Annotated in this window: 63 protein-coding genes (1 of these 63 running past the window's edge); 35 read left to right on the top strand and 28 right to left on the bottom strand. The window is 49.0% G+C overall.

Going from position 1 to position 57,671, the window contains the following annotated elements:
• The 3 genes from sucD to mdh form a co-directional block, all read right to left on the bottom strand.
• Positions 1–368, bottom strand: the 5' end (the start) of a protein-coding gene (gene sucD, locus MMIC_RS04175) for a succinate--CoA ligase subunit alpha (protein ID WP_072659200.1). It extends 502 nt beyond the left edge of the window; 368 of the gene's 870 nt are visible here — the first part of the coding sequence; it begins with the start codon at positions 366–368; the stop codon falls past the left edge of the window.
• 1 nt (position 369) lies between these two features.
• Positions 370–1,533 carry an ADP-forming succinate--CoA ligase subunit beta gene (gene sucC, locus MMIC_RS04170; protein ID WP_072659199.1) on the bottom strand — a complete coding sequence of 388 codons (1,164 nt, stop codon included), beginning with the start codon at positions 1,531–1,533 and terminating at the stop codon, positions 370–372.
• A 90-nt stretch (positions 1,534–1,623) separates the two neighbouring features.
• A complete protein-coding gene (gene mdh, locus MMIC_RS04165; protein WP_072659198.1) occupies positions 1,624–2,604 on the bottom strand; it encodes a malate dehydrogenase in 981 nt (326 codons plus the stop codon).
• Between the two features lie 207 nt (positions 2,605–2,811).
• Here mdh and MMIC_RS04160 point away from each other — a divergent pair, with 207 nt between their 5' ends.
• The 6 genes from MMIC_RS04160 to MMIC_RS04135 all read left to right on the top strand — a co-directional run bounded on the left by MMIC_RS04160 (position 2,812) and on the right by MMIC_RS04135 (position 6,004).
• The gene (locus tag MMIC_RS04160) at positions 2,812–3,213 is read left to right on the top strand and encodes a hypothetical protein (RefSeq protein ID WP_072659197.1); all 402 of its coding nucleotides are present in this window, start codon (positions 2,812–2,814) and stop codon (positions 3,211–3,213) included.
• A 56-nt stretch (positions 3,214–3,269) separates the two neighbouring features.
• Positions 3,270–4,232 carry an ADP-glyceromanno-heptose 6-epimerase gene (gene rfaD, locus MMIC_RS04155; protein ID WP_072659196.1) on the top strand — a complete coding sequence of 321 codons (963 nt, stop codon included), beginning with the start codon at positions 3,270–3,272 and terminating at the stop codon, positions 4,230–4,232.
• A complete protein-coding gene (locus MMIC_RS04150; protein WP_072659195.1) occupies positions 4,229–4,546 on the top strand; it encodes an outer membrane protein assembly factor BamE in 318 nt (105 codons plus the stop codon). The genes rfaD and MMIC_RS04150 overlap by 4 nt, the downstream gene beginning before the upstream one ends.
• A gap of 277 nt (positions 4,547–4,823) precedes the next feature.
• The gene (locus MMIC_RS04145) at positions 4,824–5,102 is read left to right on the top strand and encodes a hypothetical protein (RefSeq protein WP_227819350.1); all 279 of its coding nucleotides are present in this window, start codon (positions 4,824–4,826) and stop codon (positions 5,100–5,102) included.
• Between the two features lie 12 nt (positions 5,103–5,114).
• Positions 5,115–5,600, top strand: a complete 486-nt coding sequence (locus tag MMIC_RS04140) for a roadblock/LC7 domain-containing protein (protein WP_072659193.1) — start codon at positions 5,115–5,117, stop codon at positions 5,598–5,600.
• 5 nt (positions 5,601–5,605) lie between these two features.
• Positions 5,606–6,004, top strand: a complete 399-nt coding sequence (locus MMIC_RS04135) for a roadblock/LC7 domain-containing protein (RefSeq protein WP_072659192.1) — start codon at positions 5,606–5,608, stop codon at positions 6,002–6,004.
• 36 nt (positions 6,005–6,040) lie between these two features.
• Here the strand turns inward: MMIC_RS04135 and MMIC_RS04130 are convergent, their stop codons facing one another.
• The gene (locus MMIC_RS04130) at positions 6,041–7,561 is read right to left on the bottom strand and encodes a metallophosphoesterase family protein (RefSeq protein WP_072659191.1); all 1,521 of its coding nucleotides are present in this window, start codon (positions 7,559–7,561) and stop codon (positions 6,041–6,043) included.
• A 149-nt stretch (positions 7,562–7,710) separates the two neighbouring features.
• Between MMIC_RS04130 and MMIC_RS04125 the strand changes: the two genes are divergently transcribed.
• The 8 genes from MMIC_RS04125 (at position 7,711) to MMIC_RS04090 (ending at position 14,132) form a co-directional block, all read left to right on the top strand.
• Positions 7,711–8,112, top strand: coding sequence for a hypothetical protein (locus MMIC_RS04125; RefSeq protein WP_072659190.1), 402 nt, complete (start codon positions 7,711–7,713; stop codon positions 8,110–8,112).
• Between the two features lie 39 nt (positions 8,113–8,151).
• A complete protein-coding gene (locus MMIC_RS04120) occupies positions 8,152–8,901 on the top strand; it encodes an oxygen-binding di-iron domain-containing protein (RefSeq protein ID WP_072659189.1) in 750 nt (249 codons plus the stop codon).
• A gap of 29 nt (positions 8,902–8,930) precedes the next feature.
• A complete protein-coding gene (locus MMIC_RS04115; RefSeq protein ID WP_072659188.1) occupies positions 8,931–9,296 on the top strand; it encodes a roadblock/LC7 domain-containing protein in 366 nt (121 codons plus the stop codon).
• Positions 9,297–9,515: 219 nt separating this feature from the next.
• A complete protein-coding gene (locus MMIC_RS04110; RefSeq protein ID WP_072659187.1) occupies positions 9,516–10,148 on the top strand; it encodes a hypothetical protein in 633 nt (210 codons plus the stop codon).
• Positions 10,148–10,732, top strand: coding sequence for a GTP-binding protein (locus MMIC_RS04105; protein ID WP_072659186.1), 585 nt, complete (start codon positions 10,148–10,150; stop codon positions 10,730–10,732). The genes MMIC_RS04110 and MMIC_RS04105 overlap by 1 nt, the downstream gene beginning before the upstream one ends.
• Positions 10,733–10,793: 61 nt before the next feature.
• The gene (locus tag MMIC_RS04100; RefSeq protein ID WP_171966452.1) at positions 10,794–12,011 is read left to right on the top strand and encodes a LysM peptidoglycan-binding domain-containing protein; all 1,218 of its coding nucleotides are present in this window, start codon (positions 10,794–10,796) and stop codon (positions 12,009–12,011) included.
• Complete coding sequence (locus MMIC_RS04095; protein ID WP_227819349.1) at positions 11,978–13,672, top strand: peptide-binding protein; 1,695 nt, start codon at positions 11,978–11,980, stop codon at positions 13,670–13,672. Before MMIC_RS04100 ends, MMIC_RS04095 begins: the two co-directional genes overlap by 34 nt.
• 151 nt (positions 13,673–13,823) lie before the next feature.
• Positions 13,824–14,132, top strand: a complete 309-nt coding sequence (locus MMIC_RS04090; RefSeq protein WP_072659184.1) for a hypothetical protein — start codon at positions 13,824–13,826, stop codon at positions 14,130–14,132.
• Here the strand turns inward: MMIC_RS04090 and ald are convergent.
• Positions 14,129–15,235, bottom strand: a complete 1,107-nt coding sequence (gene ald, locus MMIC_RS04085) for an alanine dehydrogenase (RefSeq protein WP_072659257.1) — start codon at positions 15,233–15,235, stop codon at positions 14,129–14,131. The two genes, MMIC_RS04090 and ald, sit on opposite strands and share 4 nt — an antisense overlap.
• Before the next feature lie 115 nt (positions 15,236–15,350).
• Between ald and MMIC_RS04080 the strand changes: the two genes are divergently transcribed.
• Positions 15,351–15,953: an HD-GYP domain-containing protein gene (locus MMIC_RS04080; RefSeq protein ID WP_072659183.1), complete on the top strand. Its 603-nt coding sequence runs from the start codon at positions 15,351–15,353 to the stop codon at positions 15,951–15,953.
• 17 nt (positions 15,954–15,970) lie between these two features.
• On the opposite strand, the gene MMIC_RS04075 is transcribed toward MMIC_RS04080, so the two are convergent.
• The 15 genes from MMIC_RS04075 to MMIC_RS04005 all read right to left on the bottom strand — a co-directional run bounded on the left by MMIC_RS04075 (position 15,971) and on the right by MMIC_RS04005 (position 30,647).
• Positions 15,971–16,558, bottom strand: coding sequence for a peroxiredoxin family protein (locus tag MMIC_RS04075; protein ID WP_072659182.1), 588 nt, complete (start codon positions 16,556–16,558; stop codon positions 15,971–15,973).
• Between the two features lie 108 nt (positions 16,559–16,666).
• The gene (locus tag MMIC_RS04070; RefSeq protein WP_072659181.1) at positions 16,667–17,221 is read right to left on the bottom strand and encodes a pentapeptide repeat-containing protein; all 555 of its coding nucleotides are present in this window, start codon (positions 17,219–17,221) and stop codon (positions 16,667–16,669) included.
• Positions 17,222–17,305: 84 nt separating this feature from the next.
• On the bottom strand, positions 17,306–17,632 hold the full coding sequence (locus tag MMIC_RS04065) for an RnfH family protein (protein ID WP_072659180.1): 327 nt from the start codon (positions 17,630–17,632) through the stop codon (positions 17,306–17,308).
• Positions 17,632–18,066 (bottom strand): type II toxin-antitoxin system RatA family toxin, encoded by a 435-nt coding sequence (locus MMIC_RS04060; RefSeq protein ID WP_072659179.1) that lies wholly within the window; start codon positions 18,064–18,066, stop codon positions 17,632–17,634. Before MMIC_RS04060 ends, MMIC_RS04065 begins: the two co-directional genes overlap by 1 nt.
• A gap of 2 nt (positions 18,067–18,068) precedes the next feature.
• Positions 18,069–19,427, bottom strand: a complete 1,359-nt coding sequence (gene der / locus MMIC_RS04055; RefSeq protein WP_072659178.1) for a ribosome biogenesis GTPase Der — start codon at positions 19,425–19,427, stop codon at positions 18,069–18,071.
• 22 nt (positions 19,428–19,449) lie between these two features.
• Positions 19,450–20,577 carry an outer membrane protein assembly factor BamB family protein gene (locus tag MMIC_RS04050; RefSeq protein ID WP_227819348.1) on the bottom strand — a complete coding sequence of 376 codons (1,128 nt, stop codon included), beginning with the start codon at positions 20,575–20,577 and terminating at the stop codon, positions 19,450–19,452.
• Between the two features lie 74 nt (positions 20,578–20,651).
• Entirely contained in the window at positions 20,652–21,314 is a 663-nt protein-coding gene (locus MMIC_RS04045; protein ID WP_072659176.1) for a tetratricopeptide repeat protein, read from the bottom strand.
• 94 nt (positions 21,315–21,408) lie between these two features.
• A complete protein-coding gene (locus MMIC_RS04040; protein WP_072659175.1) occupies positions 21,409–22,482 on the bottom strand; it encodes an AI-2E family transporter in 1,074 nt (357 codons plus the stop codon).
• Positions 22,470–22,964 carry a DUF4149 domain-containing protein gene (locus MMIC_RS04035; RefSeq protein WP_072659174.1) on the bottom strand — a complete coding sequence of 165 codons (495 nt, stop codon included), beginning with the start codon at positions 22,962–22,964 and terminating at the stop codon, positions 22,470–22,472. Before MMIC_RS04035 ends, MMIC_RS04040 begins: the two co-directional genes overlap by 13 nt.
• 116 nt (positions 22,965–23,080) lie before the next feature.
• Positions 23,081–23,554, bottom strand: coding sequence for a transcription elongation factor GreA (gene greA / locus MMIC_RS04030; RefSeq protein ID WP_072659173.1), 474 nt, complete (start codon positions 23,552–23,554; stop codon positions 23,081–23,083).
• Between the two features lie 6 nt (positions 23,555–23,560).
• Entirely contained in the window at positions 23,561–26,776 is a 3,216-nt protein-coding gene (carB, locus tag MMIC_RS04025; RefSeq protein WP_072659172.1) for a carbamoyl-phosphate synthase large subunit, read from the bottom strand.
• Between the two features lie 168 nt (positions 26,777–26,944).
• The gene (locus tag MMIC_RS04020; RefSeq protein ID WP_072659171.1) at positions 26,945–28,255 is read right to left on the bottom strand and encodes a putative bifunctional diguanylate cyclase/phosphodiesterase; all 1,311 of its coding nucleotides are present in this window, start codon (positions 28,253–28,255) and stop codon (positions 26,945–26,947) included.
• Between the two features lie 34 nt (positions 28,256–28,289).
• On the bottom strand, positions 28,290–28,901 hold the full coding sequence (locus tag MMIC_RS04015) for a TIGR04282 family arsenosugar biosynthesis glycosyltransferase (RefSeq protein ID WP_227819347.1): 612 nt from the start codon (positions 28,899–28,901) through the stop codon (positions 28,290–28,292).
• Complete coding sequence (locus MMIC_RS04010) at positions 28,901–29,590, bottom strand: TIGR04283 family arsenosugar biosynthesis glycosyltransferase (protein WP_227819346.1); 690 nt, start codon at positions 29,588–29,590, stop codon at positions 28,901–28,903. Before MMIC_RS04010 ends, MMIC_RS04015 begins: the two co-directional genes overlap by 1 nt.
• Entirely contained in the window at positions 29,583–30,647 is a 1,065-nt protein-coding gene (locus MMIC_RS04005; RefSeq protein ID WP_072659170.1) for an ATP-grasp domain-containing protein, read from the bottom strand. The genes MMIC_RS04010 and MMIC_RS04005 overlap by 8 nt, the downstream gene beginning before the upstream one ends.
• A gap of 94 nt (positions 30,648–30,741) precedes the next feature.
• Here MMIC_RS04005 and MMIC_RS04000 point away from each other — a divergent pair, with 94 nt between their 5' ends.
• Together MMIC_RS04000 and MMIC_RS03995 are read left to right on the top strand one after the other, a co-directional pair.
• The gene (locus MMIC_RS04000) at positions 30,742–31,722 is read left to right on the top strand and encodes a glycoside hydrolase family 130 protein (protein ID WP_072659169.1); all 981 of its coding nucleotides are present in this window, start codon (positions 30,742–30,744) and stop codon (positions 31,720–31,722) included.
• 3 nt (positions 31,723–31,725) lie between these two features.
• Positions 31,726–33,582, top strand: coding sequence for an MFS transporter (locus MMIC_RS03995; RefSeq protein ID WP_072659168.1), 1,857 nt, complete (start codon positions 31,726–31,728; stop codon positions 33,580–33,582).
• 83 nt (positions 33,583–33,665) lie between these two features.
• Here MMIC_RS03995 and MMIC_RS03990 read toward each other — a convergent pair whose 3' ends face one another.
• The 3 genes from MMIC_RS03990 to MMIC_RS03980 all read right to left on the bottom strand — a co-directional run bounded on the left by MMIC_RS03990 (position 33,666) and on the right by MMIC_RS03980 (position 36,870).
• On the bottom strand, positions 33,666–35,252 hold the full coding sequence (locus MMIC_RS03990; protein ID WP_072659167.1) for a hypothetical protein: 1,587 nt from the start codon (positions 35,250–35,252) through the stop codon (positions 33,666–33,668).
• An 82-nt stretch (positions 35,253–35,334) separates the two neighbouring features.
• Positions 35,335–36,216 carry a B12-binding domain-containing radical SAM protein gene (locus tag MMIC_RS03985; protein ID WP_072659166.1) on the bottom strand — a complete coding sequence of 294 codons (882 nt, stop codon included), beginning with the start codon at positions 36,214–36,216 and terminating at the stop codon, positions 35,335–35,337.
• Positions 36,217–36,261: 45 nt separating this feature from the next.
• A complete protein-coding gene (locus MMIC_RS03980; protein WP_072659165.1) occupies positions 36,262–36,870 on the bottom strand; it encodes a shikimate kinase in 609 nt (202 codons plus the stop codon).
• Between the two features lie 199 nt (positions 36,871–37,069).
• Here MMIC_RS03980 and MMIC_RS03975 point away from each other — a divergent pair, with 199 nt between their 5' ends.
• Positions 37,070–38,047, top strand: a complete 978-nt coding sequence (locus tag MMIC_RS03975; protein WP_171966451.1) for a CARDB domain-containing protein — start codon at positions 37,070–37,072, stop codon at positions 38,045–38,047.
• Between the two features lie 95 nt (positions 38,048–38,142).
• On the opposite strand, the gene MMIC_RS03970 is transcribed toward MMIC_RS03975, so the two are convergent.
• The 4 genes from MMIC_RS03970 to MMIC_RS03955 form a co-directional block, all read right to left on the bottom strand.
• Positions 38,143–38,757 carry a hypothetical protein gene (locus tag MMIC_RS03970; protein WP_072659163.1) on the bottom strand — a complete coding sequence of 205 codons (615 nt, stop codon included), beginning with the start codon at positions 38,755–38,757 and terminating at the stop codon, positions 38,143–38,145.
• A 15-nt stretch (positions 38,758–38,772) separates the two neighbouring features.
• Positions 38,773–39,375, bottom strand: a complete 603-nt coding sequence (locus MMIC_RS03965) for a hypothetical protein (protein WP_072659162.1) — start codon at positions 39,373–39,375, stop codon at positions 38,773–38,775.
• Positions 39,376–39,572: 197 nt separating this feature from the next.
• Positions 39,573–41,627, bottom strand: a complete 2,055-nt coding sequence (locus MMIC_RS03960) for an ATP-dependent nuclease (RefSeq protein ID WP_072659161.1) — start codon at positions 41,625–41,627, stop codon at positions 39,573–39,575.
• A gap of 203 nt (positions 41,628–41,830) precedes the next feature.
• The gene (locus MMIC_RS03955; RefSeq protein WP_072659160.1) at positions 41,831–42,361 is read right to left on the bottom strand and encodes a DinB family protein; all 531 of its coding nucleotides are present in this window, start codon (positions 42,359–42,361) and stop codon (positions 41,831–41,833) included.
• A 145-nt stretch (positions 42,362–42,506) separates the two neighbouring features.
• Here MMIC_RS03955 and rlmN point away from each other — a divergent pair, with 145 nt between their 5' ends.
• The 16 genes from rlmN (at position 42,507) to MMIC_RS03875 (ending at position 55,947) form a co-directional block, all read left to right on the top strand.
• A complete protein-coding gene (rlmN, locus tag MMIC_RS03950; RefSeq protein ID WP_072659254.1) occupies positions 42,507–43,619 on the top strand; it encodes a dual-specificity RNA methyltransferase RlmN in 1,113 nt (370 codons plus the stop codon).
• Positions 43,620–43,624: 5 nt separating this feature from the next.
• Positions 43,625–44,488 (top strand): S-methyl-5'-thioadenosine phosphorylase, encoded by an 864-nt coding sequence (gene mtnP / locus MMIC_RS03945; protein WP_072659159.1) that lies wholly within the window; start codon positions 43,625–43,627, stop codon positions 44,486–44,488.
• Positions 44,485–45,261 (top strand): tetratricopeptide repeat protein, encoded by a 777-nt coding sequence (locus tag MMIC_RS03940; RefSeq protein WP_227819345.1) that lies wholly within the window; start codon positions 44,485–44,487, stop codon positions 45,259–45,261. The genes mtnP and MMIC_RS03940 overlap by 4 nt, the downstream gene beginning before the upstream one ends.
• 2 nt (positions 45,262–45,263) lie before the next feature.
• On the top strand, positions 45,264–46,175 hold the full coding sequence (locus tag MMIC_RS03935; protein WP_072659158.1) for a helix-turn-helix domain-containing protein: 912 nt from the start codon (positions 45,264–45,266) through the stop codon (positions 46,173–46,175).
• 140 nt (positions 46,176–46,315) lie between these two features.
• Positions 46,316–46,993, top strand: coding sequence for a protein-L-isoaspartate O-methyltransferase family protein (locus MMIC_RS03930; RefSeq protein ID WP_072659157.1), 678 nt, complete (start codon positions 46,316–46,318; stop codon positions 46,991–46,993).
• A gap of 63 nt (positions 46,994–47,056) precedes the next feature.
• Positions 47,057–47,590: a hypothetical protein gene (locus MMIC_RS03925; RefSeq protein WP_171966450.1), complete on the top strand. Its 534-nt coding sequence runs from the start codon at positions 47,057–47,059 to the stop codon at positions 47,588–47,590.
• Positions 47,591–47,992: 402 nt separating this feature from the next.
• Entirely contained in the window at positions 47,993–49,045 is a 1,053-nt protein-coding gene (mltB, locus tag MMIC_RS03920; protein WP_072659155.1) for a lytic murein transglycosylase B, read from the top strand.
• The gene (locus MMIC_RS03915) at positions 49,015–49,932 is read left to right on the top strand and encodes a septal ring lytic transglycosylase RlpA family protein (protein WP_305848783.1); all 918 of its coding nucleotides are present in this window, start codon (positions 49,015–49,017) and stop codon (positions 49,930–49,932) included. Before mltB ends, MMIC_RS03915 begins: the two co-directional genes overlap by 31 nt.
• Positions 49,932–50,465, top strand: coding sequence for an LOG family protein (locus MMIC_RS03910; protein ID WP_072659154.1), 534 nt, complete (start codon positions 49,932–49,934; stop codon positions 50,463–50,465). Before MMIC_RS03915 ends, MMIC_RS03910 begins: the two co-directional genes overlap by 1 nt.
• Positions 50,462–51,337 carry an RluA family pseudouridine synthase gene (locus MMIC_RS03905; RefSeq protein ID WP_072659153.1) on the top strand — a complete coding sequence of 292 codons (876 nt, stop codon included), beginning with the start codon at positions 50,462–50,464 and terminating at the stop codon, positions 51,335–51,337. Before MMIC_RS03910 ends, MMIC_RS03905 begins: the two co-directional genes overlap by 4 nt.
• Positions 51,331–52,548: a D-alanyl-D-alanine carboxypeptidase family protein gene (locus MMIC_RS03900; protein ID WP_083530426.1), complete on the top strand. Its 1,218-nt coding sequence runs from the start codon at positions 51,331–51,333 to the stop codon at positions 52,546–52,548. The genes MMIC_RS03905 and MMIC_RS03900 overlap by 7 nt, the downstream gene beginning before the upstream one ends.
• Complete coding sequence (locus MMIC_RS03895) at positions 52,549–53,400, top strand: D-amino acid aminotransferase (protein WP_072659152.1); 852 nt, start codon at positions 52,549–52,551, stop codon at positions 53,398–53,400. It abuts the gene before it with no gap.
• A complete protein-coding gene (locus MMIC_RS03890) occupies positions 53,397–54,038 on the top strand; it encodes an HAD family hydrolase (RefSeq protein ID WP_227819344.1) in 642 nt (213 codons plus the stop codon). The genes MMIC_RS03895 and MMIC_RS03890 overlap by 4 nt, the downstream gene beginning before the upstream one ends.
• Complete coding sequence (hslO, locus tag MMIC_RS03885) at positions 54,035–54,883, top strand: Hsp33 family molecular chaperone HslO (protein WP_227819343.1); 849 nt, start codon at positions 54,035–54,037, stop codon at positions 54,881–54,883. Before MMIC_RS03890 ends, hslO begins: the two co-directional genes overlap by 4 nt.
• Entirely contained in the window at positions 54,831–55,565 is a 735-nt protein-coding gene (locus tag MMIC_RS03880; protein ID WP_227819342.1) for a M48 family metallopeptidase, read from the top strand. Before hslO ends, MMIC_RS03880 begins: the two co-directional genes overlap by 53 nt.
• A gap of 79 nt (positions 55,566–55,644) precedes the next feature.
• Positions 55,645–55,947: a VOC family protein gene (locus tag MMIC_RS03875; RefSeq protein ID WP_072659149.1), complete on the top strand. Its 303-nt coding sequence runs from the start codon at positions 55,645–55,647 to the stop codon at positions 55,945–55,947.
• A gap of 18 nt (positions 55,948–55,965) precedes the next feature.
• On the opposite strand, the gene MMIC_RS03870 is transcribed toward MMIC_RS03875, so the two are convergent.
• Entirely contained in the window at positions 55,966–56,565 is a 600-nt protein-coding gene (locus MMIC_RS03870) for a class I SAM-dependent methyltransferase (protein ID WP_072659148.1), read from the bottom strand.
• Positions 56,566–56,822: 257 nt separating this feature from the next.
• Here MMIC_RS03870 and MMIC_RS03865 point away from each other — a divergent pair, with 257 nt between their 5' ends.
• Entirely contained in the window at positions 56,823–57,497 is a 675-nt protein-coding gene (locus tag MMIC_RS03865) for a spermidine synthase (RefSeq protein WP_072659147.1), read from the top strand.
• Positions 57,498–57,671 lie beyond the last annotated feature (174 nt).

Below are 57,671 nucleotides of genomic sequence, written 5' to 3'. Positions count from 1 at the left end.
TTCGGGCCTATCAGGACACAGTCTCTACCTGCAATGCTCTCTTTTACCTTCAACATATCGAGAACAGGAATTCCTTCGGTTATACAGGCTATCAGTTGGATGCCTGCATCGGCGGCCTCCACAATGGCATCTGCCGCAAAACGTGGTGGCACAAAGATCACAGTTGCATCTGCCCCTTCCCGATCTACCGCATCGGCAACAGAGTTAAACACGGGCCTGTCAAGATGGGTCTGTCCACCCTTGCCCGGAGTGACGCCGCCCACAAAACAGGTGCCATATTCAATCATTTGACTGGAATGAAAGCTTCCCTGTTTACCCGTAAAGCCCTGGCAGATCACACGTGTGTTTTTATCAAGTAAGACCGCCATCTTATCGCTCCCCAGCAGCTGCAACTGCGAATTCTGCTGCCTGATCTAGATCTTCTGCCCAACGTACATCCAGCCCGGCATCTTTCACCAGTTTGCGCCCCTCTTGCTCATTGGTACCAACCAGTCGCATCACTACAGGCACATTCATCGGATGTGTTTTTATCGCCTCCAGAAGACCTCTGGCAATCACATCACAGCGCACAATGCCGCCAAAGATATTCACCAGCACTGCTTTCACATGAGCATCGCTGAACAGCAGCTTAAACGCCTCACACACGGTATCGACTGTTACACCTCCACCAACATCAAGGAAGTTAGCCGGCTTGTCGCCTTTCAGCTGAATAATATCCATTGTTGCCATAGCCAAGCCTGCACCATTGACCATACAGCCAATATGACCGTCCAATGCAATATAATTCAGGCCGAATCTGGATGCTTCAATTTCACGTGGATCTTCTTCATCCACATCACGCAGGTCCATAATTTCAGGGTGACGGTAAAGTGCATTATCATCAGCGACAAACTTGGCATCCAGTGCCAGCAGATCTCCGGTGCCGGTAAGAATTAACGGATTCAATTCCAGCATAGCGGCATCTTTCTGGCAAAATGTACTATGAAGTTCTGACAAAAGTTCAGCACATGCTTTGATCTGTGCTCCTTCAAGCCCCAAAAAGCTGGCTATTGCATGGCTTTCATCGTCACTGACATGATCAGCCGCAATGGAAAGAGTAAGAATCTTGTCCGGACTCTTTTCAGCTACCTCTTCGATATCCATACCACCAGCCGGACTGGCTACAAATGCGATCTTTTCTGTTTCACGATCCACCAGCAGACTGAGATAAAATTCACGTGCTATATCCAGACCTTCCTCGACATATAGCCGGTTCACTTGCTTGCCTGCATCACCGGTCTGTTTCGTCACCAGCACAGAATCCAGAAGTGCACCTGCAGCTTCTCTCACTTCATCCAGAGACTTGCAAACGCGGACCCCACCGGCTTTTCCACGACCACCGGCATGAATCTGTGCTTTTACGACCCAGACTGAAGTATCAAGGGTTTGTGCAGCTGCTACAGCCTCATCAACGCTAAGCGCCAAAGCACCACGGGGAACAGGCACACCGAATTCAGCCAGAATGGCTTTAGCCTGATATTCATGAATGTTCAATACTGACTCCTCGTATACTTATCGATGCAGGTGGTGCGTCCGATGGACCATAGAATAGAATGCAAAGGATGAACTGTGGCCAGACTTTCTTCAATAGAGCCCAAGTTCATCAATAACCTTGACCAGATCTGCCACTGCTTCCATGGACCGCAACAGGCCTGATTGCTCATCTTCAGTCAGGTCCAGCTCAATAATGGCTTCAAGACCACCCGCGCCAAGTTTGCATGGCACTCCCAGATAATAGCCATTCATGCCATACTCACCTTCCAGATAAGCACAGCAAGGCAGAACCCGTTTATTATCCCTGATAATAGCTTCAGCCATCTGTACGACAGATGCTGCAGGCGCATAAAATGCAGAACCGGTCTTCAGATAACGTACTACTTCCGCACCACCATCGGCTGTGCGCTCACAAATTTCCTTCATACGTTGCTCACTGATCAATTCTGTGACAGGAATGCCTGCCACCGTAGAATAGCGAGGCAGTGGAACCATGGTATCTCCATGCCCCCCTAACACAAAAGCAGTCACATTATTGATCGAGACTTCCAACTCATCCGCAATAAATGATCTCATGCGAGCTGAATCAAGCACACCGGCCATACCGATTACTCGATGTTTGGGGAAGCCTGACACACGAAGGGCCGTATAAACCATCGCATCCAGCGGATTGGTTACAACCAGAATAATGCAATCGGGCGAATGCTTAACAATATTACGTGTGACATCAGCAACAATGCCAGCATTAATCGCAAGCAGATCATCGCGGCTCATGCCCGGCTTCCTGGCAATGCCTGCCGTGATAATCACCAGATCGGAATTTGCTGTATCTGCATAATCGTTAGTGCCAGTCACTGATGAATCGAAACGCAGAATGGGAGAGGATCCTCGCATATCCAGCGCCTTACCCTGTGGTATTCCTTCAACCACATCGATCAATACAATATTGGCAAGTTCTTGCGTTGCAGCCAGAAATGCAGCCGTTGCACCGACATTACCCGCTCCGACCACGGTAATCTTTTTCCTGGTGAATACTGAACTATCCGCAGCATGAATATCAGACCAGCGCATAATAACGCCTCCTTTTATTAGCTATTGCCATCATTCCAATCAAACTGTTGCGTTGTAAATGATGCCGATGAGACTGATGGTAGTCTATCGAAATCAACATCCAATTACATCTTCGTTCCAGCTTGCACAGATGATAGCACCACGTAGCATCCGCGCCTGATTAGCAATGGTATCCACAACCAGAAAAGCAAACCATCGGGTGAATAAATGAATAATGTAAAAGCATTTCCGGGCACATTCCCTCTACATGAAGACCGCGATTTCCTGTCTGAAAGCGAATGGGTGATTTTCAAGCTGCTATGCAAGCCTGTTGATGGCATTGGCGAGGAAAATGCGCAGGAGCTCTCTGAGGCCACCGGCAATCAGGTCACTGTTGAGCGTTGCAATGAATTGATACGCATTGTTCGTATTTCCCGGTTACAAGGTTTAGGAAGCTGGATATCACGCCTGTTTGCCGAAGCAGGTTTCAGTGATACTGATTTACGTCTGCTTGATGCAGGCCAACTGACATCAGCCGTGAATGGCAAAGCCGGATATAATATATGCAATGAGGCAACCACACGCGCCCTGCACGCATTACAACTGCAGTGGAAAGGTGCAGAGTCGTGATTCGTTTTGAATCAATGCTGAATAAATAAATAGAACATTAAGGCGGTAGTGTTTGCATGAGTGAAAGAATTCTGATTACCGGCGGATCCGGTTATATTGGCTCCAATATAGCAGCTGCATTGTCTCAACGTCCGGGAACGGATGTACTGGTTGTTGATGACTTCTCCTCAGGAGACTGGCGCAACCTGATCCATGTCGGTTGCGAGGTGCGCGCTGCTGACTGCAATGACCCGGCCCTGCTGGATGAGATTGCCAACGGTGAATTTTCTGCAATTTATCATGAGGCCGCTATCACCGACACTACAGTGATGGATCAGCGTCTGATGGTTGAAGTCAACACCAATGCCTTTGCCGATATTCTTGAAGCAAGCTCACGCTCTGGTACTCGGGTTATCTACGCGTCATCTGCCGGCACCTATGGCAATTCACCTGCACCGAACTGTGTAGGCAAGGGAGAAGAGCCCGAGAATATTTATGGCTTTTCTAAACTTGCTATGGACCGAGTTGCCTATCGCTGGCATGACAAACATAGCGCTCCGATTATCGGGCTGCGTTACTTCAATGTATATGGCCCCGGTGAAACACATAAGAATGAGAAAGATGGCAACAAAACCGCATCCATGATCCTGCAGCTCTATGAGCAATTAAAATCAGGCAAGCAGCCACGTCTGTTCAAGTATGGTGAACAGAAACGTGACTTTGTTTATATCCGCGATGTTGTCTCCGCCAATCTTGCAGCTCTCGATGCGCCTCGCTCTGGTGTCTGCAATGTGGGCTCAGGCAAGGCAAGATCATTCAATGATATCATTAATAATCTAACACAACTGCTTGATATTAAAGTTGATATTGAATACATCGACAATCCTTTTTCATTTTATCAGGAGCATACCGAAGCTGATCTCAATGAAAGTAAAACGGTTCTGAACTGGCAACCCGATTGGTCGCTGGAAAAAGGTATGCAAGACTACATTTCACTTCTGGAAAATGGCCACCGTGGGCCAGTGGAGCACAAAGCATGAAGTTTATTACAGCAGCTTTGACATCTGCAGCACTGCTATTGGCAGGCTGCATGTATGAACCAATCCATCAGGGTAACCGACTGAGTGCTGAAAAATCAGCTCAAATTTTTGAAGGCATGACAAAATTCAAGGTCGAGCAGGCACTTGGCACCCCCATGCTGAATAGCACACTGCATCCGAATCGCGTCACCTATTACGAAGAATTCGAAGATGAAGAGAGCGGCGACATGAAAAAACGCGGGCTCGAAATCACCTATGACGGCGCCCTGCGCGTTCAACACATCCGCCGCTTTGGCTTTGAAGATAGCGAATAACAAGCCATAGCAGATTCCCTGCAACTGCAATTCGCCTGTTATAGAGAATTGTGTGATTTCCGTTACATTGTAAAGCGATCAGTGCGTTAAATTGAGGCAGTATGTCTACTTGTCACCTTGCCTCATGATTGACACCCACCAGCTGAATACGTAAATTTTGATTGTTTTACATTGTTTTACAGGAGGATAGAGTATTTCACTTCATGATGAGCTTGAACAGCTGCGGCAGGAAATGAATCTTATTTTCATCCTGGCTTCGAATGATGAGGGGTTGGTAATGACTGAAGTCGGCGAATCACCGGGTGAAGACTTTGCACCATATTCGACATCCATGATGGAAACTTCCCTGAAAATGTCAGCAATTGCTGATTTGGGTAACCCCATATGTAACGCCCTGGTATTAAAGGGTGGGCGCATGTTGATTATGCATGAAGCCAAGATTGATGGCGACTCAATATATTTGTCAATACTGTGCAGTAGAGTCCCGACTGGCGTACAGACATTGATCAAAAAAATCGTAGCATGTTTGTCCAGAGCCCTGACTGGAAATGAATAACAGGAGCAGTAATTGAGCGACTATAAAGAAGCCTGCAGTAAAGAGCTTTCACGCCTGGTTGAAAGAGAAACGCACCTTGATGCCGCTTTACTTTGCAGCGTCGACGGCCTGCCTGTGGCTTATGCATCGTCTGTTGAAATTGAAGCTGATGCACTTTCCGCCATGTGCTCCTCCATGCTTTCTCTTGGTGATGCCCTGGCCATTCAGGGTGGAGATGACAACTGTATTCAGGTGGTTACGCAATCCAGAGGGCGTACTGTTGCATTGATTCATGCAGGTGAAGATATGCTGCTGGGATTGATGGGTAGCCGCGAATTAAAACTCGGCATGCTGCTCGGCCACGCCCGCAAAGAAGTTGAAGTGATTGTCGAATTAATTAACAAATCACAGCATGAAGAGAAACAACAGGAAGAAGAAAAAGCACCTTCAGCCGAGAGACAACCCGCCTTGTTGGAAGAGCTGGTTAAACGCGTAATGCAAGAAGCTCAGGAGAGGTAAAGCCCATGAACACAACGCTTGAGAACCTTGTTAATGAACTCGATGGCGCGCTGGCTGCAGCAGTCGTGGATCTGAATAACGGCCTGCTGCTGGGTGCACATCATAATGTCCCCTACTTCACACAATCCTATGTTGATGCAGTTGGGGCCGCGGCCGTTGATATGTTTCGTGGAAAAACAATCACAGCTGTTGAAACCATGATGGCTGCGCAACGTGGTGAAGAAATTAAATACCATATCAAAGAAATTCAGATGACTACTGACGGCACTTTTCACTTCATGGCCGTCGTGCCGACAAAACCTGACTACCTGCTGATTCTGGTGACCCGCACGAACATCAGCCTGGGAGCAGGCTGGATGGCGGCTCGAGAGGCGCTGGAGCAAGTCGCGCCACAGTGCCCATAAGGCCAAACAAACTAACCACTCATACGTAATCGGCTGTTATCTTCCTTCTCGCAAGCGCTCGATTGCTTTAGCTGGAAAATCAAAGCTTTCCATATCAGCAGCAACTTTTTCAATATCATAAGGCAGAGAAAACAGCTCCAGATCCAGGCTATCCGGATAGAACACAGCCCCTTCTGCTTGCGCTACACCCATGCGCGGCTGCCCAACCGAACCCGGGCATACCAGTGATGCACTGAAATCACTCAGGTTCACCCGTTCCGAACAGATATATGGCTGAACCATCCTGTTTTTCATGGCATAAACTCCCTGAATATGCGAATGGCCGTGCAAACATATGGGAATATCTATGGTTCGAAGATGATCCAGATTCTTTTCTGCCGTCATGTTATACACATAACCATTAAAAAATGTTTTATCAATCGGCGAGCCATGCACTGCCATCCAGCCGGGCATCCGATGCCGAACAGGCAAAGCCCCTAACCACTGTTTATCCATATCATCGAGTTGACTCAGCGTCCAATCCAGCGTCCATTTCGCCAGACTGCTGGATGCCACCCTGACATCTCCGTTATGAGCTACGTAGTGATCATGATTCCCCCTCACGCAAAACACACCGTGTTGTTTGGCCAGTGCAATACATGCCTTAGGATGAGGCCCATAGCCAACAATATCACCCAGCATCATTATCTGCGAAATACCACGCCTTGAAAACTCGGCCAGAACCACTTCAAACGCCGGTAAATTGGCATGCACATCAGCAATCAGACCTATGGGTTCAAGTGGAGAGAAATCACCCGATGCAGCCTGCGCCATCTCAATCCGATAGGACGGCCTGAGTTCTGCCAGAAAAACCTGCTTCAGAGCTTCGTCCCCCCCTACAAACTGATCAACAAGTGCTTCATGCACAACATCATCTGCCGATGAAGAATAAGACCTCAGTCGTGGCCATAAGGAGTTCCCCAACAAACTCCACGATTGAACATCAAGACCCAACTCGTCTGATTTTCTCAACCAGTTTGCCAACATCGCCGAGAACGATGAAAAGTTATCCCAGGCATAAATATCATCATCCAGATACCAGAGCTTACCTTGCAGACACCCGAAATTAGACAACCCTTCATCCAGCCGCTTATCAAAACGCACCGTGAATTCACAATATATTCGCATTATTTCTGAAAAGGCCCATACCCGTTCTTCTGCAGAAAAGGTGCCGAAATCAAACATGTGCAGCGGTTTTAGCCTGGGTGAGATATTTGCCACCAGCCAGTTCTCATCATGAATCATCAACCATGTACGATCCGGATGATATATTTGATACTCTTTTTCTCTCTCGATCTGAAGCTTACACCACCTCTCTGCAACAGTTTCAGACGTAAAACTGCGTCGGGAATTAATTTTTAATACCCAGGTCTCATCCGCATAAATCTGAGTATCCGGCTTACCCGTAAATGCACCGCCATGAGACAAAACTTGCGGTGCCTGGCACAACAGTCCATCAATAACATCGATATTGACCTTTATCTCATCAGAGAGACTGCCAATAATATAGCTATCCATTATTTCTCCCCGGCACGAAACTGCGAACGCTTACTATATACAGATAAGCGGATTCAACACAGTAGCTATTTGAGTCAGGCAATAATATTTTCCATGGAAACCTCAGCCTGATTAAGGTTAAATAGGCCTGCTACGACAGGAGGAAGTGCTTGGAAAATTCATCTGGCTTAACTTTAGAAACGCGACTTCAGGCAATTCTCGAAGAGACACGTCTACAGCATAAGATGCACTCACTGCTGCTGGCTGACAAAAACGGCTGGCCAGTCAGCCATGCAGGAAAAATAGCTCATGCAGGCATGGCTGCCATCGCGCCGGAACTGATCCGGGTTGGTGAACATGCGGTTCGTCTGGGCGAGTACAATAGCATTACCTGTGTTGCACTTGTGCTTGAAGACAGTCATCTGATGGTTATTAAGGATATCGAAATTAACGGTGAACCCTTCGTTCTGGTCATGGACACCCCATCTGTACCGAAAGGCATGAGAAAACTACTGCATTCACTTCGGGATCGAATTGCTCTGGTGATGGATATGGATAGAGAGCAAGCGTAAAGAGAATTAACTACATAATACATAGTTAGGAGGACATGTATGGCAGATATACTTTTTGAAAATGATGAACACCGGTGCATCTTCTTTGAAGATTTCACCGAGGGCGAAATGGTCTCTGCTAATCAGCATCTGATTATTCACAAAGGCAAAGGCATGTTGCTTGATCCCGGTGGACACAAGGTTTATTCGAAAATTATGGCGGCCATGCCGGAGCACCTTGCACCCTCTGCCCTGAAATACCTGTTTCTCTCACATCAGGATCCTGACATTGTCGCTTCGGTAAACGGCTGGCTGATGATCACCGATGCAGATGCCTATCTGTCTGCCATCTGGAAACGCTTTGTCGCCCACTTCGGCGTTGATGGAAGCGTTATGGATCGTATGAAAGAGATTCCTGACCAGGGCGCAAAACTTGATCTTGAAGGCTGTGAACTGATGATTATACCGGCTCATTTCCTGCACTCTGCCGGCAATTTCCATGTATATGATCCCATCTCGAAAATTCTTTATACCGGCGACCTTGGTGCTGCGCTTGTAGATTACCGCTTTGTTGAGGACTTCGAAGCACATACCGGCCACATGGCGGGCTTCCATCAACGTTATATGGGCAGTAACACGGCCTGTCAGCTATGGGCTAAAATGGTGCGTGAACTGGATATCGAAATTATTGCGCCACAACACGGTGCCATGTTCAAGGGCAAAGAGATGGTGACTCAATTCATCGACTGGGTTGAAGGTCTTGATGTTGGTGCCGACGCGATGAAAGAGATCTACAAATTACCTGCATAATTCAATTATAACTGAACAAGGAGATTGATATGGCTACAAAACAAGAAAGAATCAATGCTGTACTTGATGAACTGAAAATGGCGACATCCGACATTCAGGGAAGCGGTGTTATCAGTCCTGATGGCATGATGATTGCCAACAAACTGGACGGTGATCAGGGCGATGCGGCAGCTGCCATGGGTGCTGCACTGGCAAGCCTGGCCAAACGTGTAACAGACACCTTGAAAGTTGGTGACTTTCAGGAAGTAAACATCCGTGGTGCCAACGCAGGCATCCTGCTTTTCGATATTGAACACCGTGCTTCACTGATTGTAAAAGTATCCCAGGGCGCAAATCTTGGTCTGGTCTTTCTGGAAGCAAGGCAGGCTCAGAGTCAACTCGGCCAGATTCTCTAGCAACGAGAGAACTCCCTGTTATGATCACAGGGAGTTCTCACACTGTTATCTCTAACCCATCACACCCGGATCATCCATGTGGAAAAATCGCGGCTGGAGCACCGCACCTATACCTCATGGCTTCCCGTTGTTGTGCATTAGCAGCGCATTTTCTATTTGCGACTACCCGGTCAGTCTGTATATTCCCTAACATATCGGGCTTGGAGAAGGTATTCTAGAATGAATTCACTTGTGTATCTCCGTCGTATGATCATCAACCAGAAACCTGCGCGAGTTGATTATACGGTGGGAAATAATACGGAAAGTATTTATTACGAGCGAGCTGGCTTTGAAGGCTCCTATGATGAAGTGAGCACTAAACTCAGAGCGATTTTCGAATCTGATAACGTGAATGTAGTCACCACCTCCGACTTCAACCCTACCAGCAGCAAAAGAATCTTTGCACCTCAGGCTATTTCCGCAGCCCTTGCAGGTTACACATTTAATGCCGAAACACGCGCAGCACTGCTCAGCTTTGTCATGCGTCTACCTCCGCTCGTAGTCAGACTTTATCCCATGCAACGCTATGCTTTCCAGGATAATTCCGCTTATATGAAAATGCATATGATGTACCAACAGAATGGAGTACTTCGCATGCAGAATTACATTTCCCAATCTGAAAATTCCCGCGATGAAATGGTCCGTCTGAGAGTCATGATGGCCACTTATATTCTGGGGCTGATTGCACCATTGAATGCCGGTGCACAGAGCAGTACGAGAACGCAGCAGGTAAATACACAACGACCTGCGAAAAAGAAAAGAGGCAAGGTCTCTATCCTGTCCAGAATTATCAACAGGATCAGGGGGCTTTAATGCAGGGCGAAGAAAAACAGATTGTAAAACTGGTTATTACCGGACCGGTTAACGCAGGCAAAACCACCATGGTCCAGAATCTCAGCGATTCACAGGTCGCTGCGACTGACGTTTCAGCCACTGATTCCGTTGCTGAACTCAAAGCGATGACCACGGTAGGACTGGATTTTGGTATCCTCAAAGTTGATGATATGCTGGAGCTTCACCTGTTTGGAACACCAGGTCAGTCCCGCTTCAATTTTATGTGGAATATCCTTTCCAGAGGAGCCATCGGAGCTATTTTTCTGGTAGACAGTACCAGTGATGAATCAATGGCCGAGATGAAAAAAATGTTTGATTATTATGCTGAACATGTTGACCTGCCTGTCATTGTTGGTGCAACCAAACAAGATCTGCCGGGAGCCAGAAGTGTTGATGAAATTGCTTCTCTGCTGGGGCTAGGCGATGTCATGGTGATTCCTGTTGATGCGCGTGAAAAAGAAGGCAGCAAAATGCTTGCATTAACCCTGCTTGGCAATGCCCTTGTGGAAGCTGGCGCGGATGATGATTTCGATGATGAAACGGAATATGATGACCTGTTTTAAGCATCATTGTACCACGCGATAACCGGAACCCGTTCTCATGCCTTCAATTGTCAGGAAGACAATGCCAACAACGACTATGCTTATCAGGCTAGGTACACTGCTGCTCACCTGCCTGATTTTCTCCTCATCAGTCTCATCGCAGTCATTGCACAACCATCGTATTGACCCGCTGTTAAAAAGCCTTAGTGATAACGATTTGCTGATCGCAGAGGCCCAGGCCAGAAAGCATTTCAGTCAGAGCTGGAATACAGTTACTGAACGCTCCCGTTTTGTCAGGTATCGCCTGATTGCAAAGCTGAATGAATTAAATGCACCTGTTTCACTTCAGGTACTTCCGGTCATCGAGTCAACATACAACCCTTATGCCCTCTCACATGCCGGAGCTCTCGGGCTGTGGCAGCTGATGCCAAAAACAGCAAAGTGGCTTGGCCTGCATTCAAATCATAAACTCAATGGCAGGCGCGACATTGATCGCTCATCTACTGTTGCCATACAATACCTTCAACAGCTGCATGACCGTTTTGACAACTGGCCTCTGGCACTGGCGGCATATAATATGGGCCCCAATGGCTTATCCAGACAATTGAGGAAGAATCCATGGAACATTGCAGATGGCCTGGAAAAAATGCCGATTCCATCAGCCACGCGTGCATATGTTCAGCAAGCCATTGGATTGGCTTCATTGTTAAACAAAGGCATGGTTGCATTTCCCGATCCCATCAAAACCAGAATGATACAGCTGCAGCCTCCGGTTGATATTCGCGCACTTGAAACCCTCAGTGGCATGGAAAAAGACGATATCTTTCGTTTCAACCCATGCTTGAATCAGGCTCAGTATTTTTCTCATCCGGTTACCATTCATGTGCCTGAATCGAATTTCAATAATGTTCACAGCAATATAAAACATGCAGGTCCGAAATTTGTACACACCAGGGTACAAAAGGGCGACTCTTTATGGAGCATCGCCAAGGCACACGGCACAACTGTACAGATGTTAAAACAGCTGAACCGCAAGCTAGGCAAATACCTTCGTGCCGGACAACGATTGAAAGTACCGGCGAATCAACTGGCCAAAGCCAGCGCCAATGAAAATCCGCTATTGCCTGGCAGCCACCGGATTCGTTACAAAGTTCGCTCAGGTGACTCGCTATGGCGCATTGCCAAACGCTTTGGCACAACGGTCAAAGCCATTGCACGGGTTAACAGCCTCTCACTAAAAAGAAAGATACGCGCAGGAGATACATTGTGGGTTCTCGCACGCAGGGTAGAATCAAGCTGAACACCGTAAAGCTCACTGCATTTATCGCCCTGATTTTCTCAGTGAGTGCCTGTACTGAATCAGGGCAAAACGGGGATACATCTACTGACTTTCTGGCACAAGCCTATACAGATACACCTGTCAGGGGTGATCGTCTGATCGAAGCCAGCATCGGTGATGCAACCAATCTTATTCCCATGATCGCAGGCGATGCTTCCAGCCATGCTGTTGCAGGCCAACTTTACCTCTCACTATTGAGATACGACAAAAACCTGAATCTGACCGGACAACTGGCCGAGTCTTGGCAGGTTTCAGCCGACAATAAAAGCATCACGTTCAAGTTACGTGCTGAACTACGTTGGAGTGACGGGAAACCATTCACATCCTCTGATTGCGCTTTTACCGTGGATCTGATGCAGAGTGACAGCACACAAAGCGCATACAAAGCCGATTATATGCTGGTCAAAAGTATCGAGACCCCGGATCCGCGCACTTTCATCGTCCATTACGATGAACCATTCTCCCCCGCCCTCTCCTCATGGTCATCACTGGCGATATTGCCAAAGCATGTGTTTGAAGGTGAAAATATTATGGACACCAGGCTGTCACGCCAGCCTCAGGCGACGATAGGTCCTTACAGATTGGCCCAGTGGCAACCACAACAATCCATCACCCTGACTGCGAATCCGGATTATTTTGACGGAGAAGTCTGGATCAGCGAGCGCATGACACGCATTATTCCCGATCGCGCCACCCAATTTCTGGAGCTTACTGCCGGACGTCTTGATTCAGTCGGTTTAAGCCCCATGCAGTACACTCGCCTGTTTGATACCAAGGCAACGCTGAAACATAACTACAATCGCTATAAATACCTTGATTTTGTTTACACTTATCTGGGTTTCAACATGCAACGAAAACCCTTTGATAATCAAAAAGTACGCGAAGCCATTGCTTATGCCATTGATCGCCAGGAGATCCTTGATGGCGTACAACTGGGGTTGGGTGAAACTATTGCCACGCCCTACAAACCCGGCACATACTGGGTGAATGAAACACTAAAGCCGCGCCCGTTTGACCCCGAAAAAGCGCGTTCCCTGCTTGCTGAAGCCGGCTGGTCAGATTCTGATGGTGATGGTTTGATCGACAAGGATGGCAAAATACTCTCCTTCACCATCCTAACCAATAACGGCAACAAACAACGCTCTGATGCCGCAACTATTATGCAGCAACGACTGAAAACGGTTGGTATAAGCATCAACATCAGGCTGATCGAATGGTCAGCATTTATTCAGAACTTTATTAACAAACGTGATTTTGATGCAGTCATTCTCGGCTGGTCACTCTCCCCGGACCCCGATCAATACACCATCTGGCACTCATCCCAAACCGGTCCAAGACAGTTTAATTTCCTGACCTATAAAAATAACAAGGTAGACGCAGCTCTGGACAATGCGCGCAGAACCTTTGACCGAAAACTGCGCAAACAGCAGTACGACATCATGCAGCAAGAGATTTACAACGATGTGCCCATGGTATTCCTGTTTGCCCCCTACTCACTGCCTGTGATGCATAAGCGTTTCCACGGCATCAAACCGGCGCCTGCCGGCATAGGTTATAATAGCGAACACTGGTATGTGCCTGAAGAGCTGCAAAAATATCATGTTACCGCCATTACACCATGATAACAGAGAGCTGATTCATCGGGTTATACTTGAACTTATTGCCCACAGTGGTGATACTACTTCATCACATCAATGCAACTGAACGGGTTTCAGACTGGAGGCGCTTATCTCTATTCAAGATAAACTGGAAAAGCTGAGAACAGAGCGTGATATGACATGCATCATTATCATTGATGGTGAAGGAAATCTGATTACACAGGTTGGAGAAGCGCCGGAAGGTGAAGAGTTCGCACTCTATTCACCGATGGTGATGGAAACCACAAGACGCATGTCACTATGTGGTGGCTTTGGTGAACCGATCTGTAATGGCGTGATTCTTTCCGGAGGCCGCATCCTGATCACCCATCAGGCGACAGTGAAAGAAGAAGTAATCTACACATCAATATTATGTCAGAAGGTCCCCAATGGCCTGCTCAGTGTCCTCAAACAAGTCACATCATATGTAGAAGAAACTATCTAACGAATCACCTTATTGGACAGTGACGCGGCAACTGCAGGATGAATGATCTCTCCTGCCAAAGTATTTATGCCCCTCTGCAATGCCGGATGACTCTTTATCACACCATCCACACCCAAATCAGCCACTGATTGAATATAGGGAAGTGTAATTTCTGTTAATGCCCTTGTACTGGTTTGAGGTACGGCTGCAGGCAGATTCGGAAGACAGCAGTGAATAACCCCCTCCTCCACATATACAGGTTCGTCATAACTCGTTGCCCTACAGGTTTCGCTGATCCCCCCCTGATCAATAGAGACATCAATAAAAACACTGCCATTCTGCATCTGCCTGAGATCACTTCGCCCCAGCAATTCAGGCGCATGTTTACCGGGAATCAGTGTGGCACCAATAAGCAGATCACAATCTGGCAAAAGGCTGTAAAAACAGTCATGCGAGAAGTGCATGACTGTGATATTTTTATGTGTTTCGCGCTGTAGTTGCTTGATTCGTTTTTCATCTCGTTCCAGCAAAGTAACCCTTGCTCCAAGCCCAGCTGCAGCGTCGGCTGCATTCATGCCCACATTACCTGCACCGAGTATAACCGCATGCATTGCAGGCGCTGTACCGATAGCGCAGGGCAAGCAGCCTTTGCCGGGAAATGCAGTGCCATTCTCTTTCTGAAGAAAACTGGCGCCCAGTTGTACTGCGACCCGCCCGGCCACTTCTGACATCGGCTTAAGCAGTGGCAACAGCCCTGCATCAGTCTGAACCGTTTCATAAGCAATAGCGCATGTTTTCTTATCGCGTAGAACGCCCGCCAGTTCAGGGAATGCTGCCAAATGCAGAAATGTAAACAGAATCAGATCGCCTCGAAGATATTCATATTCAATCTGCTGAGGTTCTTTAACCTTCACAACCAGTTCCTGACCCCAGGCCTGCCATGCATCAGTGACTATCTCTGCACCAGCCCGTAAATAACTGTCATCGGAGTAACCGCTATCTAAGCCGGCTTCAGACTGAACAACCACCTGATGTCCAGCAGCAATCAGTACTGCCGCTCCAGCAGGGCTCAGTGCTACACGATGTTCATGATTTTTTATCTCTTTGGGGATACCGATTCGCATAGCTATGATCATATTTCCCAAAGCTGTGTTAGTAAATGACCGGAATATCAATTACCTGATGAAGCAAAGCATGCATTGATATAATATTGCTCAATATAAGCATGGAGCATTGTGAATGAGCGATAAAATGACCGGCGAGGACAATGTATCTGAAGCGCTGATCGCACTGGTCGGGATTCTGGAAACCAGAGATACATTCACAAAAGATCATTCTGTTCGTGTCAGCCATATTGCTGTGCGTTTCGGAAAAATAATGAAACTGGACAGTGAGTTTCTCGGGCAAGTCAGTAGAGCGGCACTGTTACATGATATCGGCATGGTCGGTATCCCCGATGCAGTTTTATTTAAACCCGGGAATTTCACTCCTTCTGAACGAAATGTTATCAATGAAACACCGGCAGTCGCAGCAAATATACTCGCTCCGATCAAGTCACTTGCAGCTGAAAGGGAAATGATTCTGCATCATGGAGAACGCTGGGACGGCTCAGGCTATCCGGATGGACTGCACGGTGAGGGTATCCCCCTGGGTGCCCGACTGATTGCAATATCTGAAGCCATTGATGCTATGACCCAGAACCGCTCATATCGAAGGGCACGTCCTATTTCATACTGTATGGAGCAACTTGAAAAGTATTCGGGAAGCCAGTTCGATCCTGAAATTGCTCAGGTGGCTATCTCCGAATTGTGTAAGGGTTTGGTCAGAAAAACGAAGAATTAGCGCTGGCAGGTCCCGTGTCAGAGACTGGCCAGTTCCCGCATATCCTTTTCAACTGCGAGCAGTTGAGATTCCGGCTCCAGTTCCAGATATACTTTTTTGATAATGCCCTGCTGATCAAGAAGATAACCTATATTTTTGGCCATTTGATTCATCGATGTGTGAGCAGAGTATTCACTGATCACATTCCCTTCAGGGTCAGACAACAGATCATGCGTCAGGTGCAATTGCTCGGCAAAATCATGATGTTCAGGTACCGATTCATAACTGATTCCAACCAGTCGTAAATGCAACTTATGCAATTCATCGTAGTGCGCTTTTATACGCCTGGCTTGCATAAGACCATCAGGCCTGTTGCCGTTATAAAAGTAGATCAGACACCAGTCACCTTTGTAATCGCTGTTTTTCACATAATTATTATTCTGATCAAGCAAGCCGAATTCAGGTGCTTTTTTACCGACTTCCAGAGGTTTTCCATTGCTGACAATGACGCCGATAATCAGTACGGCAGGAAGAATCATGACCAGAGACATACCTGCGACAATCTTGATGATGGCACTGTGCACCTTTTTCTGTTGTTCAAAATTTTCTGCAACTCTTCTTACCATCAGCGAGTTATGACATAAACATACATATAAGTAAAGGCTAATATTCGCATGCTTCGCCAGTAGTATGGGTGCAGTGGTGAGGTTTTAAATCACTGCAAGTGGCGCAAACTACGACCGGTAAGCAGTCGCTCCTGCGATATAAGCCTTCTTCAAGGCTGATTTTGGAATTTTAGCACCCGTACGGTTGGCGCGAGTCAGGTTAACGCGTTTGAGCGATGCGCCACTGAAATCTGCACCCGTCAGATTGGCCAGCGACAGATCGGATTCATTCAAGGTTGCACCACGTAGGTCAGCACCTTCCAGATTGCAACCGGACAAATTGGCATAAATGATTTTAGCATTACGCAGATCCTGACCGGACAAATCCATACCTGACAGATCTACACCATCCATAGTCCAGCCACTGCTGATGCGCGACAGTACGCGTTGCAGATCGATTTTGGTGCCGTTCTGGTTTGTATTGATCAGAGTTGCTCCATTCAGGTTTGCGCCTCTGATATCGGCACCTGAGAGATTCGCACCGGAAAAGTTACAACCGCTCAGATTTGCTCCTGATAAATCAGCTCCGGACAGATCCTGACTCGAGAAATCCAGACCGGTTAAATCCGCACCAGCCAGACTCTTTCCCTCTTTGATTTGAGCAATCACTTCTGAAACTGTCATAACCCCTCCTGAAGACTTCTTTATGGTAAAATGAAACATATAAAGCGCAAGTAGTATCTTCATCAAAACAAGTCATGCTGACACTTATTCGCTTTTTGTTGATGAACCCTCTTCAGCAACACGTTCTTTTTTGGCACGAATACGGGCTTTTTTGTCATCAGCAGCATGGGCATTGCGGGGTTTGCGAGGCAGGGGGCGATAAATCTCTACCCGATCACCACTGCGCAATACCTGGTCAGCTTTGACCAGCTTCGCATAAATCCCCAGCTTATTAACTGTCAGATCAATATCAGGATGCTTTTCAAGCAGGCCTGACATGCGTACTGCATCCTCGGCCGTTGAGCCTTCGGCAATATCGAGCTCTTCAATAAACTGCTCTTGAGCAAGTGCATAAATGACGGATACGTGCATCAGATACCTTTCAATTCCGTGGCACGCTTCTCAAAGGCCTGCACCATGGATTTACATGCCGTTGCAAAAATAGGACTGGCCACAATATCAACCATCATACTGCGGAATTCGAATTCGATAGAGAAATGAACCCGGCACTGCTCTTCGCTCAAGGGTTCGAATGTCCAAATGCTTTCCAGGAAACGAAATGGTCCTTCAAGCAAGCGGATTTCTATCAATTTATTGGCAATAAAGCGGTCAATCGTTTTAAAACTGTGACGCGAACCAGCCAGATCTGCCACCAACTCGGCGGTCAGTTCACCCTCATCCCTTGTCAATACCGTTGAACCAGCCACCCAGGGAAGAAAGCTCGGATAAGCATCTATATCCATCACGACATCGAACATCGTCGCTGCTGAGCAAGCTATGGTGCGCGTCTCCTCAAAGCTTCGCATGCCTAACGTTTTTTCTCCGGAGCATACGGATTACTGCTGGCAGAAAAACTGAAACGAATCGGTACTCCGACTAACTTGAATGTTTTGCGGAATGATTGCTCCAGATACTTCCGGTAACTCGTTTTCAGTCCTTTGGGGCGATTACAGAAAATTTTAATACTCGGCGGTGAGCTGGCAATTTGTGATGCGTATTTCAGTTTAACTGCCGCACCATTATCACTGGGTGGATGCTGCGCCTCCTGAGTTTCCGACAGCCATCTGTTCAATGCCCCAGTACCCAATTCAAAGCGATTGAGTTTGGCCGAATAAACAGCTTTACCAAGCAACTGTTTTACACCCTTGCCGGTTTTGGCAGTGATTCTGAATGTTGGAATTTCTGGAAATCCACGCATACGGAAATCAAGGCGTTCAACATAATGTTTCCACTCTTCTTCGGAGATCAGGTCGAGTTTATTCACTGCTATAATTAATGCACAGCCTTCATCAAAAGCCAGTTGCATCAAACGCATATCCTGCTCAACCACACCTTCTGAACCATCGAGCACCATAACCGCCGTATCAGCACGTTTGAATGCCTGTACAGCTTTAACGCGGGCAACGAATTCGATGATATCCGCGATACGGCCATGTTTGCGCTGACCTGCTGTATCAACAAGGCGAATATATCCATCGCCATAAGCCAATTCACTGTCAATTGCATCACGTGTTGTGCCTGCAATATTACTGACCACCATACGGTCACGCCCCAGCCAGGCATTGATCAGTGTAGATTTACCCACGTTCGGACGACCAATCACGGCAATACTGGCAATCGGACTATCGTGCTCTTCACTCTCTCTGACCGCAGGAAGTTTACCACCAAGCTCAGCAATGAATTCTTTCACACCATTACCGTGCGATGCGGAAATCGAGATAGGATCACCCATGCCGAGGCCATAAAAGTCCAGCTCTAAATTCGGTTTCTCGGCTTTATTTACAACTAAAAAGACAGGAATCTGATGGCGACGCAGCTTGTTGGCTATGGCCTCATCCACCGGCGTACAACCTGCCTGGGCATCAGTAACAAACAGGACAATATCAGCAATAGCAAGCGCAGCTTCCACCTGTGCATCAATCGCAGGCTGCATAACATCATGCGTTCCCTCACCAATCCCGCCGGTATCAACCAGAACAACCTGCTGTTCACCGATCAGGCATTCTGTTTCCAGCCTGTCGACAGTTACGCCCGGGCGATCACCCACGATTGCCGTACGTTTACCCACTATACGGTTGAACAAGGTGGATTTACCTACATTAGGACGACCGACAATAGCAATAACAGGCAGTCTTCCGACAGCGATTTCACGAAAAGTTGTAGTCACAAATCACCTGCCGGAATCGATTTCAATGTAACAGGTACAGGGTGCCGAGATTATTACGAACCAGCACGCCGTTATCAGTTATCACAGGTGTACGATCAATGCGTCCGGTGAGAACCAGACCACCTTTAATCATACCGTCTTCACTCAGGCGATATACCTTGCCCTGGTCATTGGCGACCCACAGCTCTCCCTGCCACGAGACCGGTCCGGTCAGTTCACCTGAAGAGACTTGCTGTTTCCATAATGTTTCACCACTGGCTGCATCAAGTGCGCTTACTGCACCTGCAGAATCAGCAATATATAAACGCCTGTTTTTTAACAATGCCGGTGATTTGATTGAAATGGAGCGGCTGTTCAAAGTACTGCCATCGAGCAATGACAAGAAGACCATTTCACCCTGAAAAATCGGCACAAGCAGCGTATCTTCATCACGACCGGAATCTTCAACGGGTACAACCGTTGGAGTTGCAACCGGTACTTTCAGTTCACTGAGCACAGAGGCGCTGTTATTAAGCAGCAACTGTCGTGTCCACAAAAAACCGCCATGATCAGCTTTAAGCGCAACGATTTCACCGTTATTCATAGCAACATAGACACGATTCTTATAAACCACCGGTGACGGGCTCAACTGCATCGTCAAACCGCCCGAGCTACCTGAATAACTCCACAATTTTTCTCCGGCCGCACTGAATCGATAAACCTGATTGTCATCAGTCTGAACAATAAAGTCCCCATCAATGGCAACAGGGGAACCGACAAATGAAGAAGAGAGCTCAACTTTCCAGCTGACTTCACCCTTCTCTATATCGATACCGTACAGGCCACCTTCAATATCACCGATAACGACGAGGCCACCCGCGAGCTGAAGTGCTCCTGATTCACTGGCCGCTGCCAGCGCAACACGATTCAGTTCAGAACCACCGGCACTGTAAATTCTAACGCGCTTATCCTGAGCCCCTGCAACGATCTTGTGGCCCTGAGTTGTTTTATATACCAGCGGCAGGCTGAAACCGGATACAGAAGCAGGCTGCCGTTGATCCAGATCCACGCGCCAGTCGATAGTAATTCCACCTTCTACGGCGCTTTCTACGGCTACAGGTGCTGCTTTTACAATCGGCTCGCTCTCGTCATCCTCAAACCAGGAAGACATCGTTGAGCAGGCTGTCAGCGACAGGGAGCACAACACAACCGACAGTAGCTGTTTTAAATGCAGATGTTTCTCCATCAGGATACTTTCTTGGCCAGCAGTGATTCGACTTTCTGTTTTAAATTATTATCAACAGGTGAAGCATCCAGTGATTGCTGCAGATGCTTTTGCTTTTCTGCCGCATCTTCTGATGCCTGAGCCATCAGGTAATGGCGAAGCTGCTGGTATTGCGTACCGAACTGCCCCTCCAGCTGCTGCATGGCCGCAGCATTATCACCCTGCTCAATCTTCAGCGCAGCCAGATCAAGTCTGGCTTCCCAGACCCACTCTTGCATGGCGGACGGATGAGCCATCAACGCTTTCAGGTGGGTCTCACGATTTGCAATATCAACATTTGCCAACTGCATCAGTGCCAGTGCGCCATAAGAACTTGATCCGAAATCTTTCAGCAGCCCTTCCATCAATGCCTGTTTCTCTGTGCGATCAGTAGCATTCGCAGCCTGCTGATACATTGCGCCTGCCGTTGCCCGTTGTGCTTTATCATTCTCAATCCACAAGCCACCTGCCATCAACACGGCAATCAGAACTCCGGCAGCAAGCATCAGGGTCTTCTGATTGTTCTCCGCCCACTCGACCCATTTGGCCGAACGCATCTCGCGTTTCAGTTCTTCCATTTCTGCTTCAAAAGCAGACTGATCCTCTTGCTTCACTGGAGTTTTATCTTCAGTTTTATCAGTCATTCAATCATCCCCGCATCATTCGATGAAACTATTGGCCTGTCAGCCATGGATACCCAAAGCTGCTGCACCCTAAAAGGCACCCTGCTGCTGTCAATCAGCTATCCTTGCTGATTGAGAAAACCTGACGTCGCTCCAGTACAATAGAGACTACACTTTTCACCAGTGCCGCCATCGGAATGGCAACGATCACTCCGATGATGCCCCACAGTGCTCCGAACATCAAAATAGCAACAATGATTGCAATCGGATGCAGGTTTACAATTTCAGAAAACAGCCATGGCACTATCACGTTGGCATCTATCGCCTGCACGATGCCATAGGCGAGAACGCTATATGCCATCGTATCCGTCCAGCCCCACTGGAAAAAAGAGAGTAGAATCACCGGTATGGTCACTACTGCAGCCCCGACAAATGGAATCCAGACCGATATACCGGTTAATACGCCAAGCAGCAGTGCATATTCATGGCCCATCCACCAGAAAACCATCCACATGGCAATACCAACAATGAACGCTTCCCAGAACTTGCCCCGGATATAGTTACCAATCTGAATATCAAGTTCCAACCAGACCCGTTGCAGCAAGGAACGTTCAGTCGGTAAAAACTGCTGCCCCCAGACTATGATTTTTTCCTTATCCTTGAGAAAAAAGAACACCATTACCGGTACCAGAACGGCATATACCAGCAAGGTAATCATACCCGGAATCGATGCGATGGAAAACGACAGCAGTGCGCCGCCCCACTCCTGTAATTGCGCTGCAGTTGCGGCAATAATCTTCTGAACATAGGCAGGATTGATCCATTCCGCATGATTGGTCTGTGCCTGCTGAAACATCTCCCGGATGGATTGCAAATACTGTGGTGCGCGGGAGACCAGACGGCCTATCTGCTCGCTCAGAAGCGGTAAAATAGCCAGCAGTGTCACCAGCAGCATCAACATCACACCGCCACCGGTCACAGCTATAGCCAACATACGCGGCAACCTGCAGCGCACCAACAGTTCAACTATGCCATCAAACACATAAGCCAGCGCTATAGCCAGCATTACCGGAGCCAGAATAGGCCCCAGCAGAACAAGTAAAATAAAAATAACCAGCAGAGAACCCAGCAGCATCACCAGTTCGGTGTCTGCCAGACGTTTTTGCAACCACTCTTTTAAGACGGACATGTATCCTTGGACGGTGCCCGTCCTCCGAGTGCAACCAATGCCGCAGCAGAAATTGCTGCAACCAGATGAATCAGAGCGCTGATACCATGCCACATGCCAAACAGTTTACGCTGCGGATTGTCGTCTGCAACCTGATCCATTGGCCCCAGTTGCGCTTTCAAATCAGCCAGCACCGGGGAGACAGCAAATTCATTACCCATGATCAGCGCTGCAAGAAGCAGTAACAGTATCCAGCGCAATCGACCGATTAAGGCACCGGATTTCTGCATGCGCAACCAGAATACCAAAACGGCTGCCGCCAGAAATATGATAGCCATATTAGCCAGATGAAAGATATCGCCAGCCAGAGAGCCGGCCAGTGAAACGCTGCCCGCCTTGGCAAACAACACAGGTGCAACCACATAACCCGGCACCACGAGAAGCCCGAGCATCAGCGCCAGGCAGAGTCGAACCGAACCCATACGAATGCAATCAACCCTCATTCAATGAACTCCCTACCGCCCATGGATGGGCGGCTTTAGTGAGAGCTTCAAAAATCACACTTTTTGAAGGTCGTCCAAGGTGGAGGACAGGAAGTCCGACACCGTATCCACAAAAATCAGACATACTCAATCGACTGAATCTCATACTCACGTTCACCGCCTGGTGCCTGCACTACAGCAACATCGCCTTCTTCCTTACCGATCAGAGAACGTGCAATAGGAGAGGTAATGGACACCTTGCCAGCCTCAATATTGGCCTCATCCACACCAACAATCTGATAGGTGATTTCCGTACCTTCATTCATGTCGATCAATTCAATCGTCGCACCAAATACAACTTTCTCCGCAGTGATCGTGGATGGATCAATAATGTGCGCACGCGCCAGCTTGTCTTCCAGATCGGAAACACGCGCCTCATTCATACCCTGCTCTTCCTTGGCAGCATGGTATTCGGCATTCTCGGAAAGGTCACCATGCGCGCGCGCTTCTTCAATTGCAGCAACGATTTTGTGGCGTTTTTCCCCTTTCAGATATTCAAGCAGCTCACGCAGACTCACTGCGCCCTGCTTTGTCATTGGAACACGTTCCATGCTTTTTTACCCCTTATGATATTCCTGAATACTTTTCACAGCTGTAACATCTGAATGACCAGCAATCGCCTGTGCAGCAGCCAGGCCACCGGCCATGGTTGTGTAATAGGCAATGCCCCGGTCCAGAGTCGCCTGACGGATGGATTTGGAATCCTTAATCGTCTGCTCACCCTCTGTGGTATTTACAATCAGATTCACTTCATCGTTTAATAGACGGTCGACAATATGCGGACGCACACCATCTGTAACTTTAGCAACCTTTTCAGCAGTCACACCTGCATCAACCATAGCTTTATGCGTACCGCTTGTGGCTAGCAATTTGAATCCGGCATCGGCAAGCAGGCGACCAATTTCAACTGCAGCACGCTTATCGGGTTCTCGCACCGAGATAAAGGCACAGCCATCTTCGGGCAATCTCACACCACCACCGAGCTGGGCCTTGGAAAAGGCAGCCGTAAAGCTGGTTGCAATGCCCATCACCTCACCGGTGGATTTCATTTCAGGGCTAAGCAGAGGGTCAACACCGCGGAACTTCACAAACGGGAATACAGCCTCTTTCACAGCCAGGAAGTCTTTCGGCTGAGAAATCTCATCAATGCCTTGTTCATCCAGTGACTGACCAGCCATGATACGTGCAGCAATTTTGGCCAAAGGTTTGCCCGTTGCTTTGGAAACAAATGGAACCGTACGCGATGCACGCGGATTCACTTCCAGCACATAAATTGTTTCGCCCTGAATGGCGAACTGGATATTCAGCAGTCCTTTTACATTCAGTGCCAACCCGAGCGCCTTGGTCTGACGAATCACCTCGCTGATGATATCATCGGAAATCGAGTGCGGTGGCAGGCAGCAGGCAGAATCACCGGAATGTACTCCCGCCTCTTCAATATGTTCCATAATGCCGCCGATCACTACGCGTGTGCCATCGGCCAGAGCATCGACATCAAGTTCAATAGCCTGATTAAGGAAACGATCCAGCAAAACAGGATGGTCTGGAGATGCCTGAACAGCCTCTTTCATATAACGCAGCAGACCTTTCTCATTATGTACGATCTGCATCGCACGGCCACCGAGCACGTAGGATGGACGCACCACAACCGGATAACCGATTTCACTGGCGACGGTAACGGCCTCTTCGGTAGATCGGGCAGTACCATTTTCAGGCTGTTTCAATTTCAAGTCATTCAGCAGTTGCTGGAAACGCTCGCGATCTTCAGCCAGATCTATCATATCCGGGCTGGTACCGATAATCGGTACACCGGCAGCTTCCAGTGATTCAGCTAGTTTCAGTGGTGTCTGACCACCGAACTGCACAATCACGCCATAGGGTTTTTCAACATCAACAATGGCCATTACATCTTCATATGTCAGTGGCTCGAAATAGAGGCGATCAGATGTATCGTAATCCGTGGATACAGTTTCCGGGTTGCAGTTGACCATAATGGTTTCATACCCGTCATCAGACAATGCAAAGGCAGCATGCACACAGCAGTAATCAAACTCGATACCCTGACCAATCCGGTTCGGACCACCACCAAGCACCATAACCTTCTTCGCATCGGTAGGACGCGCTTCACACTCTTCTTCATAGGCTGAATACAGATAAGGCGTATGCGCTTCAAACTCAGCGGCACAGGTATCCACACGCTTGAAAACCGGATTCACACCTGCAGCCTGTCGTGTTTTGCGTACAGTCAATTCATCCGTGACCAGCAGTTCAGCCAGACGCATGTCGGACAAACCTTCGCGTTTGGCTTCACGCCACTCATCCGCCGTAAGTGACGCTGCATCACGACCACACAGAGTTGCTTCCAGCAGAATCATGACGGTGATTTCACGGATAAACCACGGATCGATTTTTGTCACATCAAATACGCGCTCTTCAGACCAGCCGGCACGCAGTGCCTCACCAACCCACCACAAACGCTCAGCTCCCGGAATGCCCAGTTTTTCCTGCAGAAACTGATCTTCGTCCACATCTTCCGGCACAGACTTATCGAATCCACAGGAGCCGGTTTCAAGACCGCGCATCGCTTTGCCCAGTGATTCGGTAAATGAGCGGCCTATGGCCATCACTTCACCCACAGATTTCATCTGTGTGGTCAGGCGGGCATCCGCACCCGGAAACTTTTCAAAAGCAAAACGTGGCAATTTGGTGACAACATAATCAATGGTCGGTTCAAATGCAGCCCAGGTTTCGCCGGTAATGTCGTTGCGGATTTCATCCAGCGTATATCCGACAGCCAGCTTGGCTGCGATTTTGGCAATCGGGAAACCAGTGGCCTTGGAGGCCAGCGCAGAAGAACGCGACACACGCGGATTCATTTCAATCACAATCAATCGGCCATCTTTAGGATTCACTGCGAATTGAACATTGGAGCCGCCAGTTTCCACACCGATTTCACGCAGAATATCAATCGAGGCATCGCGCATACGCTGATATTCTTTATCGGTCAGGGTCTGGGCTGGGGCAACTGTAATCGAGTCGCCGGTATGCACGCCCATAGGATCGAGGTTTTCAATCGAGCAGATAATCACGCAGTTGTCCGCATGATCGCGCATGACTTCCATCTCGTACTCTTTCCAGCCGATAATCGACTCTTCTATCAGAACCTCATCGGTTGGTGATGCATCAAGACCGGATGCCGCAATCTGTTCAAATTCGTCTGGGTTGTAGGCGATTCCGCCACCGGAGCCGCCCAGCGTGAAAGATGGACGGATAATAATCGGGTAACCGATCTCCGCAGCCAGATCACGTGCCTCCTGCATGGAGTGAGCAAAACCGCCGCGTGCCATCTCCAGACCGATATGATCCATGGCATGCTTGAAGCGTTCACGATCTTCCGCTTTATCAATCGCATCCGGTTGCGCACCGATCAATGTAACATCGAATTTATCCAGAACACCATGCTTGTTCAGCGACAGTGCGCAGTTCAGCGCCGTCTGCCCGCCCATCGTCGGCAGGATCGCATCAGGGCGTTCTTTCTCGATAATCTTGGCTACAACTTCCCAGGTAACCGGCTCGATGTATGTTGCATCGGCAAATTCGGGGTCAGTCATAATCGTTGCCGGATTGGAGTTGACCAGAATAACCCGGAAGCCCTCCTCCTTGAGCGCTTTACAGGCTTGAACACCTGAGTAATCGAACTCGCAGGCCTGACCAATAACAATGGGGCCTGCTCCTAAAATCATGATGGATTGAATATCACTACGACGTGGCATGCGCTTCTCTCACTCCTTGAACGGATGATCCGGTTCCAGACACAGAAAACGGGCAAGTTGATGACTCACCCGTCAGTTCGCCAACCCTAGCGTGAGGAAGCTATCTGGAAAAGGTGCAAGGTGAATCATCTTATCAAACAGCCAATAGTCATTCGGAAACTCAGACTTTTATTGGATATTTTTAGTTTTGCCGTCCCTTAGTTTGTACCATTTGACAAGCTCCTCACCGGCTAGTGGCTCACTCAGATAATAGCCCTGAGCGATATCACAGCCGTACCGGCTCAACAGATCGAGCTCTTCAGAACGCTCCACGCCTTCAGCCACAACCTTCAATCCGAATTCATGAGCAAGTGCAATCACGGCCTTAACCAGCCTTTGGTTTCCCGGCTGCCCAGCCAGTCCGCCAATAAAGCTTTGATCTATTTTCAGCTCATTAGCGGGAAGATCCTTCAGATAGGCAAGCGAAGAGTAACCTGTACCGAAATCATCAATGGAAACCTGCATGCCTTTCTGGCGCAATCTGTTTAGTGCACCTATGGCCTGATGGCTGTGTTCCATCACCGAGCTTTCCGTCACCTCAATGGTTAATGGATAATCTGCCAGATTGTATTCCTCAAGCCACTGGCAGATATCATCGGTCAGGTTTGGACTGAGAAGATCCCTGACCGACACATTCATCGACAATGGGAACTGATATCCCGCTTTTTTCCATACTGCTGCCTGAAACAGGCACTCCTTTATCATCCAACGGGTCAGATCACGGATTAAACCGGTGGCTTCGGCAACCGGAATGAACCTGCCTGGAGATATATGCAGGTCGTTCCAGCGTGAGAGGGCCTCCACACCGGTTAATTCACCGCTTTGTACATCCACCTGCGGCTGATATACCAGATCCAGCCCTCCCTCATGAATCGCTTTACGCAGTGCACCGAATATTCTCAGATTATCACTGGCGCGTTTGGCCATGCTACCGTGATAGATAAAAGTGGTTTCCTTATTCTTTTTCGCCGCATTGGCAGCAACCATGGCACCTCTGATCATCTCTGAGGCTGATGAGCAGTGAATGGGATAAATCGATATACCCATATTCAGTCCCAGAAAAAGTGATTCAGCCTCCACCTCAAACGGCTCCTCAAAGCCTTTTATGATTTTATCACAGACATTGAGCACCCCCTCCTGTTCTGCATCTGGGAGCAACAGGGCAAATTCATCACCGGTCAGGTGAGCTGCAGTATCAACTTTACGAACCACCGATGAGAGGCGCTCGGCACACTGGATCAGCAGTTGATCACCGACCTCGAAACCGAGCGTACTATTGATATCAGAGAACGGAAACGGATCAATGTGGATCAATGCTAATGAGGTGGTATTGCGCTGTGCCACCTCAATTTCATACGATATACGCTCCTCTAGCAGCATGCGATTCGGCAAACCGGTCAAAGCGTCATAAAGGAGTGGATTGGTATTGCCTGCAATCATAAAATAATTAGAAGCAAGAAAGCGGCCGAATCAGCTATAAACCTGCATACTGCCAGCCGGCTGTTCTGGCCCGTTCAATATCGGATGGCAGGTCCACATCAAAACTGACATCCAGCAACTTTGAAGTGAGTTGTAATCTACGGATATGATTCAGCGTCTGTGGCAGCACCTGCGGCGTTGACCAGTCTACAGCATCAAAGACCGGATGCGCAGCATTCATCGCTATAAGATCATAACCTCCGTCTTCGACCGACCCGAGCACAACATCATGGCTTTGCAAGCCTGCGGCAGCATCCAGTAAACGTGCATCAGGCATATGCGGAGAATCTGTACCCAGCAACAATACTGCCTGAGTGTCCTGTTCAAAGGCCTGACTCACCTGCCTGTGCATACGATCACCGAGATTGCCTTCATGCTGTGACAGCACAGGCAATCCAAAAGATGTAAAAAACGGATGTTTAATATCATCAGCAGCCAGCACCACATCATCAAACAGGCGTTTGGTCCGCTCGATCACGGTTGTAGCCATTGCTGCGTGCACTGCAGTTGCATGCTCAGCAGACAGAGCTGTCATCAATCTGGTTTTCACCCGGCCTTTCACCGGCGCCTTGCACATAATCACAACCCTGATGCCAGCAAGCTTCATCAGCGGGCATTCCTGTAAACAAGCGCAAGCTCGGATGCCGGCCGCTTCAGCCAGTATAAAAAGCGTAATTTCCACATCAGTAACACAGTCCTTGCAATACCATGCTGCTCCCAACGACGTGAACTGGTGATAACCTTTTCTTTCAGGCAAGCGATTCTCCCCTGCCTCTTGAGCAGCGTTGAAAAAGCGATGTCTTCCATCAAAGCCAGCTCAGGAAACCCACCCATACTTTCAAACAGAGAACGGCGAACAAACTGGCACTGGTCACCCGTACTGATACGGGTCAGGCGAGAGCGCTGATTCATCATCCACTCGATCATACGAAAGGCGACATTCCTGCCTGAAAGCGTAACGTCAAAGTGGCCACCAACAAAAGCTGCATCACACATCACCTTTTCAACAGCCATCAAATTACTCGAAGATATAAGTGTATCCACATGAATAAAAAGAAGAATATCACTCTTGCATATGGACGCCCCGGCATTCATCTGGCGGGCCCTTCCGGGTCCTGTCGTTATCCAGCGAACATCTGATGCAGCCAGTATGTCACATGTACCATCGCTTGAACCACCATCGACAATAATCAACTCATCTGCATCAAGCGCCGACAAATGTTTGATCATGCCGGAGATAGCCCGTCGTTCATTCAGAACGGGTACGACCAATGCAATGCTCAGCTCATTATTCAATGTTTATTGAAACCCAGCCGCTGCCCGGTTCGCGAAAATTGGTCACCTGACCACGCCACACGCGACCGGCCAGGGCAATCAGTTTTTCACCGTGCATGTAAAACCGAATATCGAATTTCATACTCGATCCTTCAACTTCCACCTTCGATGCAGGAACCAGTTGCTGTACGATCGTGTCTTCCCTATCCAGTGATTCAAACCGCTTGCGACTCATGGCTTTGCCCAGCACAACACCCTTGCCACCATGGCGGGCAGCCGGCTTAAATACCCACTGTTTGCGCTCCTCCCAAGCCTGCTCAACATCCATTTCAGAGAATTGACGTGTTTGCGGTGTAACTGCCCGGATACTCTCAACAGCATCACTATCGATGCATGCTTCAAGCAAACCTTCCCGCCACCAGTCCACCATACGCGATTTATCGCCAATCAGAGCATAGGAACGCGGATGCGGATTGATCGCCACCTGCCCTCTTTCATAGGCCATCCGAATATCGGAGATAACACCGGTATCGAGATAAAAATCTGTATGTCTGTTATAGATCGCGTCAATTCTTTTGCCGTTAAAAAACAATCCATCATCGCTGAGCGTTAAATCTTCAGGGCTGACAAGCACCACATGACGACCATCTTTTTCGAACAGTTCGGCATAAGCCTGCATCTCCGGATACATGAATTGACCGGTCACATCTTCATCCATAATGGCAATAGTCGTCCAATCACTATGAAACATTTCAATCAATCGCTGTTCCAGCGTCCCATCCAGTTCGGCAATCTCGGGTTGCGGTATCCAGCGCCCCTGCCCGATATACAGACCACCGGCATTATTGTTGATTTCAATGAGTTTCGGGCCATCAGGGGTAAGATGAAAATCATAACCCATCAAAACACTGGGCCATGCCGTTTTAATCAGGGCTGTTTCAGGTAGTGCCGCTGACAAAGCCTGCAAGTAGGCGGAATTATCTTTCAACTGAAACACGTTCCGGGCAAACGTGAGCATGGTATCGAATTCATAATGTGAAATGGAAACCGGAGTTTCACTGGCTAATGCTGTTGTCATGGGCGAAGCATAACCGACTTCATTTCATTTGGCTTCGACTCGGGCTAGTCTTGATTCGCATACAATCTCAGGCTTTAAGGGGGGGGGGATACAGATGAGCGAAGTGAAGATCATCGGAGACGCTTTAGCCAATATACCCTGGCAGGACAAACCACTGGGATGCCCTGATGTGGTCTGGCGTTACAGCAATAACCCGATTATACCGAGAAATCCGTTTGTCGGTGCCAACAGTACGTTCAACAGTGCTGCAGTAGCATTTAACGGCAAATTTGCCGGCGTCTTTCGCTGTGACTCCACGGCGCGTGAGATGCAGATCCATGCCGGTTTCAGTGATGATGGCATCAACTGGAAGATTAACCCCGAGCGCATTCAGTTTATCCATGAAGATCCTGAAGTGAGTGGTTGGGAATATGGTTATGACCCGCGCGTGGTATGGATTGAAGATCGCTATTACGTCACCTGGTGTAATGGTTATCACGGCCCGACCATCGGTGTGGCATGGACGAAAGATTTTAAAACCTTCCATCAGCTCGAAAATGCATTTCTGATTTTCAATCGCAACGGAGTTCTGTTTCCGCGCAAGGTTGGCGGCAAGTATATGATGCTCTCCCGCCCTAGTGATAACGGGCATACGCCATTCGGAGACATTTTTCTCAGTCAAAGCCCGGACATGCAGCACTGGGGCTGCCATCGCCATGTCATGGCTACTAGCGATGGCTGGCAGTCCACCAAGATCGGTGCAGGCCCCATCCCGATTGAAACCAGCGAAGGCTGGTTAATGATTTACCACGGTGTTCTCACCTCCTGTAACGGTTTTGTGTATAGCTTTGGTGCTGCTCTGCTTGATCTGGATGAGCCATGGAAAGTGATCCACCGTTCCAAAAATTTCCTGATTGCGCCGTGGGAGCAATATGAGTGTGTGGGTGATGTTCCCAATGTAACCTTCCCCTGCGCGGCGCTCACGGATGCTGCCAGTGGCCGAATCGCCATCTATTATGGTTGTGCCGATACAGTGACAGGCCTCTGTTTTACTACGGCTCAGGCGCTGATCGATCATCTCAAGGCCGGCAACTAAACCTTGGCCGAAGAAGATAAAAAGGCTGACGCAGCAGTTGTAGCCGGCAAGCTACCGGTAAAAACCAAGCTCTCCTGGGGCGTTGGCGGCTTCGGTGAAAATATCGCCAACTCCGCCATTCTGTCGCTGGTGTTTCCGATCTTTAATGTAGCTCTGGGCTTCAGCACGCTGGCCATCGGCCTGGCTATGGCCCTGTCGCGTATTATTGATGCCATTGTTGATCCGATCATAGGTAACCTGACGGACAATACCCGTTCACGCTGGGGACGACGCAGACCCTGGATGTTTGTCGGCTCTATTCTGATGACACTGTTTTTTTCTGCAGTCTGGTTCCTGCCAACGCTTACGCCGCAACTGCCCAGACTGGTTACGGTCCACCTGCAATCGGAATCCGTAACTCAGAGCCCGGCGGCATCCAGCAAGGTGCTAACAGACACGCTGTCATGGTACGTGGTCAGCACTAAGGATATCCGGCTTGCACCCGATACAACTTCCGCCGTTTTCGATGTAATGCTGCGCAAGGCACCCGAATCAGCCACCAGTTTCAGCATTGAACAAGTGAACAACGGAGCCGTAGCTATGCACCTGGCGATAGAACCCCGGCAACTGATCTTCACGCCTGAAAACTGGCAGACAGCGCAATCAGTCATGGTTACCACAGCAGAGACCATTGATAGCAATAATGCTGAAATCACCACATCACTGCGTATTCTGCCAACAGCCGATCTGCTGGACATATCAGCGCTGCACCAGTTCGGTATTACTTCCTGGTCATCGCTGCAGATGTTCGTGGCTTTTGCACTGGTTTGCCTGATGTTCTATTTCAGCTTCTCGGTTTTCGTTATTCCCTACTCCGGCCTCGGTATCGAGCTGACAGATGATTATGCCGAGCGCACCAATCTGCAGATCTACCGTCTGGTCGCCTCGTTCTGTGCCAGCCTGCTTGTGGGTTATCTCTATCTCTGGTCACAAATAGCCGGTGCATGGCTGGGCGGCGATGAAGTGCTGGGCGTACGGCTGGTCGGCATCTGTATCGGCCTGCTGGTTTTGATATCAACGATACTTCCAGCCCTGTTGTGCCGTGAACGATTTGCCGAAAGCGAGAAAAAGAAAAATCATCTCTCCCTGTTCAAAGCCATCAAACTCACCGCAGTGAACAGAAGTTTCCGCATGCTGATGGGCTCAGTCTTCTCAGTGTTCATGGGGCTGTTCTTCGCGCTCCCCTTCATGACCTATATCGGCATCTATTATGTCTGCGAAGGAGATAAAATGCTGGCGGCTGAAATTGGCGGTGTGATGACAGTCATTCAGGTCACCGGCCAGTTTCTCGCCATGCCGCTGATTTCGTGGGCCAGCCAACGCGTCGACAAAAAGACCATCCTGTTCACCGGCCTCAGCATTTCTATTACCGGTTATGCCTCCAGCTGGTGGCTGTTCACACCGGAAAACCCGTGGCTACAGATTATCCCTGTCGTTGTAGCGGCATGGGGCCTGTGCGCCTGCTGGGCGGTCAACGGCTCATTTGCGGCTGATATCTGTGATGAGGATGAACTGAACACAGGTCATCGCCGTGAAGGTGTCTACAGTGCGGTGTTCGCACTGGTTTACAAAACCGCCATCGGCATCGTCGCACTCGGCAGTGGTGCCCTGCTGGCCTGGGCCGGTGTAGTCGGACAGGAAACCATGCTGCCGGCTGATACCCTGCTCAAGGTGCGTATTGCCTATCTGGCTATTCCGATGGTGTTTTTGAGTCTGGCTATCCTGTCGATGTGGTTTTACCCGCTCACCCGTGGTCGCGTGGAAGAGATTCAGTCCCGGCTACGCGCTCCCCAGAAAGAAGAGACATCGAAAACATCTTGAATCCGGCACCCCTCAATAAGCGACAATCATTGAGTCCAAACCGGTTGCCTGTGAAATAAACTGTCCTTTTCCGGGCAGCTTATTTACTGACTGTTCAGTGACGAGAAGCGATAGGTCAACCCCAGGCCTGCCGAGGAAGCACGAAACCGCTTATTCACCGGCGCTTTTATTGACAATGTTTTTGCAACCTGGCCATAAAGTGCAAGATGATCGGTCAAGCCATAATTGAAGCCTACAGAAGGTTTTAGCAGCACCCCATGAGCTCCTCCGCCAAGCAAAACCTGAAGAAAGCCCTGAAAAGGATTTGTTGTGGAGTACTTACTCTGAATACCTAATCCGGTTAATATTTCTCCATAGCCCGGGCCGCCGTTATAGGCCGTGTACGCGAAGCTAACCTGAGCAGGAATATACCAATAATCATTCACGATATAATCAAATTGACCTGATAACATTTTGATATTGGGATGCTTTCTACTTCCAATCTGAACATTGAATTCAGTTTGCTGGAATACATTAACTCGGAATCCTTGATAAACCAGATTCTTTTCAGCACTGGAATTGCTTTGCATTCTTTCCTTTGTGGACTGGTAGATATTCATTGCCAGACCCACGGTGAAGTTTTTGGATGTGCCCATGGGCGCAACCAGATAACCACCCGACAGAGACAAGCCATAGTTATTATTCAGTAAGTATTCCAGCGAAAATTTAGGATAAACAAGCAGTCCGGGGCCAGTATCAATCCTGTCAGGTGAATAACCACCCGAGCCAACCCCTATCTGGCCAAATATGCTGATGCGAGGGGAAACAGGGAGCTTATAACCCACACCCCCTAAAATGTGATTATAGATCGGCAGACCGTAATAACCGGCTTCGCCTAAAATAAACAGGTAATAGTTATCAGTCAGAAAGTGGGAAAATTGCAGTGATAACGAATTGATCGTGTTTTTATGCGTTCCTTTGGGTTTAATTTGAAATATATTATTAAGCTCCAGCGTTATCATATTATCTCCCCCCGATTCAGAGAGGGAGGGATCATACTCAATCTCATTTCCTGAGTTTGCATATGAACCGATTGAGTATGAAAGTGGTTTTTGAATAAACAAATTGAGTTGAGAACTATTAATTCGCGAATTGATAAATTTATAATGCGCGTAATTTGCCCCTACTGAGAAACTGCGAAAATCGTAACCCAGCCCCATATAAGCTTTGATGAAACCGCCTGTTCCGGACACTTGTTTACTCAGTTGTGGAGTCGGACCACCGCCACCACCACCAAAAGAGACACCGGCATTTATAAACGAATTTCCAAGTATTCTACGTTGCGCATGAGCTGTTGCATCAAAGACCATAAAACCACCAGAATTACCATGAAATAACGGTGCATGAAGCCCAAGGCCGAGATAAAGCCAGTCATTCATTTGATGGAGGAAGTGAATGCCATGCAAATCGAGTGATTTGAATCCGGGAACCGGGATGACTGAATAATCCAACATGATCAGCCCCTTAGCTTCACTCAGGGCAGTATTTTCTGATGTTGGCTGATTATTTACCGCATCCGGGTTCACTTCAGGAAGCATTTCTGTTTGCTCGGATGCATAAACTATCCCTGTGGAAATTGAAAACAGGATCAGTACAAGGATTGTCTTAAATCTTGGGAAATGGATAAGCATTCTCCTGCAAGCAGTTCATCATCTTGCATCCTACATTACAGTTCATGCATCGAATGAAAAAGAATTATTTCTCCCGAATTTTTCACATAGCCCGCATATACCAGGGCCTCAGCGGTGTTTCGCCTTTCAACGCATGGTAAAGTTGATTCAACAGCTTCTCCCTGTCACGGGGCAGATTGCCGGCCAGAGCCAGAGCATTGGATGCATGATTGGAGCGAAAGATCACAGCTTTGGGCGGATTGAGCCCCTCAAGCAATCGCATCTGCTCCAGAAGCATGGCGCGGTCATCCGGAATCTCGAACGGCTCCCCGAACCTGGTCTGGAATTCAGCCATTACATCTTCTTCCAGATAAAGCTGTAAGGTGGAGAGATAGGTCAGCGGTGCTTGATTGAGCAACTCAATGGTTGCATCGATATGCTCCTGCCAGTGCTGTTTGCCACCCAGGCCAAGGATAACAGTGCCGGAGACCTTAAGGCCGGCATCAAAGGCATTCTGCATGGCTTTCGCAATGCCGCGCTGGCTGGCTCCCTTGGTGATTTTCTTCAGGATCAGGTTGGAACCGGATTCAATGCCCAGATAGAGCAGACTCAAACCTGACGCCTTTAATAGCTGTAACTCTTCATGGCTTTTGGCCAGCAGGTTTGCAGGTGTGGCATAACATGAAACACGTGAAAGATTCGGTAACGCAGCATGCAGTGCTTCAAGAATCGCAAGCCATTGTGCTGTCGGCAGGTTCAGCGCATCACCATCAGCGAGGAATACACGTCTGGCATCCGGCCAACTGCGCGCAGCTTTAGCGATTTCGTTAACCACGTCCGCAAGAGGCCGTTGCCGGTACTGTTTCGAGCGATACATGGAACAGAAACTGCACTGGTTAAAACTACAACCGAGCGTAACCTGAATAATCAGGTTGTCCGCCTCGCTCGGTGGCCGGTAGAGCGGCATGTGATACGCGATTGTCATAGTGCCAGCCTTTTACCACTTCCTTGTTTGGTCAAGCTATGTGAATCAAGCGTCCTCGAATTTAGGGGAACTCAATAGTGAATGCGAAGACTGAGTCTGTTGCTGCGATCCTGTATTCTCATACTGCCACTGTTTCAGATACTCGAGCACCGCATGCAACGATGCAGCTTTATTCATCTTGCCCCGATGCAAAATATAGTCGGCGCACTGGCTATAATAAGGATAGCGAATATCTGCCAACTGCTGCAGAACTGTCAATGCATCACGTCCGGCAGTCAGTGGCCGGTTATCATCGCCCTGAATACGGTTGGCAAGAAAATGCAGGGAGGATTTCAACCAGATCACCGGCGCATGAGCTTCTAACATAATCCTGTTTTCCTCTCGCATGACGACTCCGCCACCGCTGGCAATCACCACAGGAGTACCGAGCACCTCACGCAGAGCCTCGGTTTCAAGATCGCGAAACCCCTCTTCGCCATGCTCATCGAAGATCTCGGGAATCGTTTTACCCGCTTTGTCGACGATATAATGATCCAGATCCAGCATCGTTAAACCAAGTTCCTGGCTCAAAAGTCTGCCTATACTGCTTTTTCCACATCCCATCAGCCCGATCAGAACGGGATACATTTGACATACAGCCTCATCAATCATCATCGTGTCCTTTTGCCTGTCCCGGCCATAACCGGGCAGCCCATTAGCTATAAAAAAGTGACGGGATACTACTACTGAGTCTGATTATTCGAAAGCAGATGGATTCACTGCTCCAGGCCTGTCTCAGCACCCATAATCTTTCATGATTATCATCTATACTAGGTAATAGGGATGGGAAGCAACGATCATGGAAGGTGCTGTCATGCTACATATTTCAAAACCGCTTATTACGTTTTTCTTTCTCTCACTACTCCCCTTCTACACCTTACCCGCTTGTGCTCAGGCCATTCAATGGGCCTCAGATATCAGCCTGCGACCACTTTCGCCAAAAGCAGGAGAAGTGACCTCGTTCCAGGTTAGAGTTAAAGCAGGCAAACAGGCCGCCAATGGCTTTACAGTGGTTGGTGGTATTGATGGCAAACAGATTTTCAGAAAAGAGCTCGGACTGCTCAAAGCTGAGCGCAGTCGCAACATGCGATTCAAATGGAGGGCAACCGGTGGTTCGCACGAGGTGTATTTCAAGATTGTTCCAACCACCCGCTCGCGTGTTGCACTTCCCCGCCAACTGAGTAAACGATTCTCAGTTCAAACCACCAGTACGCGCTCACAAGCTGCACAGGTTCAGACCAGAACAGCAACCCGAAGCAAACCTGTTCAGCAGAGTACGCGTAGCGTCAGGCAATCGATGCATCGATCCAAACCTGTTCAAGCCAGTACAGCGATTGCACCGCAAACCCTCAGTTCGGCAAATTTTCAACAACCGGTCTGTGAAGGTACACCTCTGCCTGACATTGAGATCACCCATATTTCAATCAGTGGTTCATCCTCAAATAATGGCGCGGGAGGCCTTCAGATTCATATTCCATACGGACTGACCATCACTGTTGTGAACAGAGGTCAATGTGATAGCGGACGATTCACCATCACAGCGACAATGCGGGTTCAGGGACAAGGTGTTGATGAAACCACTCAACTGGGTACAAAAGGGCTCAACTCTCTGCAACCCTGCAGAACAAAAAACTGTAGTGATGCAGCCTCGAGCATTGGTTTTTCTTTCACGCCAAGACATAACTTTGCCTTTTATGAATTTAATATTGAGGCGGATGCAGGCAACTACATCAATGAATTCAATGAGGAAAATAATGAGCTTAGTGATTCTTTGAGAATCACCGAAAACTGATTCATACAATCACTCAGTTACCACCACGAAAAAGGCAGCCGAATGGCTGCCTTTTCAAATTGATAACACTGAGTCCGCCCCGACATTCATAAGCCCTACTGCAGCGTGGTGAACTCGACACTGTTAAACAAATGCTGCGATTTTTCAGCTATACCTGCATCGCGGCTTTCGGCATAACTGCGCTGCGAATAGTTGATACTGATCGCGGCATGGCGATTCTGCGGATGCCTGCACACCAGCGCATAGATATCGAGTATCATCATGCCTTCGGTCTTGCTGCGTTTTTTCGCCGCATGATCTTCAGTCACAATATGCGAGAAAGCACACGGCTCGCCCTTATGTGCATACAGGCTGACATCATGAGTCAACACCTTGAATCGTTCGGGATTGGCAATATCGGCATCGTTGGCCTGCCCCTGTTTCACAGCCGCAACAAATGCCTCATCCGACTCAAACTTGGCAATCGGAAAGATATTCCCCTGCACTGCACAGGTCTCATCAGTGGATGCGCCCCGCTTTGCCAGCGCCACCGTAATCGGTGTGCGGCCAATGATATACCACTCCGGTTCATCCAGTGGCGTAAAGCTATAACCATTCTGCACAATGGCTTTGGGTGGACTCTCAACCATCTGGAAATTCGGCTGTTTAGGCGCACAACCTGCAAATATGATGGCACTTAACAGCACAGCTATTCTGGATAATTTACTCAAACTCTTCTCCTCATCTTAGCCATCACTGAGTTCATACATTTTTTCAGGGTCGGACTTCAGCATCACTTCCGCATCTGCAGGTGTAGATATAAACCGCATGAAATGCGTTGCCACCTTCTGCCCGGGATAAATGCGATAACGTTTGATATAGTCGAATACAATATCTCCGGCAGCAAGCTTTTTACCTGCTGTCACATGAAATGAGGCCAACCCCTCACCGGCCTGAGCCTTTAATGGAAAACCATTGAGTGAAAGCATGACAATATCAAACAAATAATCACCTTCGGGTAATATCACTTCAGTCTGTTGCGGCCACTGATTTTCATACAACTGCCAGATCAGCGCCGCCGGATTCGCCATCCAGCTATCCCCTTTCCTGAACACGCGGATCATCTCAATCCCGTAATTGCCGGGTCCGCTTTTCTGCGTGACGTTTTTTCCGTCATCCTCGATCAGGGTATATTGCCGCCAGATATTGAAAGAGACGGATCCATGTATTTCATCCACAACTACCGGCGCTTTCGGCTGTGTTGCACAACCGGCAAGCGTGAGCGTAGAAAAGAGCAGTGCAGCCATAAGCCATCGGCTCACTGCATGAAGAAACTGTTGTCCTGGCATGTCCCCTCCGAAACAAGTGAAGCCATTATAGCAAATAGTTCCAGCTTTGCAGGTTCCCTATGTTCGAGTCCTGCATGGCTCCCCAATCCGGACAAATCTGGGCACCACTGGAATGATGTAATTCTTCTTAGCTTTTGAGCTATCACCTTCAAGTTACTTCAAGGTGCAACAGCAACTAAATAAGCTTGGACAGTCTATTATTGGTTGTTCACTGATTCACGTAAAAGGCCTTCAACAGTCCGCCATTCTGGCGAATTCTGATCACGAATAAGTCTAACCAATTCCTTTTTTATCTCTCGTCGGTCTCGGTTTATTGAATACTCGCGACATATTTTTTCTATTAGTTCTTTACCGTTGCATTTTGCCGCCCAATTAACATCCCATGCAGCGACTAATTCAGCATTAATACTTTCGCAACTGGTCAAAAAACTATTTCTCCAAGTATCAAGGTCCAAGTCTGATAGAGAATCCTTGAGCGACTGCAGTTTCCCGAACAAGATATCGCGCATATCTTCAAATGAGCCTCCTATGTCCTCGTTAGTTAGCCCCGGGCCTCTGAGTCGATCCGGCTCATATGCCTGTCGAGCGGCTAATGGCTTTATCTGCTCAAAAGCCAACTCTTTTACTTTCTGAAGAAACATACCTCTATCTGGAAATGAGGTGCCTGTTGCTGATGGTCTCAGCACATCATATAGGGCCTGTACATTGAGCAGATAGTTCTCAAAACAATAGCGATCCCATTGAAGAACTTTGACTAGTGGAGTGCTGTCTAAATTTGTCACATCTCGATCTTGATCAAATATAAAGCAATGCAGCCTATCCAATCTCCCTTCCGCCTCGGCAGCTTGAAGGTTCCGAATCTCCGCTTCAACAGCTTTCCTTCCTCCCAATGAACTTATTTGGCATCGATCTCCAAGTGTTGTCCGGAACCCTTCTTCAAGAAGCTCTTCATCATGAGGCCCTTCAACGAACAGACGACTTTCATAAAAGAACGATTCAGCTGGTGATACTCCCAACCGCCCCAGAGCTCTGAACATTTCATCGAAATCACCACGATAAATCGGAGTAGCATTCTCTGAGTCTTTCAAATGATGAATGTCACAATCATCTCGCTCATAAGCGCTATTTAGTATCTCTGCAGAATGTGTACAAATAATTGCCTGTAGTTTGTGTGGCTCAATGCAGTGATCAATTAAAAAGTGTAAGAGTTTGCGACACACCCCAGGATTAAGGTGCAGCTCTGGCTCATCAATCAAAACAATCCCACCTTCGGCTACTGCTCTACGAATTAGCATGAAGGTAAGAATCAACCCTTTCTCTCCACTGCTAAGACTGTCAATATCAAACGGCCTATCCACACCATGTTCCAATATTGATACACGAAAATTACCAATTGCTCCTATTTCCACTCCATTAAGTTGCTTGCCGGGAAGAATTTCATCAAAAATGATTTTGAAATCTTCATCAATATTCTCATGTAGAAGAGTGGAATTTGCGATACTTGTTTTCAATCTGTGAAACTTCACTTGAGGCTCGGCAATGTGTGACTTGATCTGACTATCTGAATCTCCTGCCCCTAACTGAATCGCTGCTTCTCCAGCTGGAAGAGCCCTATCTGCTGAGAAAATACTAAAAAGCGCTTGTTGCGGAGGTAGCGAACGCTCCAAGAAACCGCACACGATCTGAGCCGATGCGTGCTCGCCTCGAATTTGTCCGTCTGGAGTAATTTCCAATCCAAGAGGCAGTGTATCCGATGTGTTCAGAGTTGAAATGTAAGATGATATTTCCGCTTCAGACTCTGCAAACTTTCCCCGACCTGCATCTGATGATAAGAATTGGGTTAGAGCACTCTGGTCTTGTTGTAGTTGATTTCCCATGCTGCCGCGAAGGTGGTCTAGCGCTAGAGAATGTAGAGATCCGTTTACCTTTGCCAACTCATGACCATCAAGTTGTACTTCCATACGGATTTGAATGTTCGATAATGGGTCTCGAGCAATCGCCGAAAACTCAAAATATCCTCCCCTAAACATCACTTGGTTTGGATTAGCGGCTGCTCCCAATGCGTGAAGAACAGCCTGTCCTTCTGAAGGATACCGACTAAGGAGGAGCGCGCGATTCAAGCGAATTGCTTCAAGAACAGTGGACTTCCCAATTGCATTTGGTCCTGCGATAAGACAGGTATTGTTATCGAAGGACAGGTCAATGTCCTTAAGTCCTCGAAAGTTACGAATCAAACAGTTCTTAATCTTCAAGGTCTCCCCCCATTTCAGTAACACGGGGGGGCTACAAATACATACACACCCTTTCCCGTAGTTTTCATTATAAGCTTAAAGCTGATGATTTGCATTTATGTGGGCTTGGGGCCAATCAGTGCCTGATTCTGTCCTGAACCGGCTCCCCATACAGGACTCGAACCTGGAGAGGAGTAAACCCATCAACTTTGGCAATATCATGTTCATTTATCTTCCATCATCATAACCAGCAAATCAGTTGGGCCGGGATCAATACCGGCTTGGAAGAGCAGAGTCGTGACCTGTCCCCTGTGGTGAGTCTGATGATTGAAAAAATGCTGCAACAGCGGGCCAAGTTGTCGTTCCTGTTTTTCGCCTGCCGTGTTGCGGTAACGAATCGGTTGCGCCAGCAGATTTTCGGTCCATGTCTGGCAGAAGTCGATAATCAGGGCATCGAGTTTGGCGCGGGCAGCGGTTAACTCGTTGAAATCTTCAAACAGGATATCACGCAACGATTCAGGCCTGGGGAAATCGGCCAGCGAAAGAAGTGCTTCGCGGCAATGTTTATTGAAGGCAAAGCGACTTAACCAGAACAGGTCGGCAACCATGATATGGTTGAGCGTACCTGAGATTGAAGAGAAGAAGGCCCCGCGGTCCTCGCAGAGCGCTTCATCAGACAGCTCGCTTGCCTTGGCAAACAGCTTGTCATTCATCCAGCGGTTATACACCGCCATGCGTTGTAAATATTCGGTCATTCCCGCTACCACGTTGGAACTATAGCAGACTCCTCAGAAAGCACATGTCCCCCAAATGGGGGACACGATCACCCGCTTCGCGTGGCAATCGTAATTAAACCTTTATACCTACCCCTGACTCCCCTGCTCTGTCACAATGTCGCGCATGCCTACGAATACTGCATCTACCTCCCCTGCTGACTCATCTGACAAAATCCAGTTGCCGGAAATGGATCTCTCCGACCTGCAGGCTTTGATGCTGCAGTGGAAACAGCCGAAGTTCCGTGCCAAACAGGTGTTCGACTGGCGCAATAAAGGCGTACTCAATCCGGATGAGATGAAAAACATCTCTGCCGATCTGCGTGACAAACTCAATACAGAACTCTTATGCGATCCGCTCAAGTTGATGCGGCGCGAATGTTCCAGCGACGGAACACGCAAATATGTATTCGCCCTCAAACGCGGTCGTTTTGCCGGCAAAATGGTTGAAGCCGTATTCATTCCGGAAGAAAAACGCGGCACAGTCTGCATCTCATCTCAGGTTGGTTGTGTGCTCGACTGCCCGTTCTGCCATACCGGCACCCAGGCCTTTGAGGCTAATCTCAGTGCTGGTGAAATTGTCGCCCAGATTCTTGCCATCAAGGCCGATCTGCGCAGTGATCCCTTGTCCGAAGCGCTGGAGATGTTTTCTGATGTCACACATATCGTTTACATGGGCATGGGTGAACCTCTGGCCAATGAAGATTCGGTGCACAAAAGCATTGCACTGTTTATGCATGAGGATGGTCTGAATATCTCTCGCCGCCGCATCACCCTCTCCACTTCCGGCCTTGTACCGCAGATCAACCGGCTCGGTGAAGTGCAGCCGGTGAATCTGGCCATATCCCTGCATTCCGCCATCGATGAGCAGCGCGATGTACTGGTGCCGATCAACCGTAAATATCCGCTGGCAGAACTGCGTGACTGCCTGAACAGGTATCCACTGCGTAAACAGCGTCATATCACCCTGGAATATGTACTGCTCGATGCTGTCAACGACAGAGCTGAAGACCTGCAGGCATTGATTGCTTTTGTGAATCCGGAGCGCGAACGGGTCAATCTGATTCAGTTTAACCCTTATCCGGGTAGTCCGTATCAGGGCACATCAAAGGAAAACATGAGAGAATTCGCGCAACACTTGATTTCTAAAGGTATTCGTGCCACGGTGAGGCGTTCACGCGGGCAGGATATTATGGCTGCCTGCGGCCAATTGAAGGCAGATACCAAACTACAGGGGTAAGCATCATGCAGGGACGGACAGGAATTATCGGCGGCAGCGGCCTGTATGAAATCCCCGGCATCGAAGTCATCGACAAACTCGATATCGATACCCCCTGGGGCAAGCCCTCCGACGAACTACTGCTTACGCGCATCGGTGATCATGAAGTGGTATTTCTGCCGCGCCATGGCAGCAGCCACGCTATCCCGCCGCACAAAATCAATTACAGGGCCAATATCTATGCCATGAAGCTGGCCGCTGTGAACCGTATCATTTCAGTCTCAGCCGTGGGTTCACTGCGTGAAGATATCCGTCCGGGTGACTTCGTGCTTGTCGATCAGTTTGTTGATCATACCCGCGGTCGCGAAAGCACCTTTTTCGACGGACCGGTTGTTGCCCATGTCTCGGTAGCCGATCCGGTCTGCCCCTGCCTGCGCAGCTCCCTGCTCGCGGCCTGTCATGATGCAGACATTGATACGCATAATGGTGGCAACTATATCGTCATGCAGGGGCCGCAATTCTCGTCACGTGCCGAATCCAACCTGTATCGCAGCTGGGGTATGGATGTGATCGGCATGACCAATATGCCGGAAGCCAAACTGGCCCGGGAAGCGGAGATCTGCTACTCCACAGTGGCCATGTGCACCGATTACGACTGCTGGCATGAGGATGAAGATGATGTCAGTGTCGATTCCATTGTGGCGGTCATGCATGCGAATGTCGCCAAAGCACACAAGATGCTGCAGACCTTTTTCACCACCCACGCCGATCATCAATCCTGTACCTGCAACTGTAACGATGTACTGCGAAGCGGCATTTTTGCCGACCTCAAAGCACAGGATGATCAGGCTATCCTCCCTATCCATGCACTGGTGGAGTCTTTTCTGTGAAACTGAATATCAGACAACTGTTTCAGCCGCTTATGGCGCTAGCCCTGATCTGCACACTTTCTGCCTGTGCATCGAATCAAGTTAAACATGAGGTTGATAAGAAAAAGCTTGCGGACATTCACTATCAGCTGGGTCAAGATGCACTGGGTAAGGAAGGCATGCTGCCCAAAGCCTTTGACGAGTTGATGCAATCAGATGCCCTGAACCCGAATCAACCGCAGGTTCTCGATGCACTGGCCTATGCATGGCTGTTGCGCGGCAATATGGATAAATCCGAACAGTTTTATAAAAAAGCCCTGCGCCACGGTGCCGGAGCTGCCACACAGAACAACTACGCCAATCTATTGAACAGAATGCAGCGTTTTGAAGAAGCGGAAGATATGGCGCGGAAGTCACTGGATGACCCCCGCTATCCGAATCAAGACAAGGCGTTTATCATTCTGGGGGATGCCCTGCTGGGTCAGAAAAAATATATGGATGCCAACCTCTCATATCGCCAGGCACAGATTTTCAATCCGAACAATGACATGCCTAAAGACAAATTGGCTTACGCCTATTCTCTGCAAGGCAGGCTTAATGAGTCCGCAGCACTATATCATGGTCTAGTGCACAAATATCCAGATAACAGACACATTCTAGAGGGACTACTTGCAGTGCTGATGAAGCAGAATAAACAGTCTGAAGCGCGTCAAGTCCTGCAAAACTTCAGAAACAACAGCAACTCTGCCATGGATAAGGCATGGGCGCTGGATCAAATCGGACAGCTGGAATAATTATGCAAGATAAGACTCAGGAAGAAATCGAAATCTCTGCGCAGGAAGCCCCCGCATCGCATCAGGAACTGCTGGATCAGATTGGCAGCAAACTGATAACAGCCAGGGAATCCCGGGGTGAAAAGCTGGAGCAGGCTGTCAGAACACTCAAACTGCAGAAATCACACCTGCAGGCTCTGGAAGACGGTCGCTGGGAACAGTTGCCCGATCAGGTCTACGCACTCGGTTTCCTGCGTCAGTACGCCAAACATCTGAACCTCGACATCAGCAAAGAACTTGAACAACTCAGTGATGCACAATACCGGCTCACCAAACCACTCACCTTTCCCGATCCGCCTGTTGCACCTTCGAGGAAATGGGCCTGGCTTTCCGGCATCGCTTTTGTTCTGCTGTTTGTCATATTCAATATCATGAACAGTGGTGATGATGAGCATGAAATCATTACCGCCGTCACACCTGAATCGAATGTATTCAGCGAACCTGCTGCTCCAGCAAGCGAACCGGCATCAAGCAGGCTGGATGAATCCTTTGCAGAAGAAAAACCGGCGACTGTCGAACCCGCGCCACACAAGGTGGTTGTCGACCTGAGCGAAGAGCAGGTGAAACCGGCCAAAGCGAAGAAAAAACAAGCCGCAGCCGTACATCTGTACAGATTTGAGGCTGCAACCGGTGCTGTCTGGATGCAGGTCTATGCAGCCAATGAAAGTGACACGGCGAAAGGTAAATTGCTTAAAGAGGTACTGCTGCAACAGGGCCAGTACTCCACGATCAGGCAGGCTGGTGAATCGCTCTGGATCAACTGCGGTAATGCTCTCTCCTTGCGTGTCAAAGTTGATGGCAAAATCGTGGCTGATACAGGCACGCTGGGCGGCGGTAAAAAAATCCTGCGCAACTTTCACTTCAAGCTGAACTGAGGCGCAATTCATCAGCCCGGCTCTTGCCATTTTTTACCATCTGCTGCATATTGCTGGGCCTTGTAATCATGCAGCTCTGAACATCGGCGTATCGCGATTCTCAGAGCATTCATTTTTAAGGAAGCGAGGGGAGCTTTTCTATGACAGCCACTGATTTTGCATTTGCACGTCGAAACATGGTCGAATACCAGATTCGATGCTGTAAAGTACTTGATCCTGTAGTTCTCGATCTGATTGAATCCATGCCGCGTGAAAACTTTTTACCTGAGCATGTAAAGAGTCTGGCCTATATGGAAGGTAAAGTACCCCTGCCCTGCAATCAGGAAATGCTCAGTCCGCTTCAGGAAGCCCTGATCCTGCAGAATCTGATGCTTGATGGCAGCGAGTCTGTGCTCGAAATCGGTACAGGTACCGGCTTTTTAACCACCATGCTCGCCATGCAATCGGCTGATGTTGTCAGCTGTGAAATCCATGCTGATCTGGCGAACTCTGCCAGTGAAAACATCAGCAACCACGGCGTCAGTAACGCCAAAGTGATTCAGGTCAATGCAATGGATGCCGAAGCCATGGCACAGATTGAAGATCTGAATAAAAGTTTCGATGTAATTGTACTTTCTGCAGCGACCAAAGAGGTGCCTGCGCATATCGAGAAGCTGCTCAGGGACGGCGGGCAGATGATCGCCTTTATCGGCTCCAACCCTGTCGTATCAATGGTTCTGCGTCGTAAAATCGGTCAGATCTGGCAGGAAACATCACTTTTCGAAACACTACTGCAGGATATGGAAGGCATTGCCGAGAAACGCGAATTCGTCTTCTAGGCTCCCCCTGGCCTCTTCAAAAGCTGAGTGAAACTGTTACCTCCCCTTCTCATGGTTCTGGCCATGCTGTGTATGGCTGCCTGCTCGAATGATACAAAAATCACAGAGGCCGAACCCGGCAAACCACAACATGCTTTATATTTTGTACCCCTGGCTGATTTCACATCAGTCGGAGCTAAGGGTTCAGATATCCGCCTGTTAAAGCAGCAACTGCCCGATCCGGATCATCGTTACTGGCAGCTCGAAGTGTTCAAGGTTTCCGATTATGAACAAATAACCAACATCACCGATCACTACATTGATACCCATCAGCACCCGCAACTGCAGGCACGCAACAGTAATGAGTACATTATCCATCTACCTGGCCCCGATACTGCAGAGCAGACAGAATCTCCAGCTGCATGGCTGTGGGTCAGAGCAGCTGATGCTACAACAGTGCACAGCGTTGCAAGCAATCGCTGGCAACCGGTTCTGCTGACACCGGAAATTGCCAGGCTGCTTCAGGAAGATACACGCCGCCGCTCGAAGCTTGCAGAGAAACTGGCCGATAAAGCTTACTTCTTCGGATATGCCACCAATGAGGATGCGCTGGAATAGCAAATTCATCGTTGATATCAGGAAAACAGTCCTGGTAAACAAGAACTAAAGGCGCTTTTTGTATTGCTGTTGAGATTGAGGTTGTTTGTTCATTCTTTGTTTGCACAAAGAACGAACCAGGAAAAACGCCACGGAAACCACAACCTTCCCTTCGGATATCCATTCATAATCGACCACGTCTCAGCCCCTCTTCTCCTGATTATGAATATTTGTCTCGGCCTGCCAGCGGGGGTTCAACAACCATAGTTCATGAGCAAACCCCACCGCGCGACAGGATTATGCATCACAACAGTCCGGATTACAGAGTAGTACTATCAAATGCATCTATCTAACGGGAATCATCCGCGTTAATCCCCCTACTTTGGACTACCTGTCTGCAGCATTCGCCGCTAAGATACGTTCATGATGTTCACTCAAAGCTCCAGCCAGCGTTTTACCAAACTGATTCATACCTGCCTCTGCCTAATGTTTCTGGCCATACCGCAGGCATTGCAGGCAGCAGCCAAAGAGCCTGACGGCAGCCAGATGGTCAGTCGCGCAGAACTTGTCAGCCTGCTTGCGAAAGAGACAGGTATCTCGACAAAAGAGCTGAACAGCATCATGAAGAGTGCCACTTTCAAGCCTGAAATTATCAAGCGCATGAACACCCAGTGGGAAGCACAGCCCTATGCAAAATACCGTCCCCTGTTCATCAAACAGAGCATGCATGATAAAGGCAAAAACTTTCGCGCAGAACATGCAGATATCTTCGCTGCCGCTGAGCAGAAATATCAGGTGGATAAGGCCATCATTGCAGGCATCCTCGGCATTGAGACCCGCTTCGGTGAATCTCACGGCAAAAGACCGATCCTGGATTCGCTGTATACCCTCTCCACAGGTTTCCCAAGGCGCGCCACATTCTTTCGCAAGCAACTGGGCGCGATTATTCAGATCAGTCGACAGGACAAGCTGGACCTGAAAGAGCTCAAAGGCTCTTACGCCGGTGCATTCGGTTCCATCCAGTTTATTCCCACCTCATTCCGCGATTATGCAGTCGATGAAGATGGTGATGGCGTACGTGATGTGTTCAATTCCAAAAAGGATATCATCGGCAGTGTTGCCAACTACTTCAACAAACATGGCTGGCAGCATGGCCGGCCTGTGGCCCACTGGTTACCGAAACAGACCCGATTGAACAAAGAGTGGCGCAAACGAGACAAGAGCCGCCTCAATCATTGGGTGACTCTGGCAGAACTGCGCAAGGCCATGCCGAAAACATTCAACAAAATCCCTCTGCCGTGGCTGGAAAACGATAAAGTCAGCATCATTGAAATGGAAACGTCCAAAGGAAAACAGCTGGCACTGGTTCATTTCAATTTCAGAGTCATCATGCGCTACAATCCATCCTTTAATTATGCTATGGCAGTTACCGAGATTGCCGCCATGTGGGAGAAGAACAAATTCGCAGTCGACTGATTTTAACCGTCCTGAGCATACTGCTCTCCGCAACCCTGCTCACAGCCTGCGGCAGCAAACATAAAGTCTCAAAAGCCGAACGCCCCGGTGGCCCGGTGCTGCCTGACGGCAGCGGCGGAAGCTACAAAACCGGCAACCCGTATCAGGTGGCAGGACGCTGGTACAGGCCCATGCCAGGCGTTTCATCCTATGATGAAAGCGGTGTGGCATCATGGTACGGATCAGACTTCCACGGCAAGCGTACTGCCAATGGCGAGCGATATGATATGTATACCCTGTCAGCCGCACACAAGACACTGCCTATGCCGACACTGGTTCGCGTCACCAATCTGGAAAATGGACGATTTGTTATTGTGCGCGTAAATGACCGTGGCCCGTTCGTAAAAAACCGGCTGATTGATCTCTCTTATGCTGCGGCCAAGGAACTCGGTTATACCGAGAAAGGTACGACGCGTGTGCGTGTACAGACACTGGATAAGAAACCCGGCACTCAGGCCATGCAAAGACCGCAAACCACTGTTGCAAGCAGGCCAGCGATTCCAGTAACACCTTCTGCAACTGTCCCGGAAGCGTCAATTCCAGCCCCTGCGCCGGCATCAGTAGCAGTGCCTGCAGCGGTTGCCGCGCCACTGCTCATCAATCAACAACAGGCTGCCGGCAACATTTATGTTCAGATCGGTGCCTTCAGTTCGCAGACCAATGCTGAGCAGTTACGCCTCTCCCTGCTCGCAGAATACCCGAACACGGCCCTGTATCCGAAGCAACTGGTGAACCAGACATTATACCGGGTGCGAATCGGACCATTCGAACAGATGCAACAAATAGAGCAGACGGTGATTAAACTGCAAGGCAGCGGTTACCAGCAGGCCATCGTGGTGATTGAATAATGCCTGCCCGCCCGCGTTTAACAGCATTTGGCTCATCACGTATCGACCCTGAATCTAATGTTTATCAAGATGTATTCGCACTTTCCAGAGCAATCGCAAATGCCGGCTGGGATGGGATGACCGGTGGTCATCAGGGCATGATGGCTGCGTTCTCTGAAGGCATCCACCATGGAGGCGGCCATGTGCGCGGTATTACGCTGGAACGGTTCCCTACGCCTCCGGGTAACACACTCAGTGAAGAGCAACGTGCGCATAACTTCTTTGATCGCATGGGAATCCTGATTGAAGAGGCTCAGGCATGGCTGGTGCTTCCCGGTGGCCTTGGAACACTTTCCGAGTTGGCCATGACCTGGGACCTGCTGGCCATTCGCGTACTGGAACCACGTCCTCTGCTATTATACGGAGATATGTGGGAGCCGATTATAGCCACCCTCTCCGATCAATTGGTGCTCTCTGCAGATCAGGCTTTTGACTGCATCCGTATATGCAAAACTCACGATGATGTGTTAACAGCTCTGGCTCCATACGCATGAGTTCAACAGCCGGTTATCAAGATCTGCGTGGCACTGCAGATCAAAAGCAGCATGGACAGAGACTCGATCAGGGACTGGCCCTGCTGTTTGATCTGTCACGTCGCAGAATTCGCCGGGCCATTGATGAAGGTGGCGTATACCTGAATCAGAAACGCTGCCGAACAGCAGGCCGAAAGCTCAGCTCCGGTGACAAACTTCGCATTGTGCTGCTTGAAAAAGAGAAGCTGATCCCGTTCGATTCATCGCAGCTACTGTGGCAAAAACCACCGCTGTATCTGATCAACAAACGTGCAGGTCAGTATTCCCAGGAGGCACTGCATCGCAGCCGGGGTACACTGCCCGATGAACTGGGCAGACATCTGGGCCTGCCTGCCGCTTTGGCATCAACACTGCGTCCGGTGCACAGACTGGATCGTGGCACCTCCGGACTCATGCTCTTTTCATCCGACCCGGCACTGCTGCAACAACTGCAAGCCAACTGGAAAAGCTGCACCTTCAAGACTTATCTGGCTGTGGTTGAACCTGCGCCTGAGTGGCAGAGCCGGGAGATAAATCTGCCAATCGGGCCGTTGCGCGACAAACTGGGCCGTTATCATGTCAACGAGCATGGACGCCCCTGCCGAACATCGGCTGAAGTCATCGAGAGAAAAGGCAACAGAGCCCTGCTCCGCCTGCAACTGCATACCGGCAGAACGCATCAATTGCGTGTGCATCTGAGTACATTAGCATGCCCCATTCTGGGTGACATACGCTATGGCGGAAAAGGGCATCCGCGATTAATGTTGCACGCTGAAAATCTGCGCATTATCCAACCGGCCCTACCGGATAATACTGAATGGAATGCACCCCCTGAGGAGAACTGGCAATGGTAAACACATCACAATCACGTCTGATCGGCATCTTTGCGCTGCTTATGATGGCGGTCATCAGCTTCAGACCAGCCGCTGCAGAAGCTGTATCATGGCCGACTGCAAATATCGATGCCAAATCATGGGCCATGATTGATGCACGCTCAGGACAGGTTATTGCCTCCCACAATGCTGATCAGGAACTGCCACCGGCAAGCCTGACCAAGATGATGACCCTGTATCTGGCCTTTGAAGATATCAAACTGGGCAGACTGGATATCGATGCCCGCGTATCGGTCAGTAAAAAAGCATGGAAAATCGGTGGCAGTACCATGTTCCTCGAGCCGCGCATGAAACCAACCGTAAAAGAGCTGTTGCACGGCATTGCCACGCTTTCAGGTAACGATGCATGTATCACTCTGGCTGAACACGTAGACGGTTCTGAGGAAGCATTTGCTGATCGCATGAATGCCAAGGCAAAAGAGCTGGGCTTGCAACACTCCCATTTCGCCAATGCCACAGGTTTCCCGCAGGATGGACATTACAGCTCTGCGCTCGACATGGTAAAACTTGGCGCTGCGCTCTGGCGTGATCACCCTGAGATGTACAAACTGTTTGGTGAAAAAGAGTACACCTTCGACGGACGTTCCCAGCCCAATCGCAACCGCATTCTATGGAGCTACCCGGAAGCTGACGGTATTAAAACCGGTCATACCGAAGAAGCAGGTTACTGTCTGGTTGGCTCTGCTGAAAAGGGCTCCACCCGTTTCGTCACCGCAGTATTCGGTACAAACTCTGACCGTGCCCGTGCACAGCAGACCAAAACACTGTTGAAGTTCGGCTTCCGAAACTTCGTTACATTGCGTCCAACAGAGCGTGAAATTCGTCGTCAGGTAGAGATCTTCGAAGGCACAGAGGCAAGTGTCTGGCTGAAACCAGCCGCTCCCGTCTGGGTGACTGTGCCGAAAGGTAATGAATCCGCCCTCTCTTTCCGCCTGCGTTATGATGCGCCGCTGAAAGCTCCGATCAACAAAGGTCAGCAACTGGGATCTATTGATGCGGTATTTGGTGATAAAGGTAATACAGAAGTTCTGCAGTCGGTGGCCATGGTTGCTGCACGCGACGTGGAACGTGCATCATGGGTAATGCGTCAGTGGGATGGTATTCGTCTCTGGTGGCGTGAATCAGAGCAGGAAGAGAGCGAAGGCGGTTCAGCCGAATCAGGTAATCAGTAAGTGCAGCTCACGGCCTGGGTCAATGGCCGCTTTCTGCCGCTTGAGCAGGCCACTGTTCACATTGAAGATCGTGGATTCCAGTTCGCAGATGGTGTGTACGAAGTCATTGCCTGTTTCGGAGGTCGTTTTCTTGATCTGAAACCGCATCTTGAAAGGCTGGAACGCTCCTGTAGTGCTATTGATATTACACTTCCCAGAACACTGGATGAATTAAGCGAACTGGTTGAACAGGCCTATCAGCACAACCCCTTCGAGCATGCCATGGTATACATTCAGGTCACGCGGGGTGTTGCACCCCGCTCACATCTGGCACAACAGAATATGGTTCCCTCATTGATCATCACCGTACGCGATCTTCCCATGCCTACAGCTGAAAAACTGGAGCATGGTGTCAGCGCCATCACCATGCCGGACATTCGCTGGAAACGATGTGATATCAAATCGATTGCTCTGCTGGCCAGTGTCATCGGCAAACAGGAAGCGTCCCGTCATGGCGCTGATGAAGGTTTCTGGCTGGATGGTCAAGGGCATGTACTTGAAGGTTGTGCGACCAACTGTTTTGCAGTCATCGACGGAATACTGGTCACCCACCCGCTCGATCATCAGGTGCTTGGTGGCATCACACGTGACATGGCACTGCGCGTTGCCCGCGCCAATGCTATCAAGGTTGAAGAGCGGGCATGGAAACTGACTGAAAGCGGTCTGAGCGAATGTCTGATGAGCAGCACCACCAATGCCGTGATGCCGGTCTGCCATATCGATGGAAAAACAATCGGTGACGGCAGTCCCGGACCTGTGGCTATCCGCTTGCGTCAACTGATGCTGGACGAATTCGAGGCCTTGAAACTGTGAAAACAATCAAAGCAGTATTACTGGATATGGATGGCACCATTGTCGATGCCTTCCCGCCTATCATCCGGGCACTGAATCAGACCTTTGTTGAATATGGTCTGCCACAGATGAGTGCACAGGAAGTGAAACGACATACCGGACGCGGAGACTGCAGTATAATCTCACTGTTCGGCGACAAACGCGAAGAAGCCGGCATCCGCTTTCTGGAAATCCACGATGAAGATTATCTGCAGCATATTACGCCTTTGGCCGGTGCTGAAGAACTGTTTCAGTGGTTGCAGCAACACAATATCCCCTGTGCAATTGTCACCAGTAAATCCCAGTCTCGCGCTGAAGCACAGCTGCAGGTGCTGGGCTGGACAGATTATATCGATGTCGTGATCGGAAAGATCAAAGACCGGCCTGAAAAACCGGACCCCACACCGGTACTGCTTGCCTGCGAAGCCCTGGGTATCAATGCTACAGATGCAGTAATGATCGGTGATGGGATTGCAGACATGAAAGCTGCCACACGAGCCGGAAGTATGCCGATTGGTCTGTGTGACGGTTTTTCAGCCGATGAATTGAATGAAGTCGGTGCAGCACTCTGTTTTGACTCATTAACAGAAGTACATGCATGGCTGGAGCAAAACAGATGAGTGGACTGAACAACAACTGTGATACGCTGACCCGTTTTTTACTGCCGGAAGCGCAGACTCGCGGTGCCCTGATCCGTGGCAGTCATATCATTCAGGAATCCAACCGTATTCATGGCCTGAACGGACTACTGGCCGGCCTGTTCGGTCAAACACTACTGGCTTCGATTCTGCTTCTCAGCATCAGCAAGGGCGGCATTCGTCAGGTATTACAGCTCGATGCAACAACTCAGGCCCCGGTAAAACGTATACTGACAGAAGCCAGATCGGGTGCTGTACGCGGCTTCCTGAACTGGCAGGAAGAAGAACCGTTGCTGCGCTTTGAACAGGATGATCATATCGGCAGCTGGATGGGACGCCCTGTACGTCTCTCGACAGTGCGCGATCTCGGTGTGGGTCAGCCTTATATTTCAACCATCGAGAACGACTCTGACTTTCTTGCCGACCATCTGCTGCATTACCTGAACCAGTCGGTACAGATCAGAGCAGATATCATCCTGCTTGGTGATTGTGCCCTGATGATTGAAGCCATGCCGGGTTGCGATGAAGAGCACTGGTTCAAAGCCGTTGAAGCGATGGCGAAAATCCCAGATGACGTGTTGGCGACTGCTGATAGTGCAACGATCCTGGCTTACTTTGACGAATTACGCTGCAAGGCAGTTGGCACGGACTCATATACTTACCAATGTGACTGCAGTGTGGAAAAGATGGCTGCGGCTACAAGCTCCATCCCTGAGGATCAATTGCAGGAACTGGCCGATGAAGATGGCAATATCACGGTCAGCTGTCAGTACTGTGACAAACACTATTCCCTTAATCCTGAAACCGGCTCTGAAACTTCGCGCTGACATGCTGGAGTATGATTACCGGATTGTTCGCAAAACCAATCGCAAAACAACCAGTATCATCATCAAGGCCAACAATGAAATCGAGGTGCGTGCCCCGACCCGCATGCCGCAGCAACTGATTGAGCGGTTTGTGCAAAGTAAACATGCGTGGATTGAAAAAAAGCTCTTATTCAACAGAGATCACCGAACTGAGTATATCCCTAAATCTTTTACTCATGGCGAGCTGTTTCTTCTATTGGGCAGGACATACAGATTAAAGCTGGAAACCGGCAAACGCTCAGTTCAAACAGAAGCAGATAAACTGCTGGTCTCTCACCCCTCCCCGCAACCGGAAAACCTGCGCAGACAGCTAACACGGTGGTATCGCCAGCAGGCTGAAATCACCTTCACCCAGCGCAGCAGAATAATATCAGAACTTATTGGAAAACAAGCAAAATCTATTGGCATTAAAGCCTACAAGAGTCGCTGGGGCAGTTGCCACGCTGATGGCAGAATCTACTACAACTGGCGTCTGATTATGGCGCCTGAATGGGTCATTGATTATGTCGTGGTACATGAGCTCTGCCATCTGATTCATCATAATCATTCCAAAGCCTACTGGCAGCTGGTTGAAAGCATCGCTCCCGATTTCCGCAAAGCAAAATCATGGCTAAATACAAATGGGGTTTCGCTGGATCTCTAGCTTCCATGTGCAGAAAGCTTTTCATTCATTCAACTCGCCCCTGAAAACAGCGATAGGTATTGTATGAGAGGTCAAGAAGATGCTAAGAGTCAAAGTATCCGGGCTGAACTATCAATACCAGCAAACCAATCGCCTTGAGCGTGAGCGTTCTCGCAGTGACTGGGAAATTGAGAGAGTCGATGCACCTTTCGAATGTTATACCGTACACATCAACAGCTGTGGCAAACTCAATGAAGTAACATCTGTCGATGATGTCGCCGAACGATTCCTTGAAGGCGGCGGAAAAATTGTTCGGAATAAACTGACTATTCCCGGTGTCGGCTCACTGATCAGTTGTGAAGATACAGTCGGTCATGTGTTCTCATTTATTGAAGAGGATTAAACAACAAGCTTTACCAACTCAGCGTCTCATATAAATCGTAAAATCATTTTTCAGATATTCGTCGTGCAACTCGGCATTCGGGCAAAGTGATTGACAGTAATCGAACATCTCGCCGGGATCTACGCTCTGCAGATCATGTGCTTTGAGATGTCGCGCATCGAGCATATTGAATGCAACACCTTTTCGGCATAAGGCATACATGCTGCGTATCTGCTTGCGTGCATAAGCACCATCATCAAACAGTTGCTCATTCATCGCACCGGAAAGAATCACCCAGTCAAACGAGGCCGCTTCAAAATCAAAGTCTGACAGCTCCCCGCACAATAAGCTGGCATTCGGGTGTTTTTCCTTTGCCACATGAATCAGATCAGGGGAAAGATCGATACCGGTATAATCCAGCAACTTCCCCTGCCCTGCAAACCAGCGTTTGAAATCTCCGAATCCGCAACCGACATCCAGTACCGAGTCGCCCGATTGTATGCCAATATCAGCCAACACAGAAAAACGGATTTCCTGAATATCCTGTCCACTCCAATACAATGCATTGGGATGGTATCCGTATCGGGTCAAACTATCCCGATGGCGATCGACAATGCGTTTGCGCTGTTCTTTTTTCATGCGGGAAAAGTACCACAAATATGCCAAAACACTGAAGTCGTCTTTTGTTTATATACAAGGATACAATCTTGCTGAGACCCTGGCGTATTAATCAGTGCGCTGGTTTCGCTGAACCTTCGGATTCAGGTATCCAGAACATAGCACGAAAAGAGCGGGATTATTTCTCCGCCCCCTGCTCCACCGGTATTATTTTAGCGCTTCGACGTGCAGAGTACTCGCTATAACAGCTCTGTATGGGCTGACCAAAGGACAGGCCCATGATCCCCTTTAGACTGATTGACGAAGCGACAGAGCACGGCACAACCATGCGTCTTTACCAGCGTGGTATCGATTATTCAATTCGCGTGGATAAAGCCGGCGATCTGATGAACAGCCGCCTGCACTACTCGGAAGATGTGCTTGCGGAACTGGCATGCAAAGCCATTTCCGCAAGGAAACAGCCCCACCTGCTGGTAGGTGGTCTTGGTATGGGTTATACGCTCGCTGCAGTGCTTGCCAATACGAGTGATTGTGCACGGGTAACTGTCTCTGAATTGATGTCTGCAGTTGTACGCTGGAATAAAGAGTATCTGGGTATTCTGGCCGGTTGTCCGCTTGAAGATCAACGTGTTCATGTGCTGGAGCAGGACGTTGGTAAAGTGATGCAGGAAAACAGGAGAGGTTTCGATGCCATCATGCTTGATGTCGATAATGGGCCGGATGGTTTTACGCGTGACGATAATGATGCTCTATATGGCCTGCGTGGCCTGAATAACGCTTATTCAGCGCTTAAACCCGGTGGTGTTCTGACAGTCTGGTCAGCCTCCAAAGATCAGGGATTCACCCAGCGTATGAAGAAGGTCGGATTTGATGTAGAACAAAAGCAGGTGCGATCACTCTCCGCTACCAGTGGAGTACAGCACACAATCTGGGTCGGCATCCGCAAATCGTAGCACATCTGCAGATCAATCTGGTTGAGGAACTGATTTAGTAAGCTGACAGTATTTTCCAATCCGTAAATGAGTCTGAAAGCTGATCGCATGGTTTATAGTTCATGCTGCCTCGTTGTTCTGCCCAAAGATTGTTTTGAACAAGGTTTTGCGAGCGTTTCGTAAATGCTTCCATGC

The organism is Mariprofundus micogutta (genome assembly GCF_001895085.1).
Classification (GTDB): domain Bacteria; phylum Pseudomonadota; class Zetaproteobacteria; order Mariprofundales; family Mariprofundaceae; genus Mariprofundus; species Mariprofundus micogutta.
Note: the sequence above shows the minus strand (reverse complement) of the source record. Positions and strands in the feature narration are given on the sequence as shown.

Coding starts and splice junctions, on each gene's coding strand:
- MMIC_RS04110 (WP_072659187.1), top strand. CDS start 9,516: ATGAATTCACTTGTGTATCTCCGTCGTATGATCATCAACCAGAAACCT.
- hslO (WP_227819343.1), top strand. CDS start 54,035: ATGAGTGGACTGAACAACAACTGTGATACGCTGACCCGTTTTTTACTG.
- MMIC_RS04150 (WP_072659195.1), top strand. CDS start 4,229: ATGAAGTTTATTACAGCAGCTTTGACATCTGCAGCACTGCTATTGGCA.
- MMIC_RS04020 (WP_072659171.1), bottom strand. CDS start 28,255: ATGATTGCAGGCAATACCAATCCACTCCTTTATGACGCTTTGACCGGT.
- MMIC_RS03955 (WP_072659160.1), bottom strand. CDS start 42,361: ATGACCGAATATTTACAACGCATGGCGGTGTATAACCGCTGGATGAAT.
- mltB (WP_072659155.1), top strand. CDS start 47,993: ATGATGTTCACTCAAAGCTCCAGCCAGCGTTTTACCAAACTGATTCAT.
- MMIC_RS03935 (WP_072659158.1), top strand. CDS start 45,264: ATGCAAGATAAGACTCAGGAAGAAATCGAAATCTCTGCGCAGGAAGCC.
- MMIC_RS04080 (WP_072659183.1), top strand. CDS start 15,351: ATGAGCGATAAAATGACCGGCGAGGACAATGTATCTGAAGCGCTGATC.
- MMIC_RS04060 (WP_072659179.1), bottom strand. CDS start 18,066: ATGCGAAGCTTTGAGGAGACGCGCACCATAGCTTGCTCAGCAGCGACG.
- MMIC_RS04005 (WP_072659170.1), bottom strand. CDS start 30,647: ATGACAACAGCATTAGCCAGTGAAACTCCGGTTTCCATTTCACATTAT.
- carB (WP_072659172.1), bottom strand. CDS start 26,776: ATGCCACGTCGTAGTGATATTCAATCCATCATGATTTTAGGAGCAGGC.
- MMIC_RS04045 (WP_072659176.1), bottom strand. CDS start 21,314: ATGACTGATAAAACTGAAGATAAAACTCCAGTGAAGCAAGAGGATCAG.
- MMIC_RS04065 (WP_072659180.1), bottom strand. CDS start 17,632: ATGCACGTATCCGTCATTTATGCACTTGCTCAAGAGCAGTTTATTGAA.
- MMIC_RS03990 (WP_072659167.1), bottom strand. CDS start 35,252: ATGCTTATCCATTTCCCAAGATTTAAGACAATCCTTGTACTGATCCTG.
- MMIC_RS03905 (WP_072659153.1), top strand. CDS start 50,462: ATGAGTTCAACAGCCGGTTATCAAGATCTGCGTGGCACTGCAGATCAA.
- MMIC_RS04075 (WP_072659182.1), bottom strand. CDS start 16,558: ATGGTAAGAAGAGTTGCAGAAAATTTTGAACAACAGAAAAAGGTGCAC.
- MMIC_RS03965 (WP_072659162.1), bottom strand. CDS start 39,375: ATGCCAGGACAACAGTTTCTTCATGCAGTGAGCCGATGGCTTATGGCT.
- MMIC_RS04070 (WP_072659181.1), bottom strand. CDS start 17,221: ATGACAGTTTCAGAAGTGATTGCTCAAATCAAAGAGGGAAAGAGTCTG.
- MMIC_RS04035 (WP_072659174.1), bottom strand. CDS start 22,964: ATGAGGGTTGATTGCATTCGTATGGGTTCGGTTCGACTCTGCCTGGCG.
- rlmN (WP_072659254.1), top strand. CDS start 42,507: ATGCCTACGAATACTGCATCTACCTCCCCTGCTGACTCATCTGACAAA.
- MMIC_RS03900 (WP_083530426.1), top strand. CDS start 51,331: ATGGTAAACACATCACAATCACGTCTGATCGGCATCTTTGCGCTGCTT.
- MMIC_RS04040 (WP_072659175.1), bottom strand. CDS start 22,482: ATGTCCGTCTTAAAAGAGTGGTTGCAAAAACGTCTGGCAGACACCGAA.
- ald (WP_072659257.1), bottom strand. CDS start 15,235: ATGCGAATCGGTATCCCCAAAGAGATAAAAAATCATGAACATCGTGTA.
- rfaD (WP_072659196.1), top strand. CDS start 3,270: ATGAGTGAAAGAATTCTGATTACCGGCGGATCCGGTTATATTGGCTCC.
- greA (WP_072659173.1), bottom strand. CDS start 23,554: ATGGAACGTGTTCCAATGACAAAGCAGGGCGCAGTGAGTCTGCGTGAG.
- MMIC_RS03985 (WP_072659166.1), bottom strand. CDS start 36,216: ATGACAATCGCGTATCACATGCCGCTCTACCGGCCACCGAGCGAGGCG.
- MMIC_RS04100 (WP_171966452.1), top strand. CDS start 10,794: ATGCCAACAACGACTATGCTTATCAGGCTAGGTACACTGCTGCTCACC.
- MMIC_RS03930 (WP_072659157.1), top strand. CDS start 46,316: ATGACAGCCACTGATTTTGCATTTGCACGTCGAAACATGGTCGAATAC.
- MMIC_RS03870 (WP_072659148.1), bottom strand. CDS start 56,565: ATGAAAAAAGAACAGCGCAAACGCATTGTCGATCGCCATCGGGATAGT.
- MMIC_RS03865 (WP_072659147.1), top strand. CDS start 56,823: ATGATCCCCTTTAGACTGATTGACGAAGCGACAGAGCACGGCACAACC.
- MMIC_RS04015 (WP_227819347.1), bottom strand. CDS start 28,901: ATGAAGCTTGCTGGCATCAGGGTTGTGATTATGTGCAAGGCGCCGGTG.
- MMIC_RS04160 (WP_072659197.1), top strand. CDS start 2,812: ATGAATAATGTAAAAGCATTTCCGGGCACATTCCCTCTACATGAAGAC.
- MMIC_RS04120 (WP_072659189.1), top strand. CDS start 8,152: ATGGCAGATATACTTTTTGAAAATGATGAACACCGGTGCATCTTCTTT.
- MMIC_RS04090 (WP_072659184.1), top strand. CDS start 13,824: ATGACATGCATCATTATCATTGATGGTGAAGGAAATCTGATTACACAG.
- MMIC_RS04000 (WP_072659169.1), top strand. CDS start 30,742: ATGAGCGAAGTGAAGATCATCGGAGACGCTTTAGCCAATATACCCTGG.
- MMIC_RS04130 (WP_072659191.1), bottom strand. CDS start 7,561: ATGGATAGCTATATTATTGGCAGTCTCTCTGATGAGATAAAGGTCAAT.
- MMIC_RS03980 (WP_072659165.1), bottom strand. CDS start 36,870: ATGATGATTGATGAGGCTGTATGTCAAATGTATCCCGTTCTGATCGGG.
- MMIC_RS04145 (WP_227819350.1), top strand. CDS start 4,824: ATGACTGAAGTCGGCGAATCACCGGGTGAAGACTTTGCACCATATTCG.
- MMIC_RS04135 (WP_072659192.1), top strand. CDS start 5,606: ATGAACACAACGCTTGAGAACCTTGTTAATGAACTCGATGGCGCGCTG.
- mdh (WP_072659198.1), bottom strand. CDS start 2,604: ATGCGCTGGTCTGATATTCATGCTGCGGATAGTTCAGTATTCACCAGG.
- MMIC_RS04105 (WP_072659186.1), top strand. CDS start 10,148: ATGCAGGGCGAAGAAAAACAGATTGTAAAACTGGTTATTACCGGACCG.
- MMIC_RS04050 (WP_227819348.1), bottom strand. CDS start 20,577: ATGTCTTCCTGGTTTGAGGATGACGAGAGCGAGCCGATTGTAAAAGCA.
- mtnP (WP_072659159.1), top strand. CDS start 43,625: ATGCAGGGACGGACAGGAATTATCGGCGGCAGCGGCCTGTATGAAATC.
- MMIC_RS03910 (WP_072659154.1), top strand. CDS start 49,932: ATGCCTGCCCGCCCGCGTTTAACAGCATTTGGCTCATCACGTATCGAC.
- MMIC_RS03925 (WP_171966450.1), top strand. CDS start 47,057: ATGCTGTGTATGGCTGCCTGCTCGAATGATACAAAAATCACAGAGGCC.
- MMIC_RS03875 (WP_072659149.1), top strand. CDS start 55,645: ATGCTAAGAGTCAAAGTATCCGGGCTGAACTATCAATACCAGCAAACC.
- MMIC_RS04115 (WP_072659188.1), top strand. CDS start 8,931: ATGGCTACAAAACAAGAAAGAATCAATGCTGTACTTGATGAACTGAAA.
- MMIC_RS03975 (WP_171966451.1), top strand. CDS start 37,070: ATGCTACATATTTCAAAACCGCTTATTACGTTTTTCTTTCTCTCACTA.